The sequence below is a fragment of the Pseudomonas piscis genome (assembly GCF_009380155.1).
GTDB classification, from domain to species: domain Bacteria; phylum Pseudomonadota; class Gammaproteobacteria; order Pseudomonadales; family Pseudomonadaceae; genus Aquipseudomonas; species Aquipseudomonas piscis.
Map to the genome: position 1 here is coordinate 1,685,024 of NZ_WHUV01000001.1, position 56,645 is coordinate 1,741,668.

The 56,645-nt window shown below is 62.7% G+C and carries 50 protein-coding genes and 2 pseudogenes (2 of these 52 running past the window's edge); 26 read left to right on the plus strand and 26 right to left on the minus strand.

What is annotated here, in order from left to right:
- The 3 genes and pseudogenes from GDH07_RS32815 to GDH07_RS08050 all read left to right on the plus strand — a co-directional run.
- A pseudogene (locus GDH07_RS32815) lies at positions 1–135 on the plus strand (PAS domain-containing protein) (its annotated part extends 147 nt beyond the left edge of the window); the annotation flags it as partial.
- Between the two features lie 186 nt (positions 136–321).
- A complete protein-coding gene (locus GDH07_RS08045; protein WP_022643308.1) occupies positions 322–1,419 on the plus strand; it encodes a methyl-accepting chemotaxis protein in 1,098 nt (365 codons plus the stop codon).
- Between the two features lie 18 nt (positions 1,420–1,437).
- Positions 1,438–3,171 carry a putative bifunctional diguanylate cyclase/phosphodiesterase gene (locus tag GDH07_RS08050; RefSeq protein WP_152897098.1) on the plus strand — a complete coding sequence of 578 codons (1,734 nt, stop codon included), beginning with the start codon at positions 1,438–1,440 and terminating at the stop codon, positions 3,169–3,171.
- Here the strand turns inward: GDH07_RS08050 and GDH07_RS08055 are convergent.
- On the minus strand, positions 3,126–3,890 hold the full coding sequence (locus GDH07_RS08055) for a substrate-binding periplasmic protein (RefSeq protein WP_152897099.1): 765 nt from the start codon (positions 3,888–3,890) through the stop codon (positions 3,126–3,128). The two genes, GDH07_RS08050 and GDH07_RS08055, sit on opposite strands and share 46 nt — an antisense overlap.
- 137 nt (positions 3,891–4,027) lie before the next feature.
- On the opposite strand from GDH07_RS08055, the gene dnaX reads away from it, so the two are divergent.
- From dnaX to GDH07_RS08080, 5 genes are all read left to right on the plus strand, one after another.
- Entirely contained in the window at positions 4,028–6,148 is a 2,121-nt protein-coding gene (gene dnaX / locus GDH07_RS08060) for a DNA polymerase III subunit gamma/tau (RefSeq protein WP_152897100.1), read from the plus strand.
- 70 nt (positions 6,149–6,218) lie between these two features.
- Entirely contained in the window at positions 6,219–6,557 is a 339-nt protein-coding gene (locus GDH07_RS08065) for a YbaB/EbfC family nucleoid-associated protein (RefSeq protein WP_031321305.1), read from the plus strand.
- A gap of 197 nt (positions 6,558–6,754) precedes the next feature.
- Positions 6,755–7,798, plus strand: coding sequence for an NADP-dependent oxidoreductase (locus GDH07_RS08070; protein WP_152897101.1), 1,044 nt, complete (start codon positions 6,755–6,757; stop codon positions 7,796–7,798).
- Between the two features lie 57 nt (positions 7,799–7,855).
- The gene (gene recR / locus GDH07_RS08075; RefSeq protein ID WP_022643314.1) at positions 7,856–8,458 is read left to right on the plus strand and encodes a recombination mediator RecR; all 603 of its coding nucleotides are present in this window, start codon (positions 7,856–7,858) and stop codon (positions 8,456–8,458) included.
- A 102-nt stretch (positions 8,459–8,560) separates the two neighbouring features.
- Entirely contained in the window at positions 8,561–9,709 is a 1,149-nt protein-coding gene (locus GDH07_RS08080; RefSeq protein WP_152897102.1) for an acyl-CoA dehydrogenase family protein, read from the plus strand.
- Between the two features lie 210 nt (positions 9,710–9,919).
- Here GDH07_RS08080 and GDH07_RS08085 read toward each other — a convergent pair whose 3' ends face one another.
- Positions 9,920–10,468, minus strand: coding sequence for an adenine phosphoribosyltransferase (locus GDH07_RS08085; RefSeq protein WP_022643316.1), 549 nt, complete (start codon positions 10,466–10,468; stop codon positions 9,920–9,922).
- Between the two features lie 82 nt (positions 10,469–10,550).
- The gene (gene fnr / locus GDH07_RS08090) at positions 10,551–11,285 is read right to left on the minus strand and encodes a fumarate/nitrate reduction transcriptional regulator Fnr (protein ID WP_022643317.1); all 735 of its coding nucleotides are present in this window, start codon (positions 11,283–11,285) and stop codon (positions 10,551–10,553) included.
- Positions 11,286–11,438: 153 nt separating this feature from the next.
- Between fnr and GDH07_RS08095 the strand changes: the two genes are divergently transcribed.
- Positions 11,439–11,918 carry a hypothetical protein gene (locus GDH07_RS08095; RefSeq protein ID WP_152897103.1) on the plus strand — a complete coding sequence of 160 codons (480 nt, stop codon included), beginning with the start codon at positions 11,439–11,441 and terminating at the stop codon, positions 11,916–11,918.
- A gap of 71 nt (positions 11,919–11,989) precedes the next feature.
- Here GDH07_RS08095 and hemN read toward each other — a convergent pair whose 3' ends face one another.
- The 14 genes from hemN to ccoN (GDH07_RS08165) form a co-directional block, all read right to left on the minus strand.
- Positions 11,990–13,372, minus strand: coding sequence for an oxygen-independent coproporphyrinogen III oxidase (gene hemN / locus GDH07_RS08100; protein ID WP_152897104.1), 1,383 nt, complete (start codon positions 13,370–13,372; stop codon positions 11,990–11,992).
- Positions 13,373–13,490: 118 nt separating this feature from the next.
- Positions 13,491–14,174 carry a sulfite exporter TauE/SafE family protein gene (locus GDH07_RS08105; RefSeq protein ID WP_022643320.1) on the minus strand — a complete coding sequence of 228 codons (684 nt, stop codon included), beginning with the start codon at positions 14,172–14,174 and terminating at the stop codon, positions 13,491–13,493.
- Positions 14,167–14,397: a cbb3-type cytochrome oxidase assembly protein CcoS gene (ccoS, locus tag GDH07_RS08110; RefSeq protein ID WP_031321309.1), complete on the minus strand. Its 231-nt coding sequence runs from the start codon at positions 14,395–14,397 to the stop codon at positions 14,167–14,169. The genes GDH07_RS08105 and ccoS overlap by 8 nt, the downstream gene beginning before the upstream one ends.
- Positions 14,398–14,418: 21 nt before the next feature.
- Positions 14,419–16,869 (minus strand): heavy metal translocating P-type ATPase, encoded by a 2,451-nt coding sequence (locus tag GDH07_RS08115; RefSeq protein ID WP_152897105.1) that lies wholly within the window; start codon positions 16,867–16,869, stop codon positions 14,419–14,421.
- Between the two features lie 98 nt (positions 16,870–16,967).
- Positions 16,968–17,504, minus strand: a complete 537-nt coding sequence (locus GDH07_RS08120; RefSeq protein WP_031321311.1) for a FixH family protein — start codon at positions 17,502–17,504, stop codon at positions 16,968–16,970.
- A gap of 11 nt (positions 17,505–17,515) precedes the next feature.
- Positions 17,516–18,931 (minus strand): cytochrome c oxidase accessory protein CcoG, encoded by a 1,416-nt coding sequence (ccoG, locus tag GDH07_RS08125; RefSeq protein ID WP_022643324.1) that lies wholly within the window; start codon positions 18,929–18,931, stop codon positions 17,516–17,518.
- A gap of 370 nt (positions 18,932–19,301) precedes the next feature.
- On the minus strand, positions 19,302–20,279 hold the full coding sequence (gene ccoP / locus GDH07_RS08130) for a cytochrome-c oxidase, cbb3-type subunit III (protein WP_022643325.1): 978 nt from the start codon (positions 20,277–20,279) through the stop codon (positions 19,302–19,304).
- Complete coding sequence (locus tag GDH07_RS08135) at positions 20,276–20,461, minus strand: cbb3-type cytochrome oxidase subunit 3 (RefSeq protein WP_031321312.1); 186 nt, start codon at positions 20,459–20,461, stop codon at positions 20,276–20,278. Before GDH07_RS08135 ends, ccoP (GDH07_RS08130) begins: the two co-directional genes overlap by 4 nt.
- 5 nt (positions 20,462–20,466) lie before the next feature.
- A complete protein-coding gene (gene ccoO / locus GDH07_RS08140) occupies positions 20,467–21,075 on the minus strand; it encodes a cytochrome-c oxidase, cbb3-type subunit II (protein ID WP_022643327.1) in 609 nt (202 codons plus the stop codon).
- Entirely contained in the window at positions 21,075–22,517 is a 1,443-nt protein-coding gene (gene ccoN, locus GDH07_RS08145) for a cytochrome-c oxidase, cbb3-type subunit I (RefSeq protein WP_022643328.1), read from the minus strand. The genes ccoO (GDH07_RS08140) and ccoN (GDH07_RS08145) overlap by 1 nt, the downstream gene beginning before the upstream one ends.
- Positions 22,518–23,010: 493 nt before the next feature.
- Positions 23,011–23,952, minus strand: a complete 942-nt coding sequence (gene ccoP / locus GDH07_RS08150) for a cytochrome-c oxidase, cbb3-type subunit III (protein ID WP_022643329.1) — start codon at positions 23,950–23,952, stop codon at positions 23,011–23,013.
- A complete protein-coding gene (locus GDH07_RS08155) occupies positions 23,949–24,164 on the minus strand; it encodes a cbb3-type cytochrome oxidase subunit 3 (RefSeq protein ID WP_022643330.1) in 216 nt (71 codons plus the stop codon). Before GDH07_RS08155 ends, ccoP (GDH07_RS08150) begins: the two co-directional genes overlap by 4 nt.
- Before the next feature lie 3 nt (positions 24,165–24,167).
- Positions 24,168–24,776, minus strand: coding sequence for a cytochrome-c oxidase, cbb3-type subunit II (gene ccoO / locus GDH07_RS08160; RefSeq protein ID WP_022643331.1), 609 nt, complete (start codon positions 24,774–24,776; stop codon positions 24,168–24,170).
- A 10-nt stretch (positions 24,777–24,786) separates the two neighbouring features.
- A complete protein-coding gene (gene ccoN, locus GDH07_RS08165) occupies positions 24,787–26,211 on the minus strand; it encodes a cytochrome-c oxidase, cbb3-type subunit I (protein WP_022643332.1) in 1,425 nt (474 codons plus the stop codon).
- A 99-nt stretch (positions 26,212–26,310) separates the two neighbouring features.
- On the opposite strand from ccoN (GDH07_RS08165), the gene GDH07_RS08170 reads away from it, so the two are divergent.
- Positions 26,311–27,006, plus strand: coding sequence for an alpha/beta family hydrolase (locus tag GDH07_RS08170; protein WP_152897106.1), 696 nt, complete (start codon positions 26,311–26,313; stop codon positions 27,004–27,006).
- Positions 27,007–27,076: 70 nt separating this feature from the next.
- Here GDH07_RS08170 and GDH07_RS08175 read toward each other — a convergent pair whose 3' ends face one another.
- The 3 genes from GDH07_RS08175 to acnA form a co-directional block, all read right to left on the minus strand.
- Positions 27,077–28,642 (minus strand): methyl-accepting chemotaxis protein, encoded by a 1,566-nt coding sequence (locus tag GDH07_RS08175; RefSeq protein ID WP_022643334.1) that lies wholly within the window; start codon positions 28,640–28,642, stop codon positions 27,077–27,079.
- 233 nt (positions 28,643–28,875) lie between these two features.
- Positions 28,876–29,667, minus strand: a complete 792-nt coding sequence (locus GDH07_RS08180) for a CPBP family intramembrane glutamic endopeptidase (protein ID WP_022643335.1) — start codon at positions 29,665–29,667, stop codon at positions 28,876–28,878.
- Positions 29,668–29,844: 177 nt separating this feature from the next.
- The gene (acnA, locus tag GDH07_RS08185) at positions 29,845–32,586 is read right to left on the minus strand and encodes an aconitate hydratase AcnA (protein WP_152897107.1); all 2,742 of its coding nucleotides are present in this window, start codon (positions 32,584–32,586) and stop codon (positions 29,845–29,847) included.
- Between the two features lie 236 nt (positions 32,587–32,822).
- Between acnA and rlmM the strand changes: the two genes are divergently transcribed.
- Together rlmM and tusA are read left to right on the plus strand one after the other, a co-directional pair.
- A complete protein-coding gene (rlmM, locus tag GDH07_RS08190) occupies positions 32,823–33,896 on the plus strand; it encodes a 23S rRNA (cytidine(2498)-2'-O)-methyltransferase RlmM (RefSeq protein WP_085597110.1) in 1,074 nt (357 codons plus the stop codon).
- Between the two features lie 58 nt (positions 33,897–33,954).
- Complete coding sequence (gene tusA / locus GDH07_RS08195; protein ID WP_152897108.1) at positions 33,955–34,206, plus strand: sulfurtransferase TusA; 252 nt, start codon at positions 33,955–33,957, stop codon at positions 34,204–34,206.
- On the opposite strand, the gene GDH07_RS08200 is transcribed toward tusA, so the two are convergent.
- Positions 34,203–35,612: an MATE family efflux transporter gene (locus GDH07_RS08200; RefSeq protein WP_085597108.1), complete on the minus strand. Its 1,410-nt coding sequence runs from the start codon at positions 35,610–35,612 to the stop codon at positions 34,203–34,205. The genes tusA and GDH07_RS08200 overlap by 4 nt on opposite strands.
- A 182-nt stretch (positions 35,613–35,794) precedes the next feature.
- Between GDH07_RS08200 and pdxB the strand changes: the two genes are divergently transcribed.
- The gene (gene pdxB, locus GDH07_RS08205; protein ID WP_152897109.1) at positions 35,795–36,937 is read left to right on the plus strand and encodes a 4-phosphoerythronate dehydrogenase PdxB; all 1,143 of its coding nucleotides are present in this window, start codon (positions 35,795–35,797) and stop codon (positions 36,935–36,937) included.
- A 58-nt stretch (positions 36,938–36,995) separates the two neighbouring features.
- Here the strand turns inward: pdxB and GDH07_RS08210 are convergent, their stop codons facing one another.
- Positions 36,996–37,175, minus strand: a complete 180-nt coding sequence (locus tag GDH07_RS08210; RefSeq protein ID WP_011060254.1) for a PA1571 family protein — start codon at positions 37,173–37,175, stop codon at positions 36,996–36,998.
- Between the two features lie 259 nt (positions 37,176–37,434).
- Between GDH07_RS08210 and GDH07_RS08215 the strand changes: the two genes are divergently transcribed.
- Positions 37,435–39,201, plus strand: a complete 1,767-nt coding sequence (locus GDH07_RS08215) for an ABC transporter transmembrane domain-containing protein (protein ID WP_178124031.1) — start codon at positions 37,435–37,437, stop codon at positions 39,199–39,201.
- Between the two features lie 174 nt (positions 39,202–39,375).
- Here the strand turns inward: GDH07_RS08215 and GDH07_RS08220 are convergent, their stop codons facing one another.
- The gene (locus GDH07_RS08220) at positions 39,376–41,304 is read right to left on the minus strand and encodes a transglycosylase SLT domain-containing protein (protein ID WP_022643341.1); all 1,929 of its coding nucleotides are present in this window, start codon (positions 41,302–41,304) and stop codon (positions 39,376–39,378) included.
- A 213-nt stretch (positions 41,305–41,517) separates the two neighbouring features.
- Between GDH07_RS08220 and GDH07_RS08225 the strand changes: the two genes are divergently transcribed.
- Positions 41,518–43,446, plus strand: coding sequence for an ATP-binding cassette domain-containing protein (locus GDH07_RS08225; protein WP_022643342.1), 1,929 nt, complete (start codon positions 41,518–41,520; stop codon positions 43,444–43,446).
- A 90-nt stretch (positions 43,447–43,536) separates the two neighbouring features.
- Here the strand turns inward: GDH07_RS08225 and GDH07_RS08230 are convergent, their stop codons facing one another.
- Positions 43,537–43,974: a universal stress protein gene (locus GDH07_RS08230; protein WP_022643343.1), complete on the minus strand. Its 438-nt coding sequence runs from the start codon at positions 43,972–43,974 to the stop codon at positions 43,537–43,539.
- A 97-nt stretch (positions 43,975–44,071) separates the two neighbouring features.
- On the opposite strand from GDH07_RS08230, the gene GDH07_RS08235 reads away from it, so the two are divergent.
- The 10 genes and pseudogenes from GDH07_RS08235 to GDH07_RS08285 all read left to right on the plus strand — a co-directional run bounded on the left by GDH07_RS08235 (position 44,072) and on the right by GDH07_RS08285 (position 55,193).
- Positions 44,072–44,509, plus strand: a complete 438-nt coding sequence (locus tag GDH07_RS08235) for a hypothetical protein (RefSeq protein ID WP_031321315.1) — start codon at positions 44,072–44,074, stop codon at positions 44,507–44,509.
- Between the two features lie 564 nt (positions 44,510–45,073).
- The gene (gene fadB, locus GDH07_RS08245; RefSeq protein WP_152897111.1) at positions 45,074–47,221 is read left to right on the plus strand and encodes a fatty acid oxidation complex subunit alpha FadB; all 2,148 of its coding nucleotides are present in this window, start codon (positions 45,074–45,076) and stop codon (positions 47,219–47,221) included.
- Between the two features lie 28 nt (positions 47,222–47,249).
- The gene (gene fadA, locus GDH07_RS08250; RefSeq protein ID WP_031321318.1) at positions 47,250–48,425 is read left to right on the plus strand and encodes an acetyl-CoA C-acyltransferase FadA; all 1,176 of its coding nucleotides are present in this window, start codon (positions 47,250–47,252) and stop codon (positions 48,423–48,425) included.
- Positions 48,426–48,511: 86 nt separating this feature from the next.
- Entirely contained in the window at positions 48,512–48,748 is a 237-nt protein-coding gene (locus tag GDH07_RS08255) for a DUF1653 domain-containing protein (RefSeq protein ID WP_019093731.1), read from the plus strand.
- A 113-nt stretch (positions 48,749–48,861) separates the two neighbouring features.
- Complete coding sequence (gene topA, locus GDH07_RS08260; RefSeq protein ID WP_152897112.1) at positions 48,862–51,471, plus strand: type I DNA topoisomerase; 2,610 nt, start codon at positions 48,862–48,864, stop codon at positions 51,469–51,471.
- Positions 51,472–51,631: 160 nt separating this feature from the next.
- Complete coding sequence (locus GDH07_RS08265) at positions 51,632–52,153, plus strand: DUF6586 family protein (RefSeq protein WP_053138660.1); 522 nt, start codon at positions 51,632–51,634, stop codon at positions 52,151–52,153.
- A gap of 50 nt (positions 52,154–52,203) precedes the next feature.
- The gene (locus GDH07_RS08270; protein ID WP_246195909.1) at positions 52,204–53,244 is read left to right on the plus strand and encodes a hypothetical protein; all 1,041 of its coding nucleotides are present in this window, start codon (positions 52,204–52,206) and stop codon (positions 53,242–53,244) included.
- A complete protein-coding gene (locus tag GDH07_RS08275) occupies positions 53,244–54,260 on the plus strand; it encodes a hypothetical protein (protein ID WP_152897113.1) in 1,017 nt (338 codons plus the stop codon). The genes GDH07_RS08270 and GDH07_RS08275 overlap by 1 nt, the downstream gene beginning before the upstream one ends.
- Positions 54,261–54,264: 4 nt before the next feature.
- Positions 54,265–54,823 (plus strand): annotated as a pseudogene (locus tag GDH07_RS08280) (LemA family protein).
- A 136-nt stretch (positions 54,824–54,959) separates the two neighbouring features.
- Positions 54,960–55,193, plus strand: coding sequence for a hypothetical protein (locus GDH07_RS08285; RefSeq protein ID WP_083457029.1), 234 nt, complete (start codon positions 54,960–54,962; stop codon positions 55,191–55,193).
- A gap of 105 nt (positions 55,194–55,298) precedes the next feature.
- Here GDH07_RS08285 and sulA read toward each other — a convergent pair whose 3' ends face one another.
- A complete protein-coding gene (gene sulA / locus GDH07_RS08290; RefSeq protein WP_152897114.1) occupies positions 55,299–55,772 on the minus strand; it encodes an SOS-induced cell division inhibitor SulA in 474 nt (157 codons plus the stop codon).
- 10 nt (positions 55,773–55,782) lie between these two features.
- Positions 55,783–56,388 carry a transcriptional repressor LexA gene (gene lexA / locus GDH07_RS08295; RefSeq protein ID WP_031321324.1) on the minus strand — a complete coding sequence of 202 codons (606 nt, stop codon included), beginning with the start codon at positions 56,386–56,388 and terminating at the stop codon, positions 55,783–55,785.
- A gap of 251 nt (positions 56,389–56,639) precedes the next feature.
- Here lexA and GDH07_RS08300 point away from each other — a divergent pair, with 251 nt between their 5' ends.
- Positions 56,640–56,645: the 5' end (the start) of a TetR/AcrR family transcriptional regulator gene (locus tag GDH07_RS08300; RefSeq protein ID WP_022643354.1), read on the plus strand. 702 nt of this gene lie beyond the right edge of the window; 6 of the gene's 708 nt are visible here — the first part of the coding sequence; the start codon lies at positions 56,640–56,642; the stop codon falls past the right edge of the window.

Consider the following 56,645-nt stretch of genomic DNA (forward strand, 5'->3'; position numbering starts at 1 on the left):
GGCAGCACCCACAACCTGGTGCGGCATCCCGATATGCCGGCTGCGGTGTTCGAATCCATGTGGCGCTATCTCAAGGCCGGGCGCAGTTGGATGGGAGTGGTGAAGAACCGCTGCAAGAACGGCAACTTCTATTGGGTCAGCGCTTATGTCACGCCGATCCTCGAGGACGGGCGATTGGTGGGGTATGAGTCGGTGCGGGTCAAGCCGACCCGGGAGCAGGTAAGCCGTGCCGAGGCCCTGTATGCAAGGTTGCGTGCCGACAAATCACCGGTCCCGGCCTGGCGGCGCCTGGAGGCTGGCGCCCGGCCTTTGTTACTGCCCATGGCCGTAGCCACGGCCTGCCTTGCGGCATTCAATTGGTTGCCGACCCTGGCGGCCCAGGGCCTGACGCTGGCTGGCTTCCTCGGCGTCGGTCTGTTGGCTCAGCGCCGCTTGGGACGACAACTCAAGGAGATCGTCAGCAGCACACCGAACACCTTCGCCGATCCGATCTGCGCCCTGGCCTATAGCGAATCCCTTGGTCCGGCAGCGCAGCTGCAGATGATCCTGGTGAGCGAGGAGGCACGGTTGAAAACCGCCTTGACCCGCCTCAGCGACCTGGCCCGGCAGATGGCGGAAGCGGCGGCCGATTCCAGTCAGTTGTCCAGCCGCACCGAGACCGCTCTTCTGGAGCAGCGAGCGGAAACCGACATGACCGCCGCTGCCATGACCCAGATGGCCGCTTCGATCACCGAAGTCGCCGAGCATGTGCAGCACACCGCCAGCCAAGCCCATACCGCCAACCTGCTGGCACAGCAGGGCAGCGAGGTGGCAGGCACTTCCCGTGACGCCATCCAGGTGCTGGCGCGCACGGTCACCCAGATCAACCAAGCGGTTGGGGACCTGGCCGGGCAGACCCAGGACATCATGGTGGCGGCGAGCATGATCCAGGCGATCGCCGACCAGACCAACCTGCTGGCCCTGAATGCGGCGATCGAGGCCGCGAGGGCCGGCGAACAAGGACGCGGGTTCGCCGTGGTGGCCGACGAGGTGCGGGCCCTGGCCGGCAAGACCCGGGAATCCACCGAGCAGATCCAGGGCATCATCCACAGCCTGCGGGCCGGGGCCGACGAAGCGGTGCAGATCGCCAGCCTGGGGATCGAGGAGGCCGAGCAGGGGGTACAGCAGGTATTGCAGGCGCAGCAGGCCTTGCAAGGCATCGGCGCCGCGGTCGAGCGCATCACCGACATGAGCCAGCAGATGGCCGCCGCTTCGCAGGAGCAGTCCCATGTAGCCGAATCGGTGTCGGAACAGATCAACAGTGTCGCCGCCACGGTGCAGCGCACTGCCGAGGACGCCAGCGCCGGGGTGCTGCGTGGCGCCGAGCTGGAAAACATCTCTTCCGGGCTGCATGCCCTGGTCGAGCGGTTCAACCGCTAGCGACAGTGAGTTCGACTCATGGATGAGAAATACCGCAGGGCCGTCGATGCCGCCGCCATTTTTTCCGAAACCGACCTGGCCGGACGCATCACCTATGTCAACGACCTGTTCTGCCAGGTCTCGGGCTACAGCCGCGAAGAGCTGATCGGCGCCGACCACAGCATGCTCAGCTCCGGACTGCATGCTCCGGAGTTCTTCGCCGGGCTGTGGAGCACCATTACCCGGGGCCAGGTATGGAAGGGCGAGATCTGCAACCGCGCCAAGGACGGTAGCCTGTACTGGGTCGACAGCACCATGGTGCCGCTGGTGGACCAGCGTTCGGGGCGCGTGGTGCGCTATGTGTCGATTCGTTTCGATGTCAGCGAAAAACGCCAGCTCCTGCATTCCCTGCAATGGCGGGTCGGGCATGACGTGCTCACTGGGCTGCCCAATCGCGCGTTCCTCTCCGACCGGCTGCACCAGGCCCTGGAGTTCTCCCGCCAGGAGGAAATTCCCCTGGCGGTATGCATGCTCGACCTCGATGGCTTCAAGGCGGTCAACGACGGTTATGGCCATGCCTGTGGCGATCTGCTGCTGGTGGAAGTGGCCGCGCGGCTGCGCTCGATCATTCGTGGCGAAGACGTGGTGGCGCGCCTGGGGGGCGACGAGTTCGTGCTGATCCTGCGTTACGTGCGCGACATGCTGGAGTTGCGCGCCGCGCTGCAACGGGTGCTGGCCACCATTTCCCAGCCTTATTCGATCCAGGGCAAGGACATCAATGTCTTCGCCAGTATCGGCGTGACCCTGTTTCCTGCCGACAACCAGGATGCCGACACCCTGCTGCGCCATGCCGATCAGGCCATGTACGTGGCCAAGCAGAGCGGCCGCAACCGCTTCCACCTGTTCGATGTATTGCGCGATCGCGAGGTGATGGTCACCTACCAGACCGTCGAACAGGTGCGCCAGGCCCTGGATGGCGGGCAATTGCGGTTGTTCTTCCAGCCCAAGGTGAACATGCGCAGCGGGACCGTGGTGGGCCTGGAGGCCATGTTGCGCTGGCAGCATCCGCAGCGCGGATTGCTGGCGGCCCACGAGTTCCTGCCCCAGGTGGAAGAGACCGACCTGATCGTCGATATCGGCGAATGGGTCATGGATGGCGTGATGGACCAGTTGCAATGCTGGCAGGCCGCCGGCCAGCAATGGCCGGTCAGCCTGAATGTCGCCGCCCGGCATTTCCAGCGTGCGGATTTCGTCGAGCGGCTCAAGGGCATGCTCGATCGTTTTCCGGACGTGTCTCCAGCCCTGCTGGATTTGGAGATCGTCGAGTCGGTAGCCATCGACAACATCCGCAAAGTCAGTGATTGCCTGGATGCCTGCCAGGGTTTTGGCGTGCAGTTCTCCCTGGGCGACTTCGGCACCGGGCATTCGTCCCTGAGCTATCTCAAGCACCTGCGGACCCAGACCATCAAGATCGACCGGTTGTTCGTGCGCGACATGCTCCACGACCAGGACGACCAGGCGCTGGTCCAGGCCCTGGTGGGGCTGGCCCAGGCGTTTGGCCGCCAGGTGGTGGCCGAGGGCCTGGAAAGCCTGGCCCATGGCGAGCGCCTGATGGCCCTGGGCTGCGAGGTGGCCATGGGTGACTTCATCGCCGCGCCGATGCCGGCGGGCGCCGTGCTGGAGTGGGCCCATCGCTATCTGCCGCCGCCAGCCTGGCGCGTCGGCTCTCAGGGCGTGGCCGAGGCTTGCGCGGGCGGGGCGGAATCGACGTAGCGCTGGACGATGGCATCGATTTCGCCGGATTCCTTCATTTGCCGCAGAGTGCCCAGGATCTGTTCGCCCGGTACGGCCGGATCATTGCGCACATAACAGCCCACGGCCTGGTCCTGAACCAGGGCGACCCCATGCAGCGGGTTGTCGCTGGCCTGGGTCTTGTTGAACCAGTCCAGGGTCCACTGGCTGGCGATGGCGTAGCGGTAGCGGCCCACCACCAGCTTCTGCAGTACCTGCTGCTCGTTGCGTGCGTCATCGCGGATCAGCAGGTTGGCGTCGAACAGTGGCTGCAAGGGGGCATAGGTATAGCTAAGGACGGTGCCGATGTGCTGGCGCGGCAGGTCGCCGAGCTTGACGATGGCGGGTATCGGGCTGGTGCTCACCAGCAAGTTGCGCTGGCGGAACAGCGGGGCGCTCCACAGGTAGTCGGCGGACGGAGCCGGCAGCCAGGCCGGGGCGGCGTAGCAGCGCACGTCGACTTCGCCCTGGGCCATGGCCTTCTGTACCCGGGCCCGGGCCAGGACATGGAATTCGGCACGCAGGCCCAGATGCCGGGCCAGGCTGTCCATGGTGTCGTAGAGAATGCCGCCGCTGGGGCGATCGTCCTCCAGCGCGACGGTCGGCATGGTCCAGCTGTCGGCGACGGCGAAGCGCAGGGGCGGTTCCGTGGCATGCAGGTTGCCGCAGAGCAGAAGCAGGGCGCCTGGGGTCCAGCGCATAGAGTCTCCGGGTATCGGCGAGCGGGCAATCCTTGGCAAAAGTCAGCTTAGACAGATTAGACGAGCGCGCCGGATGCAATTTCGCCCTTGCTCCGCTAGCATTACCGGCTTCCGCTTTCCAGTTGCGACGGTTTTCGATGAGTTATCAGGTTCTTGCACGTAAATGGCGTCCGCGCTCGTTCCGCGAAATGGTCGGCCAGACCCATGTGCTCAAGGCTCTGATCAATGCCTTGGACAGCCAGCGGCTGCACCATGCCTACCTGTTTACCGGTACGCGCGGGGTGGGCAAGACCACCATCGCGCGGATCATTGCCAAATGCCTGAATTGTGAAACGGGCATCACTTCCACCCCATGCGGCACCTGTTCGGTGTGCACCGAGATCGACGAAGGGCGCTTCGTCGACCTGATCGAGATCGACGCCGCTAGCCGGACCAAGGTCGAGGACACCCGCGAACTGCTGGACAACGTGCAGTACGCCCCGAGCCGCGGGCGCTTCAAGGTCTACCTGATCGACGAAGTGCACATGCTCTCCAGCCACTCGTTCAACGCTCTGCTCAAGACCCTCGAGGAGCCGCCGCCCTACGTCAAGTTCATCCTGGCGACCACCGATCCGCAGAAACTGCCGGCGACCATCCTGTCCCGCTGCCTGCAGTTCTCCCTGAAGAACATGACCCCCGAGCGGGTGGTCGAACACCTGAGCCATGTGCTGGGTGTGGAGAACGTGCCGTTCGAGGACGACGCCCTGTGGCTGCTGGGTCGCGCTGCCGATGGTTCGATGCGCGACGCCATGAGCCTCACCGACCAGGCCATCGCCTTTGGCGAGGGCAAGGTCATGGCCGCCGATGTACGAGCGATGCTCGGCACCCTCGATCACGGCCAGGTCTACGATGTGCTCCATGGGCTGATCGAGGGCGATGCCAAGGCTCTGCTGGAGGCTGTGCGTCACTTGGCGGAGCAGGGGCCGGACTGGAACGGCGTGCTCTCGGAGATCCTCAACGTGCTGCACCGGGTGGCCATCGCCCAGGCGTTGCCCGAGGGCGTCGACAACGGCCACGGCGATCGCGAGCGAGTGCTGGCCCTGGCCCAGGCCCTGCCGGCCGAAGACGTACAGTTCTATTACCAGATGGGCCTGATTGGCCGGCGCGACCTGCCCCTGGCGCCGGACCCGCGTGGCGGTTTCGAAATGGTCCTGCTGCGGATGCTGGCCTTCCGGCCGGCGGATACCGCGGATGCACCGAGACAACCGCTAAAGCCAGTGGGGATCAGCCAGGCCACAGTTGATTCCGCCCAAGCCGTGGCGGCGCCAGCAGCGGTCGCGTCCGTTGCCGTGCCTGTGGCCAGTGTGCCGGTCGCTCCGGCTCCTGCCGCACCTCCTGCTGCGGAGCCGGTAGCCGAACCGGCCGCCGCGCCAACAGCAATACCTGCGCCAGCACCCGAGCCAGCCCCGGCCTCGGTCGAAGCCGCTCCTGAACCTGAGCCGGTGCAGGCCGAAGAAATAGTCGACCTGCCGTGGAACGACCCGGTGGAGCCACCGCTGGAACAACAGCCGGCCGTGGAGCCGATGCTGGATGTCATCGCCGAACCACCGGAGTTGCCGGCAGTGCTGACTCCGGTGCCGGACAGCGTGGTGCCGGACGTCCCCGAGTGGGCCAGTGCGCCGATGCCCGAGCCGACCGTGGCCCAGGTGGATGCCGCGACCCCGGGGAGCGACCTGGACGACGAGCCGCCGCTGGACGAGGACTACATCGAGCCGGACATGGATTCGGCCTACAGCTACCTCGATGAACTGGCCAGCGAACATACCGCCGAGCCGGCCCCGGAACCCGAGCCTGAGCCGGCCGCCATGCCGGCCACCGGCCTGGCCCTGGAGTGGCTGGAACTGTTTCCGAAGCTGCCTATTTCCGGGATGACAGGCAGTATTGCCGCCAACTGCACCCTGATCGCGGTGGACGGCGACCAGTGGCTGCTGCATCTGGATCCGGCCCACAGCGCGCTGTTCAACGCCACCCAGCAGCGCCGTCTCAACGAAGCGCTGAACCAGTACCACGGGCGTACGCTGACGCTGAACATCGAGCTGATCAAGCCCGAGCAGGAAACCCCGGCCCAGGCCGCGTCCCGGCGTCGCGCCGACCGTCAGCGCGAAGCGGAGGAGTCGATTCATGGCGATCCGTTCATCCAGCGGATGGTCCAGGAGTTCGGTGCCGTGGTGCGCCACGATACTATTGAACCTGTCGAGGCCCCGGCCGCGCAGGGTTGAGCATTTAACTTAAAGGGCGCCGGCCAAGGGCCGGGCGCCGTTCTCATCACCATACTTTGAGGTAATTACCATGATGAAAGGTGGCATGGCCGGCCTGATGAAGCAGGCGCAGCAGATGCAGGAAAAGATGGCCAAGATGCAGGAAGAACTGGCCAACGCCGAAGTCACCGGCAAGGCCGGGGGCGACATGGTCAGCGTGGTCATGACCGGCCGTCATGACATCAAGCGCGTGAGCATCGACCCGAGCCTGCTGGAAGGCGTCAGCGACGACGACCGCGAAGTGCTGGAAGACTTGTTCGCTGCAGCGGTGAACGACGCCGTGCGCAAGATCGAAGCCAACAGCCAGGAAAAGATGTCCGGCATGACCGCCGGCATGCAGCTGCCTCCGGGCATGAAGCTGCCTTTCTGATTCGCTGCGGCTTATCGGATTGCAACGAACAATGCCAGGCCCGGAGCCTGGCATTTTTTTGCCCATCGATTGGCCGGCGGGGGCCCAAGCGCCCCGTGCGCCACTGCGGCCAGGGGCAGAAACATCGAACACCGGTGCCTGGCCATGGTCTGCACCCTATACAGTCTTGTCCATTCATCGATAACGGAGTGTCTGTGATGCCGCAAACAATGACCCTCAATCAGCGTGTGGTACTGGTGTCGCGCCCCCAGGGCGCGCCGGTTCCGGAGAACTTTCGCCTGGAGCGGGTGACGCTGCCGGAGCTGGCGGACGGCCAGGTGCTGCTCAAGACCCTGTACCTGTCCCTGGACCCCTATATGCGTGGGCGCATGAGCGATGCGCCCTCCTACGCGGCGCCGGTGGAGATCGACGAAGTCATGACCGGTGGTGCCGTGAGCCGGGTCGAGCGTTCGCTGAATCCCAAGTTCCAGGAAGGCGACCTGGTGGTGGGCGCCACCGGCTGGCAGAGCCACTGCATCAGCGATGGGCGCAACCTGGTGCCAGTACCGGCGGGCTTGCCCAGCCCGTCCATGGCCCTGGGAGTGCTGGGTATGCCCGGCATGACCGCCTACATGGGGTTGATGGACATCGGCCAGCCCAAGGCCGGAGAGACCCTGGTGGTGGCTGCGGCATCCGGGGCGGTGGGTTCGGTGGTGGGGCAGGTGGCCAAGCTCAAGGGGTTGCGGGTGGTGGGAGTCGCCGGTGGGGCCGACAAATGCCGCTACGTGGTGGAGGAACTGGGATTCGATGCCTGTATCGATCACAAGAGCCCGGAGTTCGCCGACGAGCTGGCCCAGGCGTGCTTCAAGGGCGTGGATATCTATTTCGAGAACGTCGGCGGCAAGGTGTTCGATGCGGTGCTGCCGTTGCTCAATGCCAAGGCACGCATCCCCTTGTGTGGCCTGATTGCCCAGTACAACGCCCGGGAGTTGCCGGTGGGGCCGGATCGCCTGCCGCTGTTGCAACGCAGCCTGTTGACCAAGCGGGTACGGATCCAGGGGTTCATCGTATTCGACGACTACGGTGATCGCCAACCGGAGTTCATCAAGGCCATGGCGCCCTGGGTGCGCGAGGGCAAGGTCAAGTTCAAGGAGGATGTGGTCGAAGGCCTGGAGCAGGCGCCGCAAGCGTTCATCGGCCTGCTGGAAGGGCGCAACTTCGGCAAGCTGGTGGTCAAGGTCGCCACCGACGGCAGCATTTGACGCTATCCCGGGGCGCGGGTATAAACCGCGTCTCGTCGTTTTGTCGGACCTTTGCCCATGAGCTTCAGCCCCCTTATTCGCCAACTGATCGATGCCTTGCGCACCTTGCCCGGGGTGGGGCAGAAAACTGCCCAGCGCATGGCCCTGCAGCTGCTCGAGCGTGATCGCAGCGGCGGCTTGCGCCTGGCCCAGGCCCTGAGCCAGGCCATGGATGGGGTGGGGCATTGCCGCCAGTGCCGGACCCTGACCGAAGACGAGCTCTGCCCGCAGTGCGCCGATCCGCGACGCGACGACAGCCTGCTGTGCGTGGTCGAGGGGCCGATGGATGTCTACGCGGTGGAGCAGACCGGCTATCGCGGTCGCTATTTCGTGCTCAAGGGGCATCTCTCGCCCCTCGACGGCCTGGGTCCGGAAGCCATCGGCATTCCGCAATTGCTGGCGCGGATCGAAGAGCAGGGCACCTTCAGCGAGGTCATCCTGGCCACCAACCCCACGGTGGAAGGCGAAGCTACTGCCCATTACATCGCCCAGCTGTTGACCGACAAGGGCCTGATCGCTTCGCGGATCGCCCACGGCGTGCCCCTGGGGGGCGAGCTGGAGCTGGTGGACGGCGGCACCCTGGCCCACTCCTTCGCCGGACGCAAGCCCATCACCCTGTAACCCCATCCGTCTGCCGGCCCGCCGGCGGACGGTTTCTTGCGCTCTCTTGAAAACCAAGCAAGCGCTTGGTAAGTTCCTCCGACCCTTCAGAGGAGCTTGCCGATGTCTGCCTGCCAGGAATACTTCGATCCCAGCCACCAACTGATCCGTGACAGCGTGCGACGTTTCGTCGAGCGCGAGATCCTCCCCGACATCGAACACTGGGAGGAGGCCGAGAGCTTTCCCCGTGAGTTGTATCTCAAGGCCGGCGCGGCCGGCATTCTCGGTATCGGTTATCCGCAGGCCCTGGGGGGCAGCCATGAAGGCGACCTGTTCGCCAAGGTCGCCGCCAGCGAAGAGTTGATGCGCAGCGGTTCCGGTGGCCTGGTGGCGGGATTGGGATCGCTGGATATCGGCTTGCCGCCCATCGTCAAGTGGGCGCGTCCCGAGGTTCGCGAGCGTGTGGCGCCCCTGGTGCTGTCCGGAGAGAAGATTTGCGCCCTGGCGGTGACCGAGCCCGGTGGCGGTTCCGACGTGGCCAACCTGCAGACCCGCGCAGTGCGCGACGGTGATCATTATCGCGTCAGCGGCAGCAAGACTTTCATTACCAGTGGCGTGCGCGCCGACTTCTACACCGTGGCCGTGCGTACCGGTGAGCCGGGTTATGGCGGTATCAGCCTGCTGTTGATCGAGAAGGGCACGCCCGGCTTCACCGTGGGCCGGCAGTTGAAGAAGATGGGGTGGTGGGCGTCTGATACCGCCGAGCTGTTCTTCGAGGACTGCCGGGTGCCGGCGGGCAACCTGATCGGTGTCGAGAACATGGGGTTCGCCTGCATCATGGGCAATTTCCAGAGCGAACGCCTGGCCCTGGCGTTGATGGCCAACATGACTGCGCAGATGGCTGTGGAAGAGAGCCTGAAGTGGGCACGCGAGCGCGAGGCGTTCGGCAAGCCAGTGGCCAAGTTCCAGGTGATCAAGCATCGACTGGCGGAAATGGCCACGGCCGTGGAGGTGTCCCGGGAGTTCACCTACCGCCAGGCGGCCAAGATGGCCGCCGGCAAGAGCGTGATCAAGGAAATCTCCATGGCCAAGAACTTCGCCACCGACACTGCCGATCGCATCACCTACGATGCCGTGCAGATCCTCGGTGGCATGGGCTACATGCGCGAGAGCCTGGTGGAGCGCCTGTATCGCGACAATCGCATCCTGTCCATCGGCGGTGGCACCCGCGAGGTGATGAACGAAATCATCAGCAAGCAGATGGGGCTCTAGCCAGGTTCGGGAATCACCAGCGGGCCACGGTCTTCGTCACTGATGAGCAGCGTCAGCGACTGCGCCGGTTCAATGGCCCGGGCGGGCGTCAAACCGGTAGATGGCTGCGGCAACCGCTATCGGACTATACCTAGACGGCCAGCTGGTGGGCCCGGTGCTTGGTGTGGCTGCTGGTATGAGACGCCGTCCCCGGGGGACGGCATGCCGGGATCAGCGTTCGGTCAGGGAGAACTGGGTCAGGCAGAAGGTTGGGATGCCCATGTCCTGGAGCTTTTGCGATCCGCCAAGCTCCGGCAGGTCGATGATGGCTGCGGCTTCATGGATCTTCGCGCCCATGCGCCGTACCAGGTTGGCAGCGGCGATCAGCGTGCCGCCGGTGGCGATCAGGTCATCGAACATCAGCACCGAGTCACCCTCGCACAGGCTATCGGCATGGACTTCGAGGAAGGCTTCGCCGTATTCGGTCTGGTAGCCCTCGGCCAATACATCCGCTGGCAGTTTGCCTTGTTTGCGAAACAGGATCAGCGGCTTGTTCAGCTGGTAGGCGATGATCGAACCGATCAGGAAGCCCCGGGCATCCATGGCGCCGATGTGGCTGAAGTCTTCTTCGACATAGCGCTGGGCGAAACTGTCGGCCACCAGGCGCAGGGCCCGTGGAGACTGGAACAGGGGGGTGATGTCGCGGAAGATCACGCCCGGCTTCGGGAAGTCGATGACGGGGCGGATCAGGGATTTGATGTCGAAGGAGTCGAAGGCCATCTGCAGGTGTCCTGGCGGGCGAAATAAGCCGCGCCAGTATACCCGCGACCGAGCCGCTTGGCTCAGTCGCAGTGCCTGTGGATCAGGCGTCCACCGAGCCGCCGGCCAGGGCGCAGAGCTGGATCGGATCGAGGATGTGGACTTCCTTGCCTTCGGCGGCAATCAGTTCGTTCTGCTGGAAGCGGGTGAACACCCGGGACACGGTTTCCACGGCCAGGCCCAGGTAGTTGCCGATTTCGTTGCGCGACATGCTCAGGCGGAACTGGTTGGCGGAAAAACCCCTGGCACGGAAGCGCGCCGACAGGTTCACCAGGAAGGTGGCGATGCGCTCGTCAGCGGTCTTTTTCGACAACAGCAGCATCATCTGTTGGTCGTCGCGGATCTCGCGGCTCATGACCCGCATCAACTGGCGACGCAGCTGGGGCAGCTGCAATGCCAGCTCGTCCAGGCGCTCGAAGGGGATCTCGCAGACCGAGGTGGTTTCCAGGGCCTGTGCCGAAACCGGATGGCTCTCGGTATCCATGCCGGACAACCCCACCAGCTCGCTGGGGAGGTGGAAGCCGGTGATCTGTTCTTCGCCGCTGTCGCTGAGGCTGAAGGTTTTCAGGGCGCCCGAGCGGACGGCATAGACCGAGTCGAAGCCATCACCCTGACGGAACAGGAATTCGCCTTTTTTCAATGGGCGGCCACGTTTGACGATTTCGTCCAGCGCGTCCATGTCTTCCAGATTCAGAGAAAGTGGCAGGCAGAGAGGGGCCAGGCTGCAGTCCTTGCAATGGGCCTGGTTATGAGCGCGCAGTTTAACTGGCTCGGACATTCTAGAATCCTTGTGGGAAAGCACACATAAGCCGTAAGGGTAACTCACGGGAGGAGGTTCCGGCCAGTCCGTGCCGTGTTGACGATCAGTCGTAAAGCAATCCTTTAATGGGTCGATAGCCTGTTAACGAAAGCAACTTGGAGAGGCGCGGTTATGTCGTCCGTTGGCGGTATTACTAATGGCAGCAATAACTTGCAGCTGTTTTCTGAGTCCTCGAAAAGCGCTGATGGTGAAGAACTAAGGGTTTCTCCGTTAGTTGCCGAGCCGTTACCGGGGGAGGGCGTCAAAGTGTCGCTGTCCGGAGCCGGGCTGAAGAAATCCTCCAAGGCTGCCGGGGACGACAGCGACATCGAGGAAAGTGGCTTGCCCCAGACCATTCAGCAAATCCTCAAGATGATCAGGAAATTGCAACAACAGATTTCAGAGAAGATGGCCGAGCTACAGGCGGTCATGGCCGACAAGCGTTTGAGCCCCGAAGAAGCCAGGATCAAGGTCGGTGGCCTGCAAGCTGACCTGGCGACTCTGAACAGTGGCTTGCTGTCTGCCAATGCCTCCCTGGTCAAGGCGATGAGGCAGGAAAGCCTGACCCAGGAGCAAGTGATGAAGGCCGCTGCGTTGCTGATGAAATCCTAGTGACGCTACGAAAGCGAGCCGGGCTTCGATCATGTTTTGGTGTCGATGTCCGGCAAGTTTTCGTCCCCGTCTTAAATTACCCGGGAAAACCGCTGGCGGTTTTGTTGGCCCAGGTAAGCGTCGAACACCATGCATACCGAACGTACCAGCAGGCGACCTGCCGGCAATACCGTAATGCCTTGGTCGTTTAGTTCGATCAGGCCATCGTCGGCCATCTCCTGCAAGTTTGCCCATAGTTCATGGAAATAACCGCGGAAGTCGATATTGAATGCCTGTTCGATGTTTTCGAACTTGAGACTAAAGTTGCATATCAGTTGTTGAATTATTTCACGGCGCAGGCGGTCATCGGCACTGCAAACCAAGCCGCGACTTGTCGCTAGTTGTGCCCCCGCCAAAGTATTTTGATAGTGGGCCAGGTCACTGCTGTTCTGGCAGTACAGGTCGCCGATCTGGCTGATGGCCGAAACCCCCAGGCCGATCAGGTCGCAATGGCCGTGGGTGGTATAGCCCTGGAAGTTGCGTTGCAGGGTCGACTCTTCCTGGGCAATGGCCAGCTCGTCGTCGGGCAGGGCGAAATGATCCATGCCGATGTAGCGGTACCCGGCGGCGGTCAGTTGTTCGATGCTGCGTTGCAGCATCTGCAGTTTTTCTGCGGGAGCCGGCAGTTCGCTGCTGTTGATCCGGCGCTGTGGCATGAAGCGCTCGGGCAGGTGAGCGTAGTTGAATACCGAGAGCCGATCCGGTTGCAGGTTGATGACCTCGTCCACGGTCCGGGCGAAGTTCTCCGGCGTCTGCTTGGGCAGGCCATAGATCAAGTCGATATTGATGGAGCGGAACTGCAGGGTCCGGGCCGCCTCGATCACCGCGCGGGTTTCCTCCAGGCTCTGCAAGCGGTTGACCGCACGTTGCACGGCCGGGTCCAGGTCCTGCAAGCCGATACTGACTCGGTTGAACCCCAGCTCCCGCAACAGGCCCATGGTCGACCAATCGGCCTCCCTGGGGTCGATCTCGATACCGTAGTCGCCGGAATCATCGTCGAGCAGGTTGAAGTGCTTGCGCAGCAAGGCCATCAGCTGGCGCAACTCGTCATGGTTGAGAAAGGTCGGGGTGCCGCCACCGAAGTGCAGTTGCTCGACCCGCTGGTTCGGGGCCAGGTGGCAGGCGATCAATTGCATCTCCTGCTCCAGCCGCTGCAGGTAGGGCAGCGCGCGGCTGCGGTCCTTGGTGATGACCTTGTTGCAGGCGCAGTAGTAGCAGATGTTGGCGCAGAACGGGATGTGCACGTACAGCGACAGCGGGCGCTGGGCCTTGCGGCTGTCGCGCAGTGCGTGCAGCAGGTCGAAGGCGCCGACCTGGCTGTTGAATTGCACAGCGGTCGGGTACGAGGTGTAGCGTGGGCCCGCCAGGTCGTAGCGGCGGATCAGATCTGTGTCCCAACGAATGGCGTCGAGCATGCGGGAATTCCCCCGGATAGGCTGGCAATGCTCGCGAGTCTAGGGGGTAGGGGCTGAAGCCATCTTGATTTGTATCAAGGGTGTTCCCAGGCGGCTGGGGTAGTGCTCCGCGAAGGTTTCAGTGGCCCATCAACCAGTGCTGGTGCGGACCTGGCAGGGTCCAGATGCCGAACAGCATGACCAGCAGGCCGCCAGCCAGGCGCACGCTGCGACGGCGCAGCAGGGCCGTGACCCGTTCCGCCGCCAGGCCGGTGGCCAGCAGTACCGGCCAGGTGCCCAGGCCGAAGGCCAGCATCAGCAGTGCGCTGTCCAGGGCATTGCCCTGGCTCGCCGACCACAGCAGGGTGCTATATACCAGGCCGCAGGGCAGCCAGCCCCAGAGTGCGCCTAGTACCAGGGCCCGTGGCAGGCTGGACACCGGCAGCAGGCGACTGGCCAGGGGCTGGATATGCCGCCACAAACCCTTGCCCAGGGCCTCGATACGGGTCAGGCCGCTCCACCAGCCGGCCAGGTACAGGCCCATGGCGATCAGCAACAGCCCGGCCAGGGTGCGCATGAACAGGGCCACGGGGCTGTTGGCCACCGCCCAGCCCGCCAGGCCCAGCAGCAGGCCGGCCAGGGCGTAGCTGAGGATGCGCCCCAGGTTGTAGGCCAATAGCAGGCGCAGGCGCCGCCCACGTTGTTCCTGGGGAATGGCCAGGGTCAGTGCGCCCATCAGGCCTCCGCACATGCCCAGGCAGTGGCCGCCGCCGAGGAGGCCGAGGATCACTGCGGAAACCAGCAGCGGGGCCAGCTCAAGCATGGGGCGGTTCCGATTTCTTGGCTGGATCCTGCTCGGCGGCCGGTTGGCCCTTGGCGGCATCCACCGCGGCGGTGTGGCTTGGATCCTGGTCGTCGAACAGGATGCTGTGGGCCGGGCCGTCGAGGTCGTCGTACTGGCCGCTGTCGACGGCCCAGAAGAAGATGTAGATGGCGATGGCCACGATCAGCAGGGCGGCCGGGATCATCACGTAAAGAGCTGGCATCTGGACTCCAGGCCCGGCGGCTCAGGCCAGCAGCGGGCGGGTTGCGGGGGCTTCGGCGCTGTCGGCCAGCCGCGGCATGCGGGTCAGGCGCAGGGCGTTGAGCACCACGGTCAGGGAACTGATGGACATGCCGACCGCGGCCCAGACCGGAGTGATCCAGCCAAGGGCGGCGAACGGCAGCATCAGGCCATTGTACAGCCCCGCCCACAGCAGGTTCTCGATGATCACCCGGCGAGTCCGGCGAGCCAGGCTGAAGGCCTGTACCAAGGCTTCCAGGCGATTGGACAGCAGCACCGCATCGGCGCTGGTCTTGGCCAGGTCGGTGGCCGAGCCCATGGCCACGCTGATGTCGGCGGCGGCCAGCACCGGCACGTCGTTGACCCCGTCGCCGAGCATCAGCACCTTGCGGCCCTGCTGGTGCAACTGCTGCAACACTTGCAGCTTGTCGTCCGGGCGCAGGCCGCCGCGGGCTTCGTCGATCTGCAATTGTGCGGCGACGCTGGCGACCATCGGCGAGCTGTCCCCGGACAGCAGCAAGGTGTGCCAGCCACGGGCCTTGCAGGCTGCCAGCAGGGCCGGGGCATCGCTGCGCAGGCGGTCGTCGAGCACCAGCCAGGCGAGGGCACCCTGGGTATCGCCGAGCAGCAACCACTGGCCGGCTTCATCGGGCATTTGCGGTACCGCGCAACCGCTGAGCTGGCAGACGAACGCCGGATGGCCGATACGCAGGCGCTGGCCCTGGACCGATCCTTCCAGGCCCAGCCCCGGGCTGCTGGTGACATCCTCGGCGGCCACCGGTGCACGGCCGAACGCCCTGGCGATCGGATGTTCGGAACGGTTTTCCAGGGCCGCGGCCAGGCTCAGGCAAGCATCGCCGGACAGGCTGCCAAGCGGGCGGATGGCGCGCAGGGCCAGGCGGCCTTCGGTCAGGGTGCCGGTCTTGTCGAAGATCACCGTATCGATCTGGTTCAGGCCTTCGAGGACATGGCCACGGGTCAGCAGCAGGCCAAGCTTGTGCAGGGTGCCAGTGGCGGCGGTGAGGGCCGTGGGTGTGGCCAGGGACAGCGCGCAGGGGCAAGTGGCGACCAGCATCGCCAGGACGATCCAGAAGGCCCGGGGCGCGTCCAGTTGCCACCACAACAAGCCGATGGCGGCTGCGGCTATCAGCGACAACAGCAGGAACCACTGGGCGGCGCGCTCGGCCACTTCGGCCAGGCGGGGTTTTTCGGCCTGGGCCCGGTCCAGCAGGCGAACGATGGCCGACAGGCGAGTGTCCTGGCCCAGGGCCTGGACCTCCACGGTCAATGCCCCCTCGACGTTCAAGGTTCCGGCGGTGACGGTATCGCCCAGGCCTCGGGGTTGTGGCAGGTATTCGCCGGTGAGCAGCGATTCGTCGACGCTCGACTGGCCGTCGAGGATCTTGCCGTCCGCCGGCAACACCGCGCCGGGATGCACCAGTACCCGGTCGCCCAGGCGCAATTCGCTGAGCAGGATGCGTTCGCTCTGACCGCTTGCGTCCAGGCGCAGGCAGGAGGCCGGTAGCAGGTTGACCAGTTGCGCGGTGGCCGCCGCGGTCCGTTCCCGGGCCCGGCGCTCCAGGTAGCGGCCGGCGAGGAGGAACAGGGCGAACATGCCTACTGCGTCGAAATACAGCTCGCCGACTCCGCTGATGGAGGTCCAGATGCCCGCCAGGTAGGCCCCGCCGATGGCCAGGGAAACCGAGACGTCCATGGTCAGGTGGCGAGTGCGCAGGTCACGCATCGCACCCTTGAAGAACGGCGCACAGCTATAGAAGACGATAGGAGTGGTGAGGAACAGCGCGACCCAGCGCAGGATGGTGTGCAGCTCCGGGCTCAGGTCGATGTTGAATTCCGGCCAGGTGGCCATGGTCGCCATCATTGCCTGGAACCACAGCAGGCCGGCCACGCCCAGTTGGCGTAGAGCCAGGCGGTTCTCGCCAGCCAGTTGCTCGCTGGCTTTGTCCGGCTGGTAGGGGTGGGCGGCGTAGCCGATCTGGCGCAGCTGCGCGAGCAACTGGCTCAAGGGCAGGTCGCTGTCGGCCCAGCTCACGTGCAGGCGATGATTGGACAGGTTGAGCCGGGCTTCGGCCACTGCCGGCAGGCTGCGCAGGTGCTTCTCGATCAACCAGCCGCAGGCGGCGCAACTGATGCCTTCCATGAGCAGGGTGGTCTGCGCCAGTTCGCCCTCGTGGCGGACGAAGGGCTGTTGCACATCGGCGCGATCGTATAGCGCCAGTTCGTCCACCAGTTGTACCGGCAAGGCCTCGGGGTTGGCGGATGCTTCACTGCGGTGGCTGTAGTAGTGCTCCAGGCCGCCGGCGACTATCGCCTCCGCGACCGCCTGGCAACCCGGGCAGCAGAACTCCCTGGATTCGCCGAGCACGACGGCGGTGAACCGGCTGCCGGGAGGAACCGGCAGGGCACAGTGGTAGCAAGGCAGTGGCGTGGTCATCGGCAGTCTTTTGGCTCTGGGAAAAACTCATCGCCGGCCAGTCGACTCCTGCCTGGGGGCAGGGAGGCGGCAGTCCGGCGATGTGTGGCGGGTGTCGATCAATTCAGGTCTTCGGCGCCTTGCAGCGGCTCGTCGCCCAACAGCAGGTCCTTGTCGTGGCTGACCTGTTCTTCCTCGAACATGCGCCAGGTCTTGTCGCCCTCGACCCCAAGCAGCTCGACGAAGCGCCGGCCCTCGACCTTGTCGTTCACCTGGCCGATGTAGCGACCGTGTTCGGTTTCGCTGCGGGTCAGGACGATCTTGCGATCCTTCTCTGGCTGGGTCGGCGAGATCAGGTTCAGCTCAAGGCTCTTGGGCTGGCTGTCGCCGCTCAAGCGCAGTTCGACTTCGCCGGTCAGGTCGTCGAGATGCACGCTGGCGCGCATTTTCAGCGTTTGTGCCAGCAACTCGCGGTCCAGGGAGCGGTTGATGCCTTTGCCGGCCTCGTAGTAGTTGTCGTTGACCAGGTTGTCCGGGTTGTTCACCGCAATGGTCACCATGGACAGGGTCAGGGCTACCGAGCAGGCGAGGATACCGATGATGATCCAGGGCCAGAGGTGCTTGTACCAGGGGTTTGTGGCGACGGCTGTAGGCATGCTCATTTCTCTTAACGAATTTGTGGGCCGATGAATCGGCTCTTGGCTTCGACCTGGACGCTTTCGTCATCGATGTCCTTGAGGATGAACTTCACCTCGTTGGTGGTCGATGGCAGTTGTTCCGGAGCGATCGACAGCTCCGCGGGCATGCTGACGATGTCGCCAGCTACCACATGGATTTCGCGCTTGCTCTGCAGCTTGAGGTCCGGCAGGCCAGTGGCGTCCAGGACGTAGGTGTGGTCGCGCTGGTCCTTGTTCATGATCTTCAGGCTGTAGACGTTCTCGATCCGGCCTTCGGCGTTCTCGCGGTACAGCACCCGGTCCTTGCTGACGTCGAAGCCCACCAGCGAGCGCATCAGGAACGCGGTGACCAGCAGGCTGATCATGGCCAGGAGCACCAGGGCGTAGCCGATCAGGCGCGGACGCAGTTTATGGGTTTTCTGGCCTGAAAGGTTGTGTTCGGTGGTGTAGCTGATGAGGCCGCGAGGATAGTCCATCTTGTCCATGATGCTGTCGCAGGCATCGATGCAGGCGGCACAACCGATGCACTCGATCTGCAGGCCGTCGCGGATGTCGATACCGGTCGGGCAGACCTGGACGCACATGGTGCAGTCGATGCAGTCGCCCAGGCCCTGGGCCTTGTAGTCGGCGCCTTTCTTGCGCGGGCCACGACCTTCGCCCCGGCGCGGGTCGTAGGACACGATCAGGGTGTCCTTGTCGAACATCACGCTCTGGAAGCGGGCGTAGGGGCACATGTAGATGCACACCTGCTCACGCAGCCAGCCGGCGTTGCCGTAGGTGGCCAGGGTGAAGAACCCGACCCAGAAATAAGACCAGCCATCGGCCTGGCCGGTGAAGAAGTCGATGACCAGTTCACGGATCGGCGAGAAGTAGCCGACGAAGGTCATGCCGGTGACGAAACCGATCAGCAGCCACAGGCTGTGCTTGGCGAACTTGCGCAGGAATTTGTTGGCACCCATGGGCGCCTTGTCCAGCTTGATCCGCTGGTTGCGGTCGCCTTCGGTGACCTTTTCGCACCACATGAAGATCCAGGTCCAGACGCTCTGCGGGCAGGTGTAGCCGCACCAGACGCGGCCGGCGTAGACGGTGATGAAGAACAGGCCGAAGGCGGCGATGATCAGCATGCCCGACAGCAGGATGAAGTCCTGGGGCCAGAAGGTGGCGCCGAAGATGAAGAACTTGCGTTCCGGCAGGTTCCACCAGACGGCCTGGTGGCCGCCCCAGTTGAGCCAGACGGTACCGAAGTACAGCAGGAACAGCCCAGCACCGCCCACCATGCGCAGGTTGCGGAACAGGCCGGTGAAGGCACGGGTGTAGATTTTTTCTCTGGAGGCGTAGAGGTCGACGCTTTTGCTGGCGTTTTTGGCAGGCGGGGTTACATCGTGTACAGGAATCTGATTGCTCATCATTGCATCCCACGGCAGTGGAAAAATGCCTCGGCCAGTACGTGCCGACCGGGGTCAAAAAGGGGTGTTGCAGTGGCGCAATGATACGCCTGTAGCTCTAGGACAAGGGTGCGACCTTTGGTCGCGTTGGGGGAAGCCAATCGATAGTGTAATGACCTGAATCAATTGACTTGTGGATTATGGACCGTTTTGCACTCCATACCGTTCGAATCTTTCATGGCGTCGGAAAAATCCCTAGGCAGTTGTCGGTCTTGCCTTAGATTTCTATGCGTCACGCAGGACGTTTTTGGCAGAGAACGGCGCCCAATGAAAACGGCCCCGCCAACATGCGTTGGCGGGGCCGTTCGGGTATTGCCTTCAGGCCATGGGCTTATTCAGCATCGGCCTGCTTGTCACCGTGGGACAGGCTGTAGACATAAGCCGCCAGCAGGTGGACCTTGTCGTTGCCCTGCAGTTGCTCCTGGGCAGGCATCACGCCTTGGCGACCATGGCGAATGGTCTGCTGCAGCTGGGCGAAGCTCGAACCGTAGATGAACGCTGCCGGGTGGGTCAGGTTGGGTGCGCCCATAGCTGGGGTGCCCTTGCCTTCAGGACCGTGGCAGACCGCGCAGTTGGCGGCGAACAGCTTCTGGCCATTGGCCGGGTCGGCCTTGATGCCTTCCGGCAGCTTGCGACCATCGAGGTTGGTCAGGACATAGGCGGCAACGTCGCTGACGCCTTGTTCCTTGATTACATCCACCCAGGCCGGCATCACTGCGTGACGACCGCCCATGATGGTGGCCTTGATGGTTTCCGGCTCGCCGCCCCAGCGCCAGTCGGCGTCGGTCAGGTTAGGGAAGCCATAGGCACCCTTGGCATCGGAACCGTGGCAGACCGAGCAGTTGGAAGCGAACAGGCGGCCACCCATTTTCAGGGCTTGCGGATCCTTGGCTACTTCCTCGATCGGCATGGCTGCGTACTTGGCGAAGATCGGACCGAACTTGGCGTCGGAGCGAGCCATTTCCTTTTCCCACTCATGCACGCCGGTCCAGCCGGACTGGCCGTTGGCGAATGCAGTCTGCTTCTCGTTATCAAGGTAGTTGTAGCCAGGCAGTACGCCTTTCCAGTTGCCCAGGCCGGGGTACAGCACCAGGTAACCCAAGGCGAAGACGATGGTGCCGACGAACAGCATGAACCACCATTTCGGCAGTGGGTTGTCGTACTCCTCGATCCCGTCGAAAGAGTGGCCGACCGTCTCGTCGGTCTGCTCGGCGCGCTGGCCCTTGCGGGTCGACAGCAGCAGCCAAGTCAGGGCGAAGATGGTACCCAGACTGAGGACTGTGACGTACAGACTCCAGAACGTAGTCATTCTTTGTTACTCCTAGAAGCTTGCTCGACGTGCTTGATGGCGTCGGGGTCATCCGCGAACGGCAGCAAGGTCGCGTCGTCAAACTCGGACTTGCGCTTGGGGCTGAACACCCAGAGTGCCAGGCCGACGAAGGCCACCATCACGACAAGGGTGCCCAGGCCACGAATCATCCCGATATCCATCTAGATCACCGTTTGCTTTTGATGATGGTGCCCAGGCCTTGCAGATAGGCCACCAGCGCGTCCATTTCGGTCTTGCCCTTCACGGCATCCTTGGCACCGGCGATGTCTTCGTCGGTGTAGGGAACGCCGAGCGTGCGCAGGACTTCCATTTTCTTCGCGGTGTCCTTGCCGTCGAGCTTGTTTTCTACGAGGAACGGATAAGCCGGCATCTTCGACTCGGGGACAACGTTGCGCGGGTTGTACAGGTGCGCACGCTGCCAGTCATCGGAGTAGCGGCCGCCAACGCGGGCCAGGTCCGGACCGGTACGCTTGGAACCCCACAGGAATGGATGGTCCCAGACGCTTTCACCGGCTACCGAGTAGTGGCCATAGCGTTCGGTTTCGGCACGGAACGGACGGATCATCTGCGAGTGGCAGCCGACACAGCCGTTGGCGATGTAGATGTCACGACCTTCCAGTTCCAGCGCGGTGCGTGGCTTCATGCCTTCCACCGGCTTGTTGGTGACGTCCTGGAAGAACAGCGGGACGATCTGGGTCAGGCCGCCGATGCTGACGGCGATGACCATGAAGAAGGCCAGCAGGCCAATGTTCTTCTCGACTACTTCGTGCTTCATCAGTGAGCTCCAACTACAGCGATCTGAGCAGCGGCTTCAGCTTCCGCCGGGTTCGAGGCGCGCACGGTACGGAATACGTTGTACGCCATGATCAGCATGCCGGCGGCGAAGAAAGCACCGCCCAGGGCGCGGACGATGAAGCCTGGGTGACTGGCTTGCAGCGCTTCGACGAAGGAGTAGGTGAGGGTGCCGTCGTCGTTGATCGCACGCCACATCAGGCCCTGGGTGATGCCGTTGACCCACATCGAGGCGATGTAGAGAACGGTACCGATGGTAGCCAGCCAGAAGTGAGTGTTGATCAGGCCGATGCTGTGCATCTGCTGACGACCGAAGACTTTCGGGATCAGGTGGTACAGGGCGCCGATGGAGATCATCGCTACCCAGCCCAGGGCACCGGCGTGTACGTGGCCGATTGTCCAGTCGGTGTAGTGGGACAGCGAGTTGACGGTCTTGATGGCCATCATCGGACCTTCGAAGGTCGACATGCCGTAGAACGCCAGGGACACGACCAGGAAGCGCAGGATCGGGTCGGTGCGCAGTTTATGCCAGGCGCCCGACAGGGTCATCATGCCGTTGATCATGCCGCCCCAGCTTGGAGCCAGCAGGATGATCGACATGGCCATGCCCAGGGACTGGGCCCAGTCCGGCAGCGCGGTGTAGTGCAGGTGGTGCGGACCAGCCCAGATGTACAGGGTGATCAGTGCCCAGAAGTGCACGATGGACAGGCGATAGGAGTAGATCGGACGCTCAGCCTGCTTGGGTACGAAGTAGTACATCATCCCCAGGAAGCCGGTGGTCAGGAAGAAGCCCACGGCGTTGTGGCCGTACCACCATTGGATCATCGCGTCGGTGGCGCCGGCATAGGCCGAGTAGGACTTGAAGAAGCTGACCGGCAGGGAGGCGTGGTTGACGATGTGCAGCATCGCCGTGACCACGATGAAGGCGCCGTAGAACCAGTTACCCACGTAGATGTGCTTGGTCTTGCGCTTGGTGATGGTGCCGAAGAACACCAGGCCGTAGGTGACCCACACGATCGCCAGGAGGATAGCCAGGGGCCATTCCAGTTCGGCGTATTCCTTGGTGGTGGTGTAACCCAGTGGCAGGGTCACGATGGCACCGACGATCACCGCCTGCCAACCCCAGAAGGTGAAGGCCGCGAGGCTGTCGGAAATCAGTCGCGTCTGGCAGGTTCGCTGCACGACATAGTAAGAGGTGGCAAACAATGCACATCCACCGAAGGCGAAGATCACCAGGTTGGTGTGCAGCGGGCGCAGGCGTCCAAACGTCGTCCATGGCAGACCGAAGTTCAACTCCGGCCAGACCAGTTGCGAGGCGATGAAGACACCGAGCCCCATGCCAAGGATCCCCCAGACCACCGTCATGATGGCGAACTGGCGGACTACCTTATAGTTATAAGCAGTCGGACTGATTGCTGTGCTCATTTCTAAGGTTCCACGGTTTGGGTGTTTTATTAGGGATAAAAATCGGTCGCAAGTATGGAGAAAGCAGGGGGTCATTGCAACGCGCCATGACCTGCGTCAATGCGTTCCATGCCTGATTCTGCGGCCTTTCCCTATGCCGAGTAGGGACAAAAAACGCCCTCTGACAAACTGTCGCAGTGGACAAAAAAATCGGGGGTGTCAGGTCAGTTGTAACCGGGTGTGTGGAAGCCCCTTGAACAGCTGACAGGCGGTCAGCGAGTCGACAGCCGGTATAAACCAGCCTTTGCGGCCTGTCATCGAACGAAAGCTTCGAGCGTCGCCCATACCTTTGGCCTGCGACCGGCCTTCGCCAGTCCACTTCGGGGTAAGCCTAGACCTGATTCGGATGGGTGCAAACGTGGCGGGGTAGAGGGGTGCGACACTTGGTCGCAAAGAGGCGAGGGGAACTTCAGGGGACAAGCTGCGGGTAAACCCGCAGCTTGTTGGTGTTGCTTTACTGACCGCTTGCAGCTTGCGGCTTGCTGCCGTGGGACAGGCTGTACACGTAGGCAGCCAGCAGCTGCACCTTGTCGTTGCCCAGCAGTTCGCTCTGCGCCGGCATGTGGCCCTGGCGACCATGGCGGATGGTCTGTTGCAGTTGGGCCAGACTGGTGCCGTAGATGAAGCCGGCTGGCTGAGTCAGGTCCGGCGCGCCCATGATGGCGGTGCCCTTGCCATTCGCACCGTGGCAAGCCACGCAGGTGGTGCTGAAGGCTTGCTGGCCGGCTACCAGGTCGGCGTCGTTATCGGCTGGCAGCGGCAGGCCGGCCAGTTCATGACGCACATAGGCGGCGACGTTCTTCACGCCGTCTTCCTTGAGCACTTCACCCCAGGCCGGCATCGCGGCCATGCGTCCGCCCATGATGGTGGCCTTGATGGTCTCGGCATCGCCACCCCAGCGCCAGTTGTCGTCGGCCAGGTTCGGGAAGCCGAAGGCACCCTTGGCGTCGGAGCCGTGGCAGACCGAGCAGTTGGAGGCGAACAGGCGACCACCCATTTTCAACGCTTGTGGGTCCTTGGCGACTTCTTCCACGGGCATGGCGGCGAATTTGGCGAAGATCGGACCGAACTTCACGTCCGCCTTGGCCATTTCCTTTTCCCATTCCTTGGTCTGGGTCCAGCCGTCCTCATAGCCCGGCAGGACGCCTTTCCAGTTGCCCAGGCCCGGATAGAGGATCAGGTAGCCAACGGAAAACACCAGGGTGCCGGCGAACAGCAGGAACCACCATTGCGGCAGGGGGTTGTCGTATTCCTCGATGCCATCGAACGCGTGGCCCATGGTCTGGTCCACGCTGCCCTTGGTTTCACCCCGACGGGTGCCGACCAGCAGCCAGGTCAGGCCGATCAGGCTGCCGATGGTCAGTACGCAGATCCACGTACTCCAGAAGGTGGTCATGGCCGAATGCTCCTTGTTGCAGGCTCTTGAGGTTGAGCGTCATCAGATGAAGTGCTCGCCGCCGGGTCATCGGCGAAGGGCAGCAGGCGTGCCTGGGCAAACTCGGGATTGCGCTTGGTGTTGAACACCCAGATCGACAAGCCGACGAAGGCGATCATCACTACCAGGGTCCCGAGCCCGCGGATCATGCCGCTATCGAGTGCAAAGCCCATGGCTCACCTCTTGCTCTTGATCGAAGTGCCAAGCACTTGCAGGTAGGCCACCAGGGCGTCGATCTCGGTCTTGCCCTTGAGCGAGGCGGTCGCACCGGCGATGTCTTCGTCGGTGTAAGGCACGCCGAGGGTACGCATGACCTTGAGCTTGGTTTCGGTATGGCTACTGTCCACCGGTGCGGTCACCAGCCATGGGTAGGCTGGCATCTTCGACTCCGGCACGACGTTGCGCGGGTTGTACAGGTGCGCACGGTGCCAGTCGTCGGAGTAGCGGCCGCCAACGCGGGCCAGGTCCGGACCGGTGCGCTTGGAACCCCACAGGAATGGATGATCCCAGACGCTTTCACCGGCTACCGAGTAGTGGCCATAGCGTTCGGTTTCGGCGCGGAACGGACGGACCATCTGCGAGTGACACTGTACGCAGCCTTCGCGGATGTAGATGTCGCGACCTTCCAGTTGCAGCGCGGTGTAGGGCTTCATGCCCTCCACCGGCTTGTTGGTGACGTCCTGGAAGAACAGCGGGACGATCTGGGTCAGACCGCCGATGCTCACCGCGAAGACCATCAGCAGCATGAGCAGGCCGACGTTTTTCTCAATCGTTTCGTGTTTCATGGCGGACTCCTCAGGCCATCTGCGCAGCAGCGTTGACTTCGGCTGGCACCGCGGCACGCACGGTGCGCCAGGTGTTGTAAGCCATCAGGAACATGCCGCTGAGGAAGATCGCCCCACCGACCAGTCGCACGATGAAGCCTGGGTGGCTAGCCACCAGGGTTTCGACGAAGGAGTAGGTGAGGGTGCCGTCTTCGTTGACTGCACGCCACATCAGGCCCTGGGCGATGCCGTTGACCCACATCGAGGCGATGTAGAGCACGGTGCCGATGGTGGCCAGCCAGAAGTGGGTGTTGATCAGGCCGAGGCTGTACATCTGCTCGCGACCGAAGACTTTCGGGATCAGGTGGTACAGCGAACCGATGGAGATCATCGCAACCCAGCCCAGGGCGCCGGCGTGTACGTGGCCGATTGTCCAGTCGGTGTAGTGGGAGAGGGCGTTGACGGTCTTGATCGCCATCATCGGACCTTCGAAGGTCGACATGCCGTAGAACGCCAGGGACACCACCAGGAAGCGCAGGATCGGGTCGCTGCGCAGCTTATGCCAGGCGCCCGACAGGGTCATCATGCCGTTGATCATGCCGCCCCAGCTTGGAGCCAGGAGGATCAGCGACATGATCATGCCCAGGGACTGCGCCCAGTCCGGCAGCGCGGTGTAGTGCAGGTGGTGCGGGCCGGCCCAGATGTACAGGGTGATCAGTGCCCAGAAGTGCACGATGGACAGGCGATAGGAGTAGACCGGACGTTCGGCCTGCTTGGGCACGAAGTAGTACATCATCCCCAGGAAGCCCGCGGTCAGGAAGAAGCCCACGGCGTTGTGGCCGTACCACCATTGCACCATGGCGTCGGTGGCGCCGGCGTACAGCGAGTAGGACTTGGTCAGGCTGACCGGCAGTTCCAGGTTGTTGACGATATGCAGGATGGCCACGGTGATGATGAAGCCACCGAAGAACCAGTTACCCACATAGATGTGCTTGGTGTTGCGCTTGACCAGGGTGCCGAAGAACACGATGGCGTAGGCCACCCAGACAATGGTGATCAGGATATCGATCGGCCATTCCAGTTCGGCGTATTCCTTGGAGCTGGTGTAGCCCAATGGCAGGCTGATGGCCGCCAGCAGGATCACCAACTGCCAGCCCCAGAAGCAGAACGCGGCGATTTTCGGCGCGAACAACGTGGTCTGGCAGGTGCGTTGCACCGAATAGAACGACGTGGCAAACAGTGCACAGCCACCGAAGGCGAAGATCACCGCGTTGGTGTGCAATGGCCGCAGGCGACCGAAGCTGGTCCACGGCAGATCGAAGTTGAGTTCGGGCCACACCAACTGGGCTGCGAGAAAAACCCCGAGCCCCATGCCGACGATGCCCCACACCACCGTCATAATGGCGAATTGGCGGACCACCTTGTAGTTGTAGGCGGTACTGATAGAAGTGTTCATGGTTCCCCATCCACGGTTCAGCTGAAGTGAAAGCGACTGCGCGCGGCACGGCGCGCCCACTTCGTCTGGAGTTATAGGCAGACTAAAAGCGAGGCAAGCATGAGCAATGAGCACAAGGCCAGTATTGACGGGGATCAATGGGCGCAGTGCGTGCGGGAGCGGGGCTGGTCGTGGGATGTCGCGGCGAGTGCGACCCCGGGCAAGTCGCCGACCTTGATCCTGGCCCACGGTGCCGGCGCACCGATGGACAGCGGGTTCATGGAACAGATCGCTGAACGCCTTGCCCGGCATGGGGTGAACGTCTTGCGCTTCGAGTTCCCCTACATGGCCCAGCGCCGCCTGGACGGCGGCAAGCGCCCTCCGAACCCGGCGCCCAGGCTCCTGGAGTGCTGGCGCGAGGTGTATGCCCAAGTGCGACCTTATGCCACTGGGGTGCTGGCGGTGGGCGGCAAGTCCATGGGCGGGCGCATGGCCAGCTTGCTGGCCGACGAGTTGCAAGCCGATGCCCTGGTTTGTCTGGGCTATCCCTTCTATGCGGCCGGCAAACCGGAAAAGCCCCGGGTAGCGCACCTGGCCGAACTGGCCACGCCGACGCTGATCGTCCAGGGCGAGCGCGATGCCCTGGGTAATCGCCCGGCGGTGGAGGCCTATACCCTGGCGCCGGCCATCGAGCTGGAATGGCTGGTAGCGGCCGACCACGATCTCAAGCCTCTCAAGGCCTCGGGGTACAGTCACGAGCAGCATCTGGAGTCCGTCGCGGCCAGGGTCGCCGGGTTCCTGCGGGCGGCAGGCTGAACGCCAGGTTTGGCCGGGCATAAAAAAACCGGAAGCACCTGCTTCCGGTTTTTTTATGCCCCTTGCTGGGTCAGCGGTTGAACCGCTCCACCAGCGAATACTGGGTGTGCGCGGTATGGGTCAGGGCCTCGCTGAGTTCGGCCGAATGCTGGGCCTGCTCGGAGGTCTGGTCCGCCAGTTGGGCGATGGTGCTGATGTTGCGGCTGATCTCCTCGGCCACCGAGCTTTGCTCTTCGGTGGCGGCGGCGATCTGGGTGGTCATGTCGGTGATGTTGGCTACCGCCTCGCTGATGCCCACCAGCGCCTGGTCGGCTTCCAGCACCCGGGCCACGCCTTCTTCGGCCTGGCGATGGCCGGCATCCATGGTCTGCACCGCACTGGCGGCGGTTTGCTGCAGCTTGGCGATCAGTGCGTGGATCTGCCCGGTGGATTCGCTGGTGCGTTGCGCCAGCTGGCGCACCTCGTCTGCCACCACGGCAAAGCCGCGACCCATCTCCCCGGCCCGGGCCGCTTCGATGGCGGCGTTCAGCGCCAGCAGGTTGGTCTGGTCGGCGATGCCCTTGATCACGTCCACCACGCCGCCGATTTCATCGCTGTCCTTGGCCAGTTGGGTCACGGTCTGGCCGGTCTCGCCCACCACCACCGACAGGCGCTGGATAGCTTCACGGGTTTCCCCGGCGATGTTGCGGCCGCGTCCGGTAAGACGATTGGCTTCCTGGGTGGCGTCGGCGGTGCGTTGCACGTGGCTGGCCACTTCCTGGGTGGTGGCCGCCATCTGGTTGACCGCGGTGGCGACCTGCTCGGTCTCCTGGCGCTGGCGCTCCAGGCCGCTGGAACTGTTGTGGGCCAGGGTGTCGGACTGCCGGGCCTGCTCGTTGAGGTGCTCGGCGGTGTCCTGCAGGCGGGTCAGGCAGGTCTTGAGTCGTGCCTCCTGGCTGAGGATCGACATCTCCAGGCGCGCCTGGGCACCCCGGCTGTCGGTGTACATCTGCGCGATCAGCGGGTCCGAGGTGGTCTGCTCGGCCAGGCGTAGCAGCCGCTTGAGGCCACGCTGCTGCCAGGTCAGGCCCAGCAGGCCCAGCGGTACCGAGAGAGCGGCGGCCAGGACGAAGCCCCAGTGGGAGTTGAGCCAGGCACCGATCATGAAGCTCAGCTGGCTGACCAGGATGAACGGCAGCCAGTCTTGCAGTATCGGCAGCCACTTGTCGCGCTTGGGAATGGCCGACTTGCCCTGGTTGATTCGCTTGTAGAGGGACTCGGCGCGACGCACCTGTTCGGCGGTGGGCTTGACCCGTACCGATTCGTAGCCCACCACCTTGCTGCCTTCGAACACCGGGGTCACGTAGGCGTTGACCCAGTAGTGATCGCCGGTCTTGCAGCGGTTCTTGACGATACCCATCCATGGCAGGCCTTGTTTCAAGGTGGTCCACATGTGGGCGAATACCGCCGGTGGCACATCCGGGTGGCGTACCAGGTTGTGCGGCGCGCGAACCAGTTCTTCGCGGGAGAACCCACTGATCTCGACGAAGGCGTCGTTGCAGTAGGTGATGACGCCCTTGGCATCGGTGGTGGAAATCAACCGTTGTTGAGCCGGGAAGGTACGTTCGCGCTGAGTGACAGGCTGGTTATTACGCATGTTTTTTCAATCCGCAAGGCTTTGATAAGTGATCGGCCGCTTCAGCTTATTATTGAAACTATTTTTCAATAATTGGCATTCGGTCTCATTGGCAGAGTGTGTTGTGTCGTCGTATGCGGCGCCGGCATCCACCGGCGTTGGCGAGGGGCTAATCATTGACCTTCTTCCTTGGCAGTCAATACTTCTGAAGTACTGGTTTGGGCAATTCGCTTGCGGTTTTGCAGTGTCCGGACTTATCCGGCGAGCATCGGGTAGGTGAAAAGCCCGAAATGCAGCAGGTTCAGTCCGAAGTGGGTGGCCAGCGCGGCTCCCAGGCCCCCGAACCGATAGGCCAGACCGTACCCGATCCCGGCGACGGTCGCCAGCAGCGTCCATTGCCAGCCGGCTCCCAGGTGCGCCAGGCCGAACAACAGGGCCGAGGCCAGCAGGGCCAGGTTCTCGCCGTAGGGCAGGTGTTTCAGGCGTCGGCTCAGGCCTCCCTGGATATAGCCCCGGAACAGCGCCTCTTCCACCAATGTCACCAGCAGCAGGTTGTTCAGTACCCATAGCCAGGCCTGTTCCGGCCATTTGGGGGCCCAGCTGATGATGCCCAGCAGCAAGGCGCCGCCCAGCGCGGTGATGGCGCACAAGAGCAGGGCCAGGGCACCGGCGTACAGCGACAGGCGCAGGGAGCGACGACCGACGATCCAGGGGCAGACCAGCAACAGCCAGAAGCCGATCAGCGGCTTGTCCTGGTTCAGGTACAGGGAAAACGGCACGGCGTCATCGGTGAGGCGTTGCGGGTCGATGGCGCGTCCGTTGTAGAAGCCGGGCAGCCAGTGCATGGCCAGGGCCAGGGCGACGACCACGAACAGGCCGTGGCCCAGGTATTGGCCGATGGGGCTGCGCTGCTGGCGTACGGCCAAGCCTGCGCACAACAACAGCAAGAGCGAGAGGGCGGCCAGCAGCCCCAGTTGTCCGTAGCTCAGGGCCAGCGCATAGCCAATGGAGAGGAGTGCCAGGTACATCCATGGCAGAGCGGTCATGGGGAATCCTTGTTGCGAAAGAATGGATATTGCACAGACGTTGTTCGCCGCCTGATCTGTAGTCGTTGTTGTGACTGATTGGTCAGGTTTGGCGGACGGGCATTATAACCAGTCGATTTGTGTGCGTTAACCCAATGAAAAACACCGCCCGAAGGCGGTGTCTGTGGCTGTCACGGATCAGGCCGCGATCAATTGGCGCAAGACGTAGTGCAAGATCCCCCCGGACTTGAAGTATTCCACTTCGTTCAGGGTATCGATGCGGCACAGCACCTCGATCTGCTCACGGCTGCCATCCTCGCGGGTGATCACCAGTTGCAGGTTCATCCGCGGGGCCAGTTGCGTGTCGCTGAGGCCGAGGATATCCAGGGTCTCGCGACCGCTGAGCTTGAGGCTCTTGCGATCCTGGCCGGCCTTGAACTGCAGCGGCAACACGCCCATGCCCACCAGGTTGGAGCGGTGGATACGCTCGAAGCTCTCGGCGATCACCGCCTTGACCCCCAACAGGTTGGTGCCCTTGGCTGCCCAGTCGCGGCTCGAGCCGGTGCCGTATTCCTGCCCGGCGATCACCACCAGCGGTGTGCCCGTGGCCTGGTACTTCATGGCCGCGTCGTAGATCGCCATTTTCTCGCCGGTGGGAATGTACAGCGTATTGCCGCCTTCCTCGCCGCCGAGCATTTCGTTGCGGATGCGGATATTGGCGAAGGTACCGCGCATCATCACTTCATGGTTGCCGCGCCGCGAGCCATAGGAGTTGAAGTCCCGGGGCTCCACGCCCTTGTCCCGCAGGTAACGCCCGGCGGGGCTGTCGGCCTTGATGTTGCCGGCAGGGGAAATATGGTCGGTGGTCACCGAATCCCCCAGCAGCGCCAGGACCCTTGCGCCATCGATGTCCTTGACCTCTGGCAGGGCGCCGGCGATGTCGTCGAAGAACGGTGGGTGCTGGATATAGGTCGAGTCGTCCTGCCAGACATAGGTCGCGGCCTGGGGTACCTCGATGGCTTGCCACTGGGCGTCGCCGGCAAACACCTCGGCGTACTCCTTGTGGAACATCCGGGTGTTGACCTGGGCGACGGCCTCGGCGATTTCCTGGCTGCTGGGCCAGATGTCCTTCAGGTACACCGGCTGGCCATCCTTGCCCTGGCCCAGGGGCTCGCGGCTGAGGTCGATGCGCACCGTGCCGGCCAGGGCGTAGGCCACTACCAGGGGCGGAGAGGCCAGCCAGTTGGTCTTCACCAGTGGATGCACCCGGCCTTCGAAGTTGCGGTTGCCGGACAGCACCGAGGCGACCGTCAGGTCGGAGCCCTGGATGGCCTTCTCGATCGGCTCCAGCAGCGGTCCGGAGTTGCCGATGCAGGTGGTGCAGCCGTAACCCACCAGGTCGAAACCCAGTTGGTCGAGGTAGGGGGTCAGGCCCGCAGCATGGTAGTAGTCGGTCACCACCTTGGAGCCGGGCGCCAGGGAGCTCTTGACCCAAGGCTTGCGCTGCAGGCCTTTTTCCAGCGCCTTCTTGGCCACCAGCCCGGCGGCCATCATCACGCTGGGGTTGGAGGTATTGGTGCAGGAAGTGATGGCGGCGATCACTACCGCGCCATTCTTCAGGCGGTAGGTCTGGCCTTCATGCTGGTAGTCGGTTTCGCCGACCAGGTCGGCATTGCCCACGGCGACGCCACCGCCGCCTTCGCTTTCCAGGCGGCCTTCTTCCTTGCTGGTGGGCTTGAACTGCAGATCGAGGAAGTCGTTGAAGGCCTGGGCCACATCCGGCAGGGCCACCCGGTCCTGGGGCCGCTTGGGTCCGGCGAGACTGGCTTCGACGGTGCCCATGTCCAGGGCCAGGCTGTCGCTGAACACCGGTTCCTTGCCCGGCAGGCGCCACAGGCCCTGGGTCTTGCTGTAGGCCTCGACCAGTTTCACCAGTTCGGCCGGGCGGCCCGACAGGCGCAGGTAATCGAGCGTCACCTGGTCCACCGGGAAGAACCCGCAGGTGGCGCCATACTCAGGGGCCATGTTGGCGATGGTGGCACGGTCGGCCAGGGGCAGGTCGGCCAGGCCATCACCGTAGAACTCGACGAATTTGCCCACCACGCCTTTCTTGCGCAGCATCTGGGTCACGGTCAGCACCAGGTCGGTGGCGGTGATGCCTTCCCTGAGCTTGCCGGTGAGCTTGAAACCGATGACCTCCGGAATCAGCATCGACACCGGCTGGCCGAGCATCGCGGCTTCGGCCTCGATCCCGCCCACGCCCCAGCCCAGCACGCCCAGGCCGTTGATCATGGTGGTGTGGGAGTCGGTGCCCACCAGGGTGTCGGGGAAGGCATAGGTGCGGCCGTCCTCGTCCTTGCTCCAGACGGTGCGCCCCAGGTATTCCAGGTTGACCTGGTGGCAAATGCCGGTGCCCGGCGGTACCACGCTGAAGTTGTCGAAGGCGCTCTGGCCCCAGCGCAGGAAAGCGTAGCGTTCGCCGTTGCGCTGCATCTCGATGTCGACGTTCTGTTCGAAGGCGCTGCTGCTGGCGAACTTGTCCACCATCACCGAGTGGTCGATCACCAGGTCCACCGGCGACAGCGGGTTGATCCGTTGCGGGTCGCCACCGGCCTTGGCCATGGCCGCGCGCATGGCGGCCAGGTCGACCACCGCGGGTACCCCGGTGAAGTCTTGCATCAGCACCCGCGCCGGGCGGTACTGGATCTCGCGGTCGGAGCGGCGCTCCTTGAGCCAGGCGGCGAGGGCCTTGAGGTCGTCGCTGGTGACGGTCTCGTTGTCCTCCCAGCGCAGCAGGTTCTCCAGCAGGACCTTGAGCGACATGGGCAGGGCATCGATATCGCCCAGGCTCCGCGCTGCGTCCGGCAGGCTGAAATAGTGATAAGTCTTGTCGTCGACTTTCAGGGTCTTGAGGGTTTTCAGGCTATCGAGGGATGGCATTGAACGACTCCTTCTGGCCCGCACGGCTACGGGCCTGTGATACGGACAGAGAGTTAACCTAGCTCTGTTTGGGTCTTATCGCTAATCACTGGACTGCTGGGTTCAGCCCAAGGTTCCTAACTCGGTTATCATGCGCCGTTTTTCGTGACAGGCTTTGCGCGTGCTCCGTTTCGTTGATCCGGGGCACTTTCGGGCAGGTTTGCGCAACGATTGATCGCCAACGCCCAGGAGATTCCATGAACACCCTGTTTATCCATTGCCGTCCCGGTTTCGAAGGCGAGGTCTGCTCGGAGATCGCTGATCATGCGGCCCATTTGAATGTCGCCGGATATGCCAGGGCCAAGCCGGGCACCGCCTGCGCCGAGTTCATCTGCACCGAGGACGACGGTGCGCAACGGCTGATGCAGGGCCTGCGTTTTTCCCAGTTGATCTTTCCCCGGCAGTGGGCGCGGGGCGCTTTTGTCGAGCTACCGGAAACCGACCGCATCAGCGTGATCCTGGCCCACCTGGACGCTTTCCCGCAGTGCGGCAGCCTGTGGCTGGAAGTGGTGGATACCAACGACGGCAAGGAACTGTCGAACTTCTGCAAGAAATTCGAAGGTCCGCTGCGCAAGGCGCTCAAGGGTGCCGGCAAGCTGGTGGAAGATGCTGGCTTGCCGCGTCTGCTGCTGACCTTCAAGAGCGGACGGGAAGTCTTCGTCGGGCTGGCCGATGCCGGCAACTCGGCGATGTGGCCCATGGGCATCCCACGGCTGAAGTTCCCCCGGGAGGCTCCTAGCCGCTCGACCCTGAAGCTCGAAGAGGCCTGGCATCATTTCATTCCGCGTGAGCAGTGGGACGAGCGCCTGCACAGCGACATGACCGGGGTCGACCTGGGAGCCGCCCCGGGCGGCTGGACCTGGCAACTGGTTAATCGCGGCATGCTGGTGACCGCCGTGGACAACGGGCCGATGGCCGAGAGCCTGATGGACACCGGCCTGGTCCAGCACCTGATGGCCGACGGCTTCACCTACCAGCCCCGGCAACCGGTGGACTGGATGGTCTGCGACATCGTCGAGAAGCCGGCGCGCAATGCCGCCTTGCTGGAAACCTGGATCGGTGAAGGCCATTGCCGCGAGGCGGTGGTCAACCTGAAGCTGCCGATGAAGCAGCGCTATGCCGAGGTCAAGCGCCTGCTGGAGCGGATCGAGGATGGATTCAAGGCCCGGGGCATCCGCGTGGCCATTGGCTGCAAGCAGCTGTACCACGACCGCGAGGAGGTGACCTGTCACCTGCGGCGCCTGGACACCAAGCCTGCCCGTTCCCGCTGAGCCCCTCGCCACATGGCCGGCATTGCGCGACAATGCCGGCCAGTTTCAGGAGTGAACCATGAGTCAGAACATCGATACGCCGGTAGACGGTACCCTCGACGCCACCGGCCTCAATTGCCCCGAGCCGGTGATGATGTTGCACCAGCATATTCGTGACCTGCCGCCGGGCGGGTTGTTGAAGGTGATCGCCACCGACCCGTCCACCCGCCGCGACATCCCCAAGTTCTGCGTCTTCCTCGACCATGAGCTGGTGGCGCAGGAGGAAGACGCGGGCACCTATCTCTACTGGATCCGCAAGAAGCTCGATTAACTCGCCGAGCGGCTGATGCGGATCTGCTTGCGTGCGCTGCGCACCAGGCGGATCGACAGCATCAGCGCGGCGCAGCTCAAACCGACGATCAGGCCTTCCCACAGGCCGCTCGGCCCCCGGGGCGCACCGAACCATTCGGTCAAGCCCAGGGCATAACCCACCGGCAACCCGATGCCCCAATACGCGAACAGGGTCAGGATCATCGTCACCCGGGTGTCCTGGTAGCCACGCAGCGCGCCGGCGGCGGTCACCTGGATGCCGTCGGAGAACTGGAACAGCGCCGCATACACGATCAGCATCGACGCCACCTGGATCACCAGCGGATCGGTGGTGTAGATCGAGGCGATGGGCTCGCGCAGGAAGAACATCAGGCTTGCCGACAGGCAGGCATAGGCCAGCGCCGTCGCCATGCCGACCCCGGCGCTGAAGCGGGCGTTGCGCGGTTCCTGGCGCCCCAGGGACTGGCCGACGCGCACGGTCACGGCCATGGCCAGGGAGTAGGGAATCATGAACATCAGGGCGCTGACGTTGAGGGCGATCTGGTGCCCGGCTACCACGGTGGCGCCCAGGCTGCCGATCAGCAGTGCGATCACCGCGAAGATGCTCGACTCGGCGAACACCGCGATGCCGATGGGCAGGCCTACGCCCAGCAGGCGCTTGATCACTGCCGATTGCGGCCACTCGAAACGGCCGAACAGCTGGATCTTGCGATAGGCCGGTGCCCAGCGGATCCAGCCGGCCATGCCCAGCATCATCACCCACATCACGATCGCCGTGGCCCAGCCGCAGCCGACGCCACCCATGGCCGGCACGCCGAAGTGGCCATAGATGAAGATGTAGTTGATGGGAATGTTCAGGGCCAGGCCGCAGAGCCCGATGATCATGCTCGGTATCGTGCGGCCCAGGCCATCGCTCAGGCAGCGCAGCACGTAATACAGGGCCACCGCCGGCAGGCCGCTGGCGATGCCATGCAGGTAGCCCATGCAGGGCTCGATCAGCTGCGGATCGACCTTCATCAAGTGCAGCACCGGCTCGGCGCTGATGAGGATCAGCATGGCCGAGATCCCGGCCGACACGGCCAGCCACAACGCCTGGCGCACCAGTGGGCCGATCTCCTCGAGCTTGTTGGCACCGAAACGCTGGGCGACCTTGGGGGTAGTGGCCAGCAGGGTGCCGGTCATCAACAGGAATACCGGGATCCAGATCGAGTTGCCCAGGGCCACGGCTGCCAGGTCGCGGGGGCTCACTCGCCCGGCCATCACGGCATCGACGAAGCCCATGGCGGTGGTGGCCACCTGGGCGATCATGATGGGCAGGGCCAGTACCAGCAGGTCTTTCAGCTCGCGGCCAACCCGGGCGGGGCGGCTGGTGGAGAGGGTGGTGGCGGAGTCGGTCACGGAATTCACGGGGCGAAGCGTCCATAGGTGTGTTGCGCGGGACGCGACAGTCTACGCGTTGCCATCATGCCTGGGATAAGTCCCGTGTTGTGGATTTGTAATATGGGCCTCGATTGCTCTCGCGCCTGCAAGCCGCGCTGGTTCGCCGGGTGATCTGGGCCTAAACTGCGCCTCCCCAAGAGGAGCCTGCCATGCTGATCGTTGCCGACGAAAACATTCCCCTGATCGATGAATTCTTTGCCGGGTTCGGCGAGATCCGGCGCTTTCCCGGGCGCGCCATCGATCGCGCCTGCGTGGCCCAGGCGGATGTGCTGCTGGTGCGCTCGGTAACCCAGGTCGACCGTGCCTTGCTCGAGGGCACCCCGGTGCGCTTCGTCGGAACCTGCACTATCGGCACCGATCATCTGGCCCTGGACTACTTCCAGCAGGCCGGCATTGCCTGGTCCAGCGCCCCGGGCTGCAACGCCCGCGGAGTGGTGGACTACGTGCTGGGCAGCCTGCTGACCCTGGCCGAGATCGAGGGCGTGGACTTGTCGCGCCGCTGCTACGGTGTGGTCGGCGCTGGTGAGGTCGGTGGTCGCTTGATCGAAGTGTTGCGTGGCCTGGGCTGGCAGGTGCTGGTCTGCGATCCGCAGCGCCAGGCGCTGGAGGGCGGCGACTATGTCAGCCTGGAGCAGTTGCTCGAGCGTTGCGACGTCATCAGCCTGCATACGCCGCTGACCCGTGATGGCGAACATCGCACCTGGCACCTGCTGGATCGCCAGCGCCTGGAGCGGCTGCGCCAGGGTGCCTGGCTGATCAACGCTGCACGAGGCCCGGTGGTGGACAACAGTGCCCTGCGTGAAGTGCTCCTGCAGCGTGAGGACCTGCAAGCGGTGCTGGATGTCTGGGAGCAAGAGCCGACGGTGGACAGTGCCCTGGCGGATTTATGCGTGCTGGCCACGCCGCATATCGCCGGCTACAGCCTGGATGGCAAGCAGCGTGGTACGGCGCAGATCTACCAGGCGTTCTGCCGGCACTTCGGCCATGCCGAACAGGTCCTGCTGGAGAGCCTGCTGCCGGCGCCCTGGGTGGCGCAGGTTTGCCTGGATGCCAAGGCCGACCCGGCCTGGGCCCTGGCGACGATTTGCCGGGCGGTATACGACCCGCGTCGTGACGATGCGGATTTTCGCCGGAGTTTGTCCGACGATGTCGCGCAGCAGCGCAGCGCCTTCGACGGGTTGCGCAAGCACTACCCGCAGCGCCGGGAGATCGATGGCCTGGAGGTGCGGATCCAGGGCGAGTCGGCTGATCTGCAGCGGATCGTCCGGGCATTGGGGGCCACGCTGGCCTGAATCGCGGGCATAAAAAACCCGGCCACCAGGCCGGGTCAAGAGGACGTGAGGCTATGTGTCAATCTTGCCGAGCAGGCTTGACCAGTCGCTTTTCCAGTTCGCGGCAGGCGTTCTGGATCATGTCTTCAGTAATAGGTACTTCGCGGCCCTGGGCATCGATGATGGCACAACCCAGAGACTGGTTGGGCTGGGTACGGATCACTTGAATCTTGTCATTGCTGCTGTGTTGCAAGGACATGGCCTGTCTCCTCATCAGGTTGTGTGCTTACTTTAGAATGACCGGGTGACCGGGCTGTTACAGACCAGCGCCAGAGCAGGTCCGGTAACTTCACTCCACCAGAAATACCGCAGGAGTGCCAGTCATGGATTAGACCGATAATCTCTAGGTGCTAGCGTTACTGGTCATAATCAACCTGACTCATTGCGATTTACCAAAGTTCCTGCGAATTCATCCCGTTACCGGCGCTGCCGTGGGTCGATCGCCGGCGCGTCAATGGATGAACGGCATGCTCTCTTCTCGTCATCGCCGGGCCTTGCGCCTGGCCAGTCGCTTTATCGCTCCCTACCGTTGGCAGGCGCTGGGAGCCTTGCTGGCCCTGGTGCTCACCGCGGGCATCACCCTGTCCATGGGGCAGGGCATCCGCCTGTTGGTGGACCAGGGCTTCATGACCCAGTCACCGCACCTGCTGAACCAGACCATCGGCCTGTTCCTGCTGCTGGTACTGGCGCTGGCCGTAGGTACCTTCGTGCGTTTCTACCTGGTGTCGTGGATCGGCGAGCGCTGCGTCGCGGATATCCGGCGCCAGGTGTTCAATCACCTGATCTACCTGCACCCGGGGTTCTACGAGAACAATCGCAGCTCGGAAATCCAGTCCCGCCTGACAGCGGACACCACGCTGCTACAGTCGGTGATCGGATCTTCGCTGTCGTTGTTCCTGCGTAATGCTCTGATGGTGCTGGGCGGCATAGTCCTGCTGTTCATCACCAATCCCAAGCTCACCAGCATCGTGGTGATCGCCCTGCCGCTGGTGTTGGTGCCGATCCTGCTTTTCGGTCGCCGGGTGCGTAGCCTGTCGCGCTTGAGCCAGGACCGGATCGCCGATGTGGGCAGCTACGTGGCGGAAACCCTCGGGCAGATCAAGACGGTCCAGGCCTACAACCATCAGGCCGAGGACGAACGGCGCTTCGCCCTGACGGTGGAGGAGGCTTTTCATACCGCGCGCCAGCGCATCATCCAGCGTGCCTGGTTGATCACCCTGGTGATCGTCCTAGTGTTGGGCGCCGTAGGGGTGATGCTCTGGGTCGGCGGCATGGATGTGATCGCCGGGCGAATTTCCGCCGGTGAGCTGGCGGCCTTCGTGTTCTACAGCCTGATCGTCGGTAGCGCCTTCGGTACCCTGAGCGAGGTGATCGGCGAGTTGCAGCGGGCGGCAGGGGCTGCGGAGCGGATTGCCGAGCTGCTGCGGGAGCGGAGCATCATCCAGGCGCCGAGCGCCGGGTTGGTCCGTTTGCCGGTCCGAGTTAGAGGGGAACTGCAACTGGAGAACCTGCGCTTTGCCTATCCCTCACGAGCTGATCGCTACGCTCTGGATGGTTTGTCCTTGAGCATCCGCGCCGGGGAGACCCTGGCCCTGGTCGGCCCCTCGGGAGCTGGCAAGTCCACCTTGTATGACTTGCTGCTGCGCTTCTACGATCCGCAGCAAGGGCAGATCCTGCTGGATGGCGTGCCCCTGGCCAGCCTCGATCCGCAGGACCTGCGGCGTTGTTTCGCCCTGGTGTCGCAGAGTCCGGCGCTGTTCTTCGGCAGCATCGAGGAGAACCTGCGCTACGGCAATCCTGCCGCGACTGCGCAACAAGTCCGGGAGGCCGCGCGGATCGCCTACGCCCATGAGTTCATTGAGCAGATGCCCCAGGGCTATCAGACTCACCTGGGCGATGGTGGACAGGGCCTGTCCGGAGGCCAGCGCCAGCGCCTGGCGATCGCCCGGGCGCTGCTGGTGGATGCGCCGATCCTGCTGCTGGACGAGGCCACCAGTGCCCTGGACGCGCAGAGCGAACACCTGATCCAGCAAGCCTTGCCGAGCCTGATGCAGAATCGCACCACCCTGGTGATCGCCCATCGCCTGGCCACGGTGAAGAATGCCGATCGAATCGCGGTCATGGACCAGGGCCGGCTGGTGGCGGTGGGTACGCACCAGCAATTGATCGCCGACAGCCCGCTGTATGCGCGCCTGGCGGCGCTACAGTTCAGCGATGGTTCTTGAGGCGGGCCTGATGGCGACAGGTTCCTGTCGCGTCTGCCGAGCTTGTGAGGCTGCGCACGAGGGCGTAGTCCTCGCCAGCGATATATTGCTGCTGCGTCGTACCCGATCACAACGAAGTGGTGGGGGAGATACGAAAAAGCCCGCAATCATGCGGGCTTTTTCTTGGGCGGGAGATTAGAGATCGTCGAAGTAGCGTTCGTGCCAATCCACCAGTGGTTGCGGTGAATTGAGCTTCTGGCCGTAGATCACCGAATAGGACAGGACGTTCTGCACGTACTGGCGGGTTTCGTCGAAGGGGATGCTTTCCACCCACACGTCGAAACTCAGGTGATCGGCGCCCTTGAGCCACTGGCGCACGCGGCCGGGGCCGGCGTTGTAGGCCGCTGAGGCCAGCACCCGGTTGCCGTTGAACTGGCTGTGGACCTGGCTCAGGTAGGCTGCGCCCAGCTGGATGTTCTTGTCCGGATCCAGCACTTGCTGCGGCGAGGCCAGGGGAATGCTGAACTTGCGCGCGGTTTCCTTGGCGGTGCCGGGCATCAGTTGCATCAGGCCGCTGGCGCCGACACCGGAGCGGGCGTCGTCCATGAACGCACTTTCCTGGCGGGTGATGGCGAACACCCAGCTGGAATGCAGGCCACGGACCTTGGCTTCGCGTACCAGGGTATCGCGGTGGGCCATGGGGAAACGGATGTCCAGATCGTCCCAGTACTGGGCCTGGCTGATGGTGCGGATGGCCGGGAAGTACCACTTCAGGTCATAGGCCAAGCGGGCCTGGGCGACCATTTCGTCGCGGTTGAAATGCCGGCTGACGTGGTACCACTCGCGACGCCCGTCGACGATCTGTCCCCGGGCATGGAGTTCCAGGGCGCGACGCACGCCAGGAGTGTTGCGTACCTTGTTGATCACCGCCTGGCTGAGCATCAGCGGCTGGTTGTTCAACTGATAGGGCGCCTTGGCGTGATCGGCGGCGAGGAAACCATAGAAGTCCCGCTCCCGGGACAGGCCCTTGAACAGAGCCTGGGCCTGGGGGTTCTTCGGTTCCGCCAGTTCCAGGCTGCGTGCCTGCCAGTAGCGCCAGCGGTTGGTGCTGGCCAGCTCCTGGGGCAGCTTGCGGGTCAGTTGGTAGGCATCTTCCCAGCGCGCCAGGCGCAACAGCAGGCGCAGGCGCCATTCGGACACGGTGTTGTCCCGCAGCTCGGGATCGTACTTGGTCATCACGTCCAGGGCGCGGCTGTCGAAGCGCCGGGCCAGGGTCAGGCCGATCTCGCGGGCAATGGCTACTTTTTCGTCACGGGAGAAGTGCATGCTGCTGGCATAACCGTCGAGCAGGGCCATGGCCTTGTCCGGGTCCTGGCGGGCCAGGCGGCGCAGGCCAAGGCCGACCACATCGGACATGGCCTCGTTGGCGGGCTGGAAGCGCGAAGGTTGGCTCAGCAGCTCCGGTTTCTGGGCCACATCCACCAGCAGGCGACCCTGGGGCGCCAGGGTGGTCATGCTGTTGACCAGGCTGTTGGCCAGGGCGTAGTTACGCGCCTCGGCCGCCAGCTTGGCCCGCTGCCAGCGCTTTTGCTCGGTCAGCTGGCCCTCGGCGGCCCACTGGCCGAATAGGCCGTCGCAGGCCGCAGGTTGGGACTTGCCGCTCAACCAGAGTTTTTCGGCGGTGGCGTAGCCCTCGGCCTTGAGGTTGTGGCCCAGTTGGTACTGGCCGTTGAGGCAGTCGAGCTCGGTGAAGTTGAGCTTGGGGTCGTAGTACTTGGCGAAGGTCGCCCAGTCGCCGCGTTCGGCCAGCCAGCGCAACCAGCGCAGCTTCATCCAGTTGGCCTGGGGCAGGTCGCCGTGTTCGGCGAGGAATTTCTCGATCTCGGCGTTGCTGGCGCTCTTCAGCCGGGCAGTGAGTTCGTCGTAGGCCAGGTAGGGCTCGAGCGGGTAGTCGCGCAGCGCATCGGCGTAACGGAAGTAGGGGCCGGAGTCACCCTTGGCCAGGGCGCGCTTGGCTTCGTCGTAGTACTGGCGTTGCAGGGTCAGGTCTGCCGCCTGGGCGGACTGGGCGGCAGCGGCGGAAAGAAGCAGGCAGGATAAAAGGCTGAAAAGGCGACTGCGCATGAGACATCCGGGCAGAGAAATCATGACAAGTGCCGACAGGGCCAACACTGATTGCTCACTAGCTTAGCCTTTTGCCAGCAACCGGCGAAAGCTTTGCCGGTCCGCTGGTATCAGTTGGCAACAAATGTCGCGCCAGGGTCGCCACCGGCGAAATAGCCGGCCTTCTGCGAGTCTAACTCAGGTAGAATGCGCGCCCGGTTTTTGGAGAAGAACATGACCCTGCTCAAATTCAGCGATGTGTCCCTTGCTTTCGGCGCCATGCCGTTGCTGGACAAGGTGTCCTGGCAGATCGCCCGTGGCGAGCGGGTGTGCATCATCGGTCGCAACGGTACTGGCAAGTCCAGCATGATGAAGCTGGTCAAGGGCGACCAGAAGCCCGACGACGGTTCCATATGGCGCGCACCCGCCCTGAAGATCGGCGAGTTGCCCCAGGAGTTGCCGGTGGCCGACGAGCGCACAGTGTTCGATGTGGTCGCCCAGGGCCTGGCTGGGGTCGGCGAGTTGCTGGCCCAGTACCATCACCTGAGCCAGAACATCGTCACCGACGCCGACCTGGAAAAACTGATGCACGTCCAGCACGACCTTGAGGCTCGTGACGGCTGGCGCTTGCAGCAGCTGGTGGACAGCACCCTGAGCCGCCTGCAGTTGCCTGCCGACAAGACCCTCGCCGAGCTGTCCGGTGGCTGGCGCCGGCGCGTCCTGCTGGCCCAGGCCCTGGTGGCGGAGCCGGATCTGCTGTTGCTCGACGAGCCGACCAACCACCTGGATATCGGTGCGATCGCCTGGCTAGAAGAAGCGCTGAAGGATTTCCAGGGGGCCGTGCTGTTCATCACCCACGACCGTTCCTTCCTGCAAAACCTGGCCACTCGTATTCTCGAGCTGGATCGTGGCGGCCTGATCGACTGGAACGGCGACTACGCCAGCTTCCTGGTCCACAAGGAAGCGGCCCTGGCAGCGGAAGAAACCGCCAACGCACTGTTCGACAAGCGCCTGGCCCAGGAGGAAGTCTGGATTCGCCAGGGCATCAAGGCCCGTCGCACCCGTAACGAAGGCCGCGTGCGAGCGCTCAAGGCCTTGCGCGTGGAGCGTAGCCAGCGTCGCGAGCGCACCGGCAAGGCCAACATCCAGCTGGAAGCGGCGGACAAGTCCGGCAAGCAGGTGATGGTGCTGGAGAATGTCAGTTTCGCCCACCCGGAAGGGCCGTTCCTGGTCAAGGATTTCTCCATGGTCCTGCAGCGCGGCGACCGCATCGGCCTGCTGGGCGCCAACGGCACCGGCAAGACCACCTTGCTCAAGCTGATGCTGGGCGGCCTGGTGCCCAGCAGCGGCAAGGTCGAGGAGGGGACGCGGATCGAAGTGGCCTACTTCGACCAGTTGCGCCACCAGCTGGACCTGGAAAAGACCGTGATCGACAACGTCGCCGAAGGTCGCGACTTCATCGAGATCGATGGCCAGAACCGGCATGTGCTCAGCTACCTGGGCGATTTCCTGTTCAGCCCACAGCGGGCGCGGACGCCGGTCAAGGCACTGTCGGGTGGCGAGCGTGCGCGGCTGCTGCTGGCCAAGCTGTTCAGCAAACCGGCCAACCTGCTGGTGCTGGACGAACCGACCAACGACCTGGACGTGGAAACCCTCGAGCTGCTCGAAGAGGTGCTGTCGAACTACCAGGGCACGGTACTGATGGTCAGCCACGACCGGGCCTTCCTCGACAACGTGGTCACCAGCACCTTGGTCTTCGAGGGTCAGGGGCGCGTGCGCGAGTACGTCGGTGGTTATGAGGACTGGATCCGCCAGGGTGGTTCGCCGCGTTTGCTGGGTGTGACCGAGAACAAGTCCGGCAAGGCCGAGCTGAACTCTGCCGTAGTGCCGCCAGTGCCGGCCCAGGCGCTGGAGCCAGTACAGGAAGCCGCTGCACCTGCGGCGAAGAAGAAGCTCAGCTACAAGCTGCAGCGTGAACTCGAGGCCCTGCCGGGGCAGATCGAGGCCATGGAGCAGCAGATTGCCGCCGTCGAGGCGGAAATGGCCGATGCCGGTTTCTACCAGCGGCCCGTGGCAGAAACCACTGCGGTCATCGCGAAGCTGGAACAACTGAACGCCGAGCTGGACCAGATGGTCGAGCGCTGGGCGGAGCTGGATGCCTGATTGCTGGGTGCCTGATGCAAAAAGCCCGACTCCAGAGTCGGGCTTTTTGTCGGTGCGGTTGTCGCTTCTTCAGTTCGGCAACGGCAAGCTTCAGCGCTTGGCCAGGTGTACCGCCAGCACGTCGCAAGGTGCTCCGTGCAGGACGTCGTTGGCGGTGGAACCGAGCAACAGGGCCAGGCCATGGCGACCGTGGCTGCCGACCACGATCAGGTCGCACTCCTGTTCCTTGGCTAGGTGATGGATTTCCTGGCGCGGCTGGCCATAGGTCAGGTGGCTGTATTCCTTGGTCAGTTCCGGGTACTTGTTGATCAGGCGGTCGAGGCGTTCCTTGGCCTGGTCGAATTGTTGCTGCTGCAGTTGCGAGAGATCCATGGGGACGTCGCCACCGAAGGCCATCGCCATCGGTTCCACGATGTGCACCAGCGATAGCTTGGCGCCATTGCTCACCGACAGTTCGCGGGCCCGGTGGATAACAGGATCGCACTCTTCGGTTAGATCTACGGCGACCAGAATATGGTGGTAGGGCATGAGGCGCTCCTCCAGAGGATTGCAATAGCTTCAAGTATGGCTGGTTTAAAGCGGGTTGGTTGCAACGGCCCGCTCATCGAGAATCGAGAGTACAGATATGACGGTCTGGATAGTGGTGTCAATCCTTGTGGTGGTCTTGAGTCCCTGGGCATGGCTACGACCTTCGCGTCGCCAGAGTGGCTTGATCGCCGTGCGCATGGAAGCTCGGCGCATGGGCCTGGCCATGCAGTTGGCGCCCCAGGAGTGGCCGCACTGGCTGGGCCAGCAGCCTCCGGACCCGTGCCCGCAATACCACCGCCCACGGCGTGGGGGGGCGGTGGCGTGCTGGAGTTATTGGCAAGTGGCCCCGGGAAGTTGGGTCAACCAATGGCGTGAGCCATGTGACGATGAGTCGCTGCTCCAGCACCTGCGAACCCTGCCGGCTGGTGTGTTCAAGGTGGAAGCCGACAAGCAGCTGATCGCCCTGTACTGGAATGAGCGGGGTGAGCCCCGGGTGTTGCAGGATATCGCCGCGGTACTCAAGGCCCTGGCTTGAGCGCCGAGCAAGTTGGGCGAGCCTGTGTGCCAGGCAATAAAAAGCCCGACTCAGCATCGGGCGGGGTGGCCAGGCAGGCCGGAAACTCTCATGAAGCCACCTTCGGGTGGCTTTTTGTTGCCTGGGACTCGGGTTTGAGACGGCATGCAGTTCCAGCGGCCATGCATGCGGCGTTGTTCGGATTTCGTCCTGAAGCTTAGCCAGGGGTTGTCATGCCGGCGGGAGATTTAGGGCGATTTTTCTAAATATTGATCTTATGAATGACTGCAGATGCAGGGGCGTGTTGGTGGTCCGCAGCACCCGGGAATGACCGCAAAGTCGCGTTTCAAACAGCATTTCGGACGATTGACAATTAGCGGATTTTCCGTGAATGTGGCGTACCCAAATCAAACGGGCGTATGAAATGAGCGTTTGTATCTCAGGCGTCTCTATACAGATTCCCGATTATCGCGTTGGCGGGTGTGCCTGGCGGATTGGCGTTAGCATCGACGGTGACGTCAGTGCCATGCCAGAAGTTAGCGTCCGACGTGTACTGTTCAGCTTCCATATCGTGGAGATCAGTTGATGATTTACGAAGGTAAAGCCATCACGGTTAAGGCTCTTGAAAGCGGCATCGTCGAATTGAATTTCGACCTCAAGGGTGAGTCCGTCAACAAGTTCAACCGTCTAACCCTGAACGAATTGCGTCAGGCTGTTGACACCATCAAGGCAGATGCGTCGATCAAGGGCGTGATCGTCAGCAGTGGCAAGGACGTGTTCATCGTCGGCGCCGACATCACCGAGTTTGTCGACAACTTCAAGCTGCCGGATGCGGAGCTGGTGGCAGGCAACCTCGAAGCCAACAAGATCTTCAGCGATTTCGAAGACCTTGGCGTGCCTACCGTTGCGGCCATCAACGGCATCGCCCTGGGCGGCGGCCTGGAAATGTGCCTGGCAGCGGACTACCGCGTGATGTCCGCCAGTGCCAAGATCGGCCTGCCGGAAGTCAAGCTGGGCATCTACCCGGGCTTCGGCGGCACCGTGCGCCTGCCACGCCTGATCGGTACCGACAACGCCATCGAATGGATCGCCGCCGGCAAGGAAAACCGTGCCGAAGACGCGCTGAAGGTCGGTGCTGTGGATGCAGTGGTGGCCCCTGATAAGCTCAAGGATGCTGCCCTGACCCTGCTCAAGGGCGCCATTTCCGGCGAGTTCGACTACAAGGCCAAGCGCCAGCCGAAGCTGGAGAAGATCAAGCTCAACGCCATCGAGCAGATGATGGCCTTCGAAACCGCCAAGGGTTTCGTGGCCGGCCAGGCGGGTCCTAACTACCCGGCTCCGGTCGAGGCGATCAAGACCATCCAGAAGGCCGCCAACTTCGGCCGCGACAAGGCCCTGGAAGTGGAAGCCGCAGGCTTCGTCAAGCTGGCCAAGACCTCGGCCGCCCAGAGCCTGATCGGTTTGTTCCTGAACGACCAGGAACTCAAGCGCAAGGCCAAGGCCTACGACGAGATCGCCCAGGACGTGAAGCAGGCCGCCGTACTTGGCGCCGGCATCATGGGCGGCGGCATCGCCTACCAGTCGGCCTCCAAGGGCACGCCGATCCTGATGAAGGACATCAACGAGCACGGTATCGAGCAGGGCCTGGCGGAAGCCGCGAAACTGCTGGTTGGCCGCGTCGAGAAGGGCCGCATGACCGCGGCGAAGATGGCCGAAGTGCTCAACGGCATTCGTCCGACCCTGTCCTACGGCGACTTCGGCAACGTCGACCTGGTGGTCGAAGCCGTGGTCGAGAACCCCAAGGTCAAGCAAGCCGTACTGGCTGAAGTCGAAGCCCAGGTCAAGGAAGACGCGATCCTGGCGTCCAACACCTCGACCATTTCCATCAGCCTGTTGGCCAAGGCCCTCAAGCGTCCGGAAAACTTCGTCGGCATGCACTTCTTCAACCCCGTGCACATGATGCCGCTGGTGGAAGTGATCCGTGGCGAGAAGTCCAGTGAGCTGGCCGTCGCCACCACCGTTGCCTATGCCAAGAAAATGGGCAAGAACCCGATCGTGGTCAACGACTGCCCGGGCTTCCTGGTCAATCGCGTGCTGTTCCCGTACTTCGGCGGTTTCGCCAAGCTGGTCAGCGCTGGCGTGGACTTCGTACGCATCGACAAGATCATGGAGAAGTTCGGCTGGCCGATGGGCCCGGCCTACCTGATGGACGTGGTCGGCATCGACACCGGCCACCATGGTCGCGACGTGATGGCCGAAGGCTTCCCGGATCGCATGAAGGACGACCGCCGTTCGGCTATCGACGTGCTCTACGAGGCCAAGCGCCTGGGCCAGAAGAACGGCAAGGGTTTCTACGCCTACGAGACCGACAAGCGCGGCAAGCAGAAGAAGGTCGCCGATCCGTCGGTGCTTGAAGTGCTCAAGCCGATCGTCTACGAACAGCGTGAAGTCACCGACGAAGACATCATCAACTGGATGATGATCCCGCTGTGCCTGGAAACCGTTCGTTGCCTGGAAGACGGCATCGTCGAGACGGCTGCCGAAGCCGACATGGGCCTGGTCTACGGTATTGGTTTCCCTCCATTCCGTGGCGGTGCGCTGCGCTACATCGATTCCATCGGTGTCGCCCAGTTCGTTGCCCTGGCCGACCAGTACGCCGATCTGGGCGCGCTGTACCACCCGACCGCGAAGCTGCGTGAAATGGCCAAGAACGGCCAGAGCTTCTTCGGTTAAGCGCCCACACTAGAGCGAGAGTGAACATATGAGCTTGAATCCTAGAGACGTCGTGATTGTCGACTTCGGTCGTACTCCGATGGGCCGCTCCAAGGGCGGCATGCACCGCAACACCCGTGCCGAAGACATGTCGGCACACCTGATCAGCAAGCTGCTGGAGCGCAACGCCAAGGTCGACCCGGCGGAAGTCGAAGATGTGATCTGGGGCTGCGTCAACCAGACCCTGGAGCAGGGCTGGAACATCGCCCGCATGGCATCGCTGATGACCCAGATCCCCCACACCTCGGCCGGCCAGACCGTCAGCCGCCTGTGCGGTTCGTCCATGAGCGCCCTGCACACCGCGGCGCAAGCGATCATGACCGGCAACGGCGACGTGTTCGTCGTTGGTGGTGTGGAGCACATGGGCCACGTGAGCATGATGCACGGCGTGGATCCGAACCCGCACCTGTCCCTGTACGCGGCGAAAGCCTCGGGCATGATGGGCCTGACCGCCGAGATGCTGGGCAAGATGCACGGCATCACCCGCGAACAGCAGGATGCCTTCGGCCTGCGCTCCCACCAGCTCGCCCACAAGGCGACCCTGGAGGGCAAGTTCAAGGACGAGATCATCCCGATGCAGGGTTACGACGAGAATGGCTTCCTGAAGCTGTTCGACTACGACGAAACCATTCGTCCGGATACCACCCTGGAGAGCCTGGCGGCCCTGAAGCCGGCGTTCAACCCCAAGGGCGGCACCGTGACTGCCGGTACTTCGTCGCAGATCACCGACGGCGCTTCGTGCATGATCGTGATGTCCGCCCAGCGTGCCCAGGACCTGGGCATCCAGCCGATGGCGGTGATCCGCTCGATGGCGGTAGCAGGTGTGGATCCGGCGATCATGGGCTATGGTCCAGTACCGGCCACGCAGAAAGCCCTGAAGCGTGCGGGCCTGGGAATCGCCGACATCGACTTCTTCGAGCTCAACGAAGCTTTCGCCGCACAGGCCCTGCCAGTGCTGAAAGATCTGAAAGTACTCGACAAGATGGACGAGAAGGTTAACCTGCACGGCGGCGCAATCGCCCTGGGTCACCCGTTCGGTTGTTCCGGCGCGCGTATCTCCGGGACTCTGCTCAATGTCATGAAGCAGAATGGCGGCACCTTCGGTGTCTCCACCATGTGCATCGGCCTTGGCCAGGGTATCTCGACCGTCTTCGAACGCGTTTAAGCGTTGGGTTGATGGAAGCCGGGGCCCTGTGCCCCGGTTTTTGTTTTTCTGAAGATTTTTAATTTTTTTTGCACGAGGGCCAGAGCATGCAGTTACAACCCGGGCTCTACCAGCATTACAAAGGGCCGCAGTACCGCGTCTTCAGCGTGGCGCGGCATTCGGAAACGGAAGAAGAAGTGGTGTTCTACCAAGCCCTGTATGGCGATTACGGCTTCTGGGTGCGTCCCTTGAGCATGTTCCTGGAGTCAGTCGAAGTTGACGGCGAGCAGGTCCCACGCTTTGCTTTGGTGCAGGCCGAACCCAGTCTTTTTTCACCGGCTTGAGCGCAGGTCGCGCAGTACCCTGCGCTTGACCTCACCTTGTTGCCACTATATATAGCGGTGCCGCGTCAGGCGCCATCCGCCTCAACTTCTCGAATTCAGGAATTTTCCGATCCATGGGCAAATCGCTGGTCATTGTGGAATCCCCGGCTAAGGCCAAGACCATCAACAAGTACTTGGGTAACCAATACGTGGTGAAGTCGAGTATCGGCCATATCCGAGACCTGCCCACCAGCGGTTCGGCAAGTGCCGCCAAGGAGCCAGCCGCCAAGCGTGGCAAGGCCGCAGGCGAGGCTCCGGCCCTGTCGCCGAAGGAAAAGGCGCGCAAGCAGCTGGTGGCGCGCATGGGCGTCGATCCCGAGCACGGCTGGAAAGCCAAGTACGAAATCCTTCCTGGCAAGGAAAAGGTCATCGAAGAGCTGCGCCGCCTTGCCAAGGATGCCGACACCATCTATCTCGCGACGGACTTGGACCGCGAAGGGGAAGCCATTGCCTGGCACCTGCGCGAGGCCATCGGTGGTGACGACGAGCGCTACAAGCGCGTGGTGTTCAACGAAATTACCAAGAAGGCGATCCAGGACGCCTTCTCCCAGCCGGGCGAGCTGGATATCCATCGGGTCAATGCCCAGCAGGCCCGGCGCTTCCTCGACCGCGTAGTGGGCTACATGGTGTCGCCGCTGCTGTGGGCCAAGATCGCCCGTGGCCTGTCCGCCGGTCGCGTGCAGTCGGTGGCGGTGAAGCTGGTGGTGGAGCGTGAGCGCGAGATCCGCGCGTTCATCCCCGAAGAATACTGGGAGGTGCATGCCGACCTCGGTACCGCCAAGAACGCCAAGGTGCGTTTCGAAGTGGCGCGCGAGAATGGCGAGGCCTTCAAGCCGCTCAACGAGGCCCAGGCCATGGCGGCCCTGGAGAAGCTCAAGGCGTCGTCCTACAGCGTCGCCAAGCGCGAAGACAAGCCCACCAGCAGCAAGCCTTCGGCGCCGTTCATCACTTCCACCCTGCAGCAGGCAGCGAGCAACCGCCTGGGCTTCGGGGTGAAGAAGACCATGATGATGGCCCAGCGCTTGTACGAAGCGGGCTACATCACCTACATGCGTACCGACTCCACCAACCTCTCGGCCGACGCCGTGGCAATGGCTCGTAGCTATATCGAGAGCGAATTCGGTGACAAGTACCTGCCAGCCTCGCCCAATGTCTACAGCAGCAAGGAAGGGGCCCAGGAGGCGCACGAAGCGATTCGTCCGTCCGATGTGCACACCCATCCGAGCAAGCTGTCGGGCATGGAGCGTGATGCCGAGCGCCTGTATGAGCTGATCTGGCGCCAGTTCGTGGCCTGCCAGATGCCGCCAGCGCAATACTTGTCCACCACCGTCAGCGTTGCCGCCGGCGACTTCGAACTGCGCGCCAAGGGCCGTATCCTCAAGTTCGACGGTTACACCCGGGTCATGCCCCAGGTGAGCAAGCCGGGCGATGACGATGTGCTGCCCGACATGGCCCAGGGCGAAGTCCTGAAGCTGATCAAGCTGGATCCGAGCCAGCACTTCACCAAGCCGCCGGCGCGCTACTCCGAGGCCAGCCTGGTGAAGGAGATGGAAAAGCGTGGCATCGGTCGTCCTTCGACCTATGCGGCGATCATCTCCACCATCCAGGATCGCGGCTACGTGACCCTGCACAACCGCCGCTTCTATTCGGAAAAGATGGGCGATATCGTCACCGAGCGCCTCTCCGAGAGCTTCTCCAACCTCATGGACTACGGCTTCACTGCCGGCATGGAAGAGAACCTCGACGATGTAGCCCAGGGCGAGCGTGACTGGAAGAACGTCCTCGATGAGTTCTATGGCGACTTCAAGAACAAGCTCGAGGTCGCGGAGGGCGCAGAAAGCGGTATGCGCGCCAACCAGCCGGTCATGACCGATATCCCGTGCCAGACCTGCGGTCGGCCGATGCAGATCCGTACGGCCTCCACAGGCGTGTTCCTGGGCTGCTCGGGTTACAGCCTGCCGCCCAAGGAGCGCTGCAAGGCCACGGTCAACCTGGTTCCGGGCGACGAGATCGCGGCGGACGACGAGGGTGAGTCCGAATCCCTGGTGCTGCGCGGCAAGCATCGTTGCCCGATCTGCAGCACGGCGATGGACGCTTACCTGCTGGATGAAAAGCGCAAGCTGCATATCTGCGGCAACAATCCGGATTGCGCCGGCTATGAGATCGAAGAGGGCAACTACCGGATCAAGGGCTATGAAGGCCCGAGCCTGGAGTGCGACAAGTGCGGTAGCGAGATGCAACTCAAGACCGGCCGTTTCGGCAAGTTCTTCGGTTGCACCAACCCGACCTGCAAGAACACCCGCAAGCTGCTGAAGAGCGGCGATGCGGCGCCGCCGAAGATGGATCCGGTGAAGATGCCCGAGCTCAAGTGCGAGAAGGTCAACGACACCTATATCCTGCGTGACGGTGCGTCGGGGCTGTTCCTGGCCGCCAGCCAGTTCCCGAAGAACCGCGAGACCCGCGCGCCACTGGTGCTCGAGCTGATCCCGCACAAGGACGAGATCGATTCGAAGTATCACTTCCTCTGCGAAGCGCCGCAAAAGGACCCGGAAGGTCGTCCAGCGGTGGTGCGCTACAGCCGCAAGACCAAAGAGCAGTACGTGCAGACCGAAGTCGATGGCAAGCCTACTGGTTGGCGCGCCTTCTACGACGGCGGCAGCTGGAAGGTCGAGGACAAGCGCTGAAGTCCCGTGAGTGCTGGTGGGCGACCTCCGCGCGGTGACTGACAAGGCCGCATGTTCCCTTGGAACATGCGGCCTTTCTTTTGGCTTGCGGCTGGTGGGAGCGATCCCTGAAACTGTGATACCCGCATCCGGCTCTGTTCTTATGGTGGAGGCTGCCTACATGGCCCATGAGCTCTATACCCGTACCAATCAGAAAATCTATTTCGCCGGTTTGGCCCTGGAGGCTTTGGCGCGGGCGCAAGAGGGGCGGGCGATGAATGCCCAGGCCCTGGTCCAGGCTGGTCGCGAATCGGTGTTGTTTCACCTGTACGGGGCGCTGCTCGGGTTGTGCCACGAGATTGCCGGGTTCTACCGATTGCCCCAGGCAGGTGCTTCCCGCGTGGAGCAGATCCTCAACCGTGAGGTGCTGGAAAACATCGCTATTCCCGAGCTGGCGGAGTTGGTCGAGCTGGCGCAGAGCCCGCAAAGCTGGCTGGCGCAGTTGCTGGCCGCCTATGGGGCTTTGCTCCAGCCGCCAAGGGCGCCCCACAAGCCCAAGGGCGATGTCACCCAGCCGTTGATCGTGGCGGTCAGCCTGGATGAAGAGGCGCCGCCAGAGCTGGGGCGTGAGGAGCTGGAAAGCTGGCGGCAGAATCTCAAGGCCTTGGCTATTCGTTTTCGGGACGGCTTGAACGAGTGTTGAGCCCGGACGCCGGCTGATCCGCCGTACGACTATTTGATCAAGGAAGATTCATGCTGTTCTTCTTGCGTGACCAGGCATTGGTTCGCCTGCTGAATGACTCTCAGGTGCGGGTCGCCCGTGCCCGCTCCAACGCGGATTTGCTGGAGGTGCTCGACAGGCTCGAGGTGTTTCCCGGTGGGCTGGAGTTCGATCATGTGCAGTCGATAGTCCTTCTGGTGCTGGCCTTTGCCGCCTTCGCCACGATGTGGTTGATGGATGGCATGGGCGGGATGTTCTGGCTGGGTCTAGCCCTGATCTTTTCCAGCTACTACATCGGTAAAGGGCTTTCTGGATCGTCGACGGACCTGGCCGCCAGTATTGCTCGCAAATGTGCACTGTTCTGCAATGAGTTGAGCGAATTCGACAGTACCGCCGACTGGCGCCTGAAGAAGCTCAATAGTGAATTCATCGAATATCAGCGAGGCAATGAGCGGCGTCACATCGTCGACTCGGTCCAGGGCGTCTATCGGAGAGGTTGCCACCGGCTGGCGTTCGAATACCACCACCTGCAGTACGTTACCTCCAGCAACCAGCGTGGGCCGGGTGGCAGCTACAGGAAGGTCTTCGATACCTTCAATCGCTATAGCCTGGTGGTGGAGTTCCCTTGGGTGATGGATATCGCGGTTCGTTCCAGCCCTTTGCCGGCCCCACAGACGTTGCAGCCGTTCAAGACCGGTTGCAGCGCTTTCGATGAGACCTTCGTACTGCGAGGCAATGATCAGGCCGGTTGCGAGCGATTCGCCACGGCCGCGACCCTGGCTTTTTTGCTGGAGCTTGCGCGTCGCCTGGATCAGGTCAACCTGGAGTTTTCCAGTCAGGGGCGGCTCTGCCTGAGCTTTGGCGATGAGATCATGGCCCATGCCGATCTCGGGGCTTTGAGCGATCTTGCCGTGTTTCGCCAGCGGATCGAGGAGGGGGTTGAGCTGCCTGGGCTGTTTCCGGTACTGGAATGGGTGCACCAGTTGGCGCTGCTGCAAGATGGTTCGGCCGATCAGTCCGTGCAGGACGATGTCCGGCAGAAGAGCCCTGGTGAGCTGGTCAGGGAGGAATGATGCAGTTGCTAAAGCACGATGCCGAGTTGGTGCGCTTGCTGGGCGATTGCGATTCGGCAGTGGCGCGGGCTCGATCCAACGCAGATTTATTGGTGATTATCGACAGGCTCAAGTCCTTCAAGGGAGGGCTGCATTTCGATCATGCCCAGCCCTGGGTGTTGTTGCTGCTCGCCATCATGGCCGCGATTCCCGCCCTGGCAGGCGTGCTGCTGATGTGGTTTGCCACGGCATGCCTGGTATTCGCCAGCCTGTACATCTGGATGAGCCGGAAGGCGGCCGTTGATGAGCTGCCGAAGAAAATTGCCCGCAAGTGTTCGTTTCTCAGCAATGGCCTGCAGGACCCGGGTGGTTCTGCGGATGAGCGTTTCAACCAGTTGAGTGAAGAGTTCGCTGATTATGACCGTGGTAATGACAGCCGTCGTATAGAGGCCTCGGCCAAGGGGCTCTATCAGGGCCCACGCCATCAGTTGTCGTTTGTTTTCCACCACCTTCGCTATGTGAATTCGCATATCAAGAACCAGCCCAATAACGAAAGTGAAAGGGTTTACGAGAACTTCGATCGATACAGCCTGGTAATCGATTTTCCTTGGATCAAAGACGTTGTGGTGCTCAGTAACGCGCTAGATCAGAAGAAAGCCAGTCTAGAGGCTTTCGAGACGACTTTCGCTGACTTCAACCGCGCTTTCATACTCAATGGTGAGAGTGGGTTGGTCTGCGCGAAATTCGCGAAACCCGCCACGCTGGTTTTTCTTCTGGGGCTTCATCGGCGATTGAAGAATGTGAACCTGGAGTTTTCCAGTCGAGGGCGTTTGTGTCTGAGTTTCGATGATGCCGAGGTCATGGCTTATGACGACCCGGGCACGTTCGAGGACCTGCAAGGCTTCTATGACAACATCGAGCGGGGATTGGCGTTGCCGAACCTGTTCCCGGTACTGGCCTTGGTGCATGAATTGGCGGAGTTGCAAGACGATAATTTTGATCGCCCGTTGAAAGTCACTGAAGAAATGGAGCAGTAGGTTTATGGAGTTGCTATTGGTCGTTGCGATTGTCTTGTGTGTTATTGCCTATACGCATTACAACAAGATAGTCGGTGCTCACAACAAGGCGCAGCGAGCTTGGTCGGATGTATTGGTATACGAGCGGCAGCGGATCAAGGTCCTGGATATGCTGGAGCCGCAAGTGGCTGGTTTCCAGGCATACGAAAGCCAGTTGCTGGAGCGGATAGTCGAATTGCGTACTGCTATTGCCGGTTTGCCATCGGCAGCCGATGGCGACGCATTGAAGTCGGTGAGTCAGAGCGCCAAAGCCTTGTTGGGGGGGCTTGAGCCTCGCCTTTGAGGCTTATCCCGATCTCAAGTCAGTAGAGCTATTGAGTAATCTGATGCGTGAGGTTGCCGAGCAAGAGAGCAATATTGGTGCCGCCATTACCCTGTTCAACCTGAACGTAGAGCATTTCAATAACAGCATTCAGTTATTTCCCGGTTCGCTGATCAATCGGTTGAGTTTGAACAAGTCTCTGATCACACCGTTCTCGGACAGTCAGGCCGCGTCGGGTTTTGAATACAAGCCAAATTTTTGAAGAGGCCCAGAGGTTCTTGCGCTATTGGCTGGTATCTGGTCCTTCGAGGGGCGGCCAGCCGGACGCAAGCGATTCCCGCGCGAGGTTTGGGCGATGGCTGGTATAATCCCTCGCCTTTCGTGGAGAACAGATCTATATGCCAACGTCCTTTCTAGAAATTGTCGAGTTGCCAGACGGCCGTATCGAGCTGCGCAGGGCTGAAGACGAGGGTTCTCTGGTGACTTTGGATTTCTCCGAGGATGCCAAGGCCTTTCTGCAAGGCCAGCATGTGGAAGTGGCCAAGGCCATGCTGAGCGTCGGCGTACAAATGGCCGGTCGCTTGGTCGAGGGCGAAATCGAGAAGGAAGAGGGGCCGCGGGTTCTTCATTAAGGCCCGTCCATCGGTTTCTTCGGGCCACTCGTCGCGTTGTTTAGGCTTCTCCGTCCTGGAGAAGCCTTGAATCATTCAAGCGTGTTCCCAGCTATTTTCCGTTGTTTATCCCAGGCGGATATTCAGGCTTTGCGCCTCGCCGGTGCGTGCAGCGCTGACCAGTTGTTGTCTGGCGCTGCCGCTCAGTGGATTAAGCCAACTGACCACTGTATGGCTACGGCCCAGGCGCAGGGCTTCGCATGCCAGTTGTTGCGGGCTCTGGTTGCCGCGGGGGTGCAGTAGCAGGATGCGTTCGCGATTCAGGCCGGCATCCCGCAGCCAGGCCTGGGTCACGCTGGAGGGCGGGGCGATCAGGGTGAGCCAGCGGGCATCCTGGTCCTGGCTCAGTTCCCTGAGAATGGGGGCCAATAGGTTCAGGCAGTTCCCGGCGGCGCCACGTAATGACAGTTCGCTGAAAGCTTCTGGTGCGTTGTTCCAAGGCGATTCGGCTGCTTCCTTGAGAGCCGGCGCCAGGGGTTGGGCCAGGAATGCTTCGAATAGCGGAAGCTGTGCTTGCTGGGGGATATGGGGGAACTGCATGGAGCCTCCTTCAGCGGCGAATGACGCCGACACTCAAGCCTTCGATCACCAGTTCCTGATCTTTCAGGTTGACTTCGATGGGGGCGAATTCGGGGTTCTCGGCGATCAGCCAGACCTTGCTGCCTTCGCGCTTGAAACGCTTGACCGTGACTTCGTCGCCGATGCGTGCCACGACCACCTGGCCGTTGCGGGCTTCGCGGGTGGTGTGCACGGCCAGCAGGTCGCCATCGAAGATGCCGATGTCCTTCATGCTCATGCCGTTGACCCGTAGCAGGTAGTCGGCGCGCGGATGGAAGAAAGCCGGGTTGATGTTGCAGGACTCTTCGATGTGCTGCTGGGCGAGGATCGGCGCACCAGCGGCGACCCGGCCGATGATCGGCAGGGTGTCGTCGCTCTTGGCTTCGAAGCCCGGGATACGGATGCCGCGGGAGGCGCCCGGGGTCATCTCGATGGCGCCCTTGCGTGCCAGGGCCTTGAGGTGTTCCTCGGCGGCATTGGGGGATTTGAAGCCCAGTTCCTGCGCGATTTCGGCGCGGGTCGGCGGGTAGCCGTTGTCTTCGAGGCAACGTTTGATAAAAGCCAGAATCTCAGCTTGGCGTGGCGTCAGTTTTAGCATGTCGATCGCTCTGTCTTTTTATACAGTTGCTGGGATTATATACAGTGAACATGGCTTGGCAATCCTCCTTTTGCCATGCCCGGCCCGACGGTTGTCGTCCTGGTGTCGGAATCTGCCGGCCCGGGCAGGCTACAGGGGCCGGCAGGTATGATTAAATAGCGCGCCGGAAGGCCTCCGGAAGGGCAGGCAGGCTTGACATTGCAGAGCCTGAAACGTATGTTTCAAACAAGTGTTTGTCAGGCGGAGTAGCCATGGCC

Bases quoted from the DNA above. Each gene is read 5' to 3' on its own strand.
- GDH07_RS08045 (WP_022643308.1), top strand. From the start codon at position 322: ATGGCCGTAGCCACGGCCTGCCTTGCGGCATTCAATTGGTTGCCGACC.
- GDH07_RS08050 (WP_152897098.1), top strand. From the start codon at position 1,438: ATGGATGAGAAATACCGCAGGGCCGTCGATGCCGCCGCCATTTTTTCC.
- GDH07_RS08055 (WP_152897099.1), bottom strand. From the start codon at position 3,890: ATGCGCTGGACCCCAGGCGCCCTGCTTCTGCTCTGCGGCAACCTGCAT.
- dnaX (WP_152897100.1), top strand. From the start codon at position 4,028: ATGAGTTATCAGGTTCTTGCACGTAAATGGCGTCCGCGCTCGTTCCGC.
- GDH07_RS08065 (WP_031321305.1), top strand. From the start codon at position 6,219: ATGATGAAAGGTGGCATGGCCGGCCTGATGAAGCAGGCGCAGCAGATG.
- GDH07_RS08070 (WP_152897101.1), top strand. From the start codon at position 6,755: ATGCCGCAAACAATGACCCTCAATCAGCGTGTGGTACTGGTGTCGCGC.
- recR (WP_022643314.1), top strand. From the start codon at position 7,856: ATGAGCTTCAGCCCCCTTATTCGCCAACTGATCGATGCCTTGCGCACC.
- GDH07_RS08080 (WP_152897102.1), top strand. From the start codon at position 8,561: ATGTCTGCCTGCCAGGAATACTTCGATCCCAGCCACCAACTGATCCGT.
- GDH07_RS08085 (WP_022643316.1), bottom strand. From the start codon at position 10,468: ATGGCCTTCGACTCCTTCGACATCAAATCCCTGATCCGCCCCGTCATC.
- fnr (WP_022643317.1), bottom strand. From the start codon at position 11,285: ATGTCCGAGCCAGTTAAACTGCGCGCTCATAACCAGGCCCATTGCAAG.
- GDH07_RS08095 (WP_152897103.1), top strand. From the start codon at position 11,439: ATGTCGTCCGTTGGCGGTATTACTAATGGCAGCAATAACTTGCAGCTG.
- hemN (WP_152897104.1), bottom strand. From the start codon at position 13,372: ATGCTCGACGCCATTCGTTGGGACACAGATCTGATCCGCCGCTACGAC.
- GDH07_RS08105 (WP_022643320.1), bottom strand. From the start codon at position 14,174: ATGCTTGAGCTGGCCCCGCTGCTGGTTTCCGCAGTGATCCTCGGCCTC.
- ccoS (WP_031321309.1), bottom strand. From the start codon at position 14,397: ATGCCAGCTCTTTACGTGATGATCCCGGCCGCCCTGCTGATCGTGGCC.
- GDH07_RS08115 (WP_152897105.1), bottom strand. From the start codon at position 16,869: ATGACCACGCCACTGCCTTGCTACCACTGTGCCCTGCCGGTTCCTCCC.
- GDH07_RS08120 (WP_031321311.1), bottom strand. From the start codon at position 17,504: ATGCCTACAGCCGTCGCCACAAACCCCTGGTACAAGCACCTCTGGCCC.
- ccoG (WP_022643324.1), bottom strand. From the start codon at position 18,931: ATGAGCAATCAGATTCCTGTACACGATGTAACCCCGCCTGCCAAAAAC.
- ccoP (WP_022643325.1), bottom strand. From the start codon at position 20,279: ATGACTACGTTCTGGAGTCTGTACGTCACAGTCCTCAGTCTGGGTACC.
- GDH07_RS08135 (WP_031321312.1), bottom strand. From the start codon at position 20,461: ATGGATATCGGGATGATTCGTGGCCTGGGCACCCTTGTCGTGATGGTG.
- ccoO (WP_022643327.1), bottom strand. From the start codon at position 21,075: ATGAAGCACGAAGTAGTCGAGAAGAACATTGGCCTGCTGGCCTTCTTC.
- ccoN (WP_022643328.1), bottom strand. From the start codon at position 22,517: ATGAGCACAGCAATCAGTCCGACTGCTTATAACTATAAGGTAGTCCGC.
- ccoP (WP_022643329.1), bottom strand. From the start codon at position 23,952: ATGACCACCTTCTGGAGTACGTGGATCTGCGTACTGACCATCGGCAGC.
- GDH07_RS08155 (WP_022643330.1), bottom strand. From the start codon at position 24,164: ATGGGCTTTGCACTCGATAGCGGCATGATCCGCGGGCTCGGGACCCTG.
- ccoO (WP_022643331.1), bottom strand. From the start codon at position 24,776: ATGAAACACGAAACGATTGAGAAAAACGTCGGCCTGCTCATGCTGCTG.
- ccoN (WP_022643332.1), bottom strand. From the start codon at position 26,211: ATGAACACTTCTATCAGTACCGCCTACAACTACAAGGTGGTCCGCCAA.
- GDH07_RS08170 (WP_152897106.1), top strand. From the start codon at position 26,311: ATGAGCAATGAGCACAAGGCCAGTATTGACGGGGATCAATGGGCGCAG.
- GDH07_RS08175 (WP_022643334.1), bottom strand. From the start codon at position 28,642: ATGCGTAATAACCAGCCTGTCACTCAGCGCGAACGTACCTTCCCGGCT.
- GDH07_RS08180 (WP_022643335.1), bottom strand. From the start codon at position 29,667: ATGACCGCTCTGCCATGGATGTACCTGGCACTCCTCTCCATTGGCTAT.
- acnA (WP_152897107.1), bottom strand. From the start codon at position 32,586: ATGCCATCCCTCGATAGCCTGAAAACCCTCAAGACCCTGAAAGTCGAC.
- rlmM (WP_085597110.1), top strand. From the start codon at position 32,823: ATGAACACCCTGTTTATCCATTGCCGTCCCGGTTTCGAAGGCGAGGTC.
- tusA (WP_152897108.1), top strand. From the start codon at position 33,955: ATGAGTCAGAACATCGATACGCCGGTAGACGGTACCCTCGACGCCACC.
- pdxB (WP_152897109.1), top strand. From the start codon at position 35,795: ATGCTGATCGTTGCCGACGAAAACATTCCCCTGATCGATGAATTCTTT.
- GDH07_RS08210 (WP_011060254.1), bottom strand. From the start codon at position 37,175: ATGTCCTTGCAACACAGCAGCAATGACAAGATTCAAGTGATCCGTACC.
- GDH07_RS08215 (WP_178124031.1), top strand. From the start codon at position 37,435: ATGAACGGCATGCTCTCTTCTCGTCATCGCCGGGCCTTGCGCCTGGCC.
- GDH07_RS08220 (WP_022643341.1), bottom strand. From the start codon at position 41,304: ATGCGCAGTCGCCTTTTCAGCCTTTTATCCTGCCTGCTTCTTTCCGCC.
- GDH07_RS08225 (WP_022643342.1), top strand. From the start codon at position 41,518: ATGACCCTGCTCAAATTCAGCGATGTGTCCCTTGCTTTCGGCGCCATG.
- GDH07_RS08230 (WP_022643343.1), bottom strand. From the start codon at position 43,974: ATGCCCTACCACCATATTCTGGTCGCCGTAGATCTAACCGAAGAGTGC.
- GDH07_RS08235 (WP_031321315.1), top strand. From the start codon at position 44,072: ATGACGGTCTGGATAGTGGTGTCAATCCTTGTGGTGGTCTTGAGTCCC.
- fadB (WP_152897111.1), top strand. From the start codon at position 45,074: ATGATTTACGAAGGTAAAGCCATCACGGTTAAGGCTCTTGAAAGCGGC.
- fadA (WP_031321318.1), top strand. From the start codon at position 47,250: ATGAGCTTGAATCCTAGAGACGTCGTGATTGTCGACTTCGGTCGTACT.
- GDH07_RS08255 (WP_019093731.1), top strand. From the start codon at position 48,512: ATGCAGTTACAACCCGGGCTCTACCAGCATTACAAAGGGCCGCAGTAC.
- topA (WP_152897112.1), top strand. From the start codon at position 48,862: ATGGGCAAATCGCTGGTCATTGTGGAATCCCCGGCTAAGGCCAAGACC.
- GDH07_RS08265 (WP_053138660.1), top strand. From the start codon at position 51,632: ATGGCCCATGAGCTCTATACCCGTACCAATCAGAAAATCTATTTCGCC.
- GDH07_RS08270 (WP_246195909.1), top strand. From the start codon at position 52,204: ATGCTGTTCTTCTTGCGTGACCAGGCATTGGTTCGCCTGCTGAATGAC.
- GDH07_RS08275 (WP_152897113.1), top strand. From the start codon at position 53,244: ATGCAGTTGCTAAAGCACGATGCCGAGTTGGTGCGCTTGCTGGGCGAT.
- GDH07_RS08285 (WP_083457029.1), top strand. From the start codon at position 54,960: ATGCCAACGTCCTTTCTAGAAATTGTCGAGTTGCCAGACGGCCGTATC.
- sulA (WP_152897114.1), bottom strand. From the start codon at position 55,772: ATGCAGTTCCCCCATATCCCCCAGCAAGCACAGCTTCCGCTATTCGAA.
- lexA (WP_031321324.1), bottom strand. From the start codon at position 56,388: ATGCTAAAACTGACGCCACGCCAAGCTGAGATTCTGGCTTTTATCAAA.